The following is a 57,671-nucleotide window of genomic DNA, read 5'->3' on the forward strand; positions in this document are numbered from 1 at the left end:
ATTGCCGGGGTGCTGATCGTAACGCCGTACTTGCTGACCGTAATGCCGGCCCTAACGGACACCAGCGACGTTATTTCGGCAAAATCTAAAGCTTTCAGAATGTAACGGACACCACAGACCTTATTTGGCATTTCAGCACGCCTTTTCGGCCTTTTTTGTGTAAATAAGAGCACTCCTGTCCGTTAGAATTCGAAACGCCGGCTTTTCGGGCAAATAAGGACGCTCCTGTCCGTTAGCCGCGTGCGGTCTAACCAGCAGGAATGGAAAGCTAGCGTTATTAAGGAGCGAGCTACTAGGTTTGTTCCGGACGTAAACGGAATGATTCAAAGGAGGAAATCCTATGCTGCGAATCGCGATCGTGGACGACGAAGCTTCGATTCGGGAAGGGCTGGGTAAGATGATCGGCAAGGAGAGCGGCCGCTTCGTCGTCGACAGTTTGTTCTCCAATGGGCAGGACGTCCTCGATTATCTCGGAAAAGCCGACCTTGACGTCATCGTTACCGATATCCGCATGCCCGTGGTGGACGGACTGGAGTTGATCAAACAGGTAAAGACCATCAAGCCGGAAATCCGCTGCATCATCATGAGCGGGTTTAAAGATTTCGAATATGCCCGGCAGGCCCTCCGGTATTCCGCGGTGGATTATCTGCTCAAGCCGATCGACAAAAAGCAGCTGTTCGCCCTGCTTTACGCGCTTGATGAGGAGAAAACGGCGGCCCGCGGCAAGGAGCAGCAACTCCGCTCGGGATTGCTTCTCTCTCACTTTAAAAGCTTCGCTGGAGGCTCTGGGCCTGGGCCTGACGTAAAGCTGCCGGAGCTTTCCCTGCCGGAGCCTTATTTTGTCGTATATGCGTTCAAGGGCTGTCATCCGGAAGCGCTGCGCGGCGGGCTTGAGCAAACCGGGAGTCTCCCCGCCCGCTGCTGGGATCTGGTCGACACCGGCGAACAGGTTCTTGCTCTGGCCTGTTATTTTTCGCAACAGCCAGGACAGGAAGAACTCCGCCAAATGGCGGCGGTCTTGAAAGCCATATGCGGCCCCCGCCGCACGCTTGCCGGTTCCAGCTTCGTATATGGCGATCCGGCGATGCTGGGCAGGGCTTATGCGGAAGCGAAAAGCGCCTGCGAGTCCGGCATTTACGGAAGTTCGGCGTGGAATTACCGCGCGGCCGGCGGAGGAGGCGAATCCGGCAGCGGCGGTGCGGATATCGGCGAACGGTTTGCCGCCTGCCGAGATGAATGGATCGAACAGCTGCAAATTTTAAACGTTCCCCGGGCGATTGCCTGTTTGGAGCGGCTGTTTGAGCAGGTGCGGAAAGACCGGTCTCCGTTCGAATCCATTATTTTACTATGCCGTCTTGTAGTGGGCACCGTCTCCGCCGAACTGCACGAATGGAGCAAAATATGGCCGCACGCCAAAGCCAAACAGCTGGAAGCCGAGTTGTTGTCCTGCCTTAGCTTTGATGAAATCCGGCAAAAATTTCTGGCCGAATTGGCCGGCGCTTTGCAACAGGTCCGGACCGGACGCCTGGCGCTGGCGGGGAAATCGGTCGAAACCGTCAAGCGCTGGATCGCTGAACATTACAACCAGCCGGCCGAATTGAGCCAGCTCGCTCGGATGGTCTATCTGACGCCCAGCTACCTGAGCAAGCTGTTCAAACACGAGACCGGCATGACGATCACCGATTACCTGATCGAGGTAAGAATCAAAAAGGCGAAGCTGCTGTTGCGCAAATCAAACGAGCTGAAAATCCACGAAATCGGCTGCGAGGTCGGTTATCCCGACCCAGCCTACTTCAACAAGCTGTTCAAGCGCATAGTCGGGGTGACGCCAAATGAGTACAAAAAGATATCGCAATAAGGTAAGGTCGTATCAGAGCCTGCGGTTTCATCCGCTTCAGTGCAATAACGGACCTAAGCGCAGGCTGTCTACTATTTTACAAGTAATACGTTTATTGCGATTCCTCGTAGTTGACATCTTTTTGATAGGAGTAGACAAGTCCCCCTCCTGCGGCCAATAAAACCACAGGTATAATGATCCACCATGAATTCAGGTCAAAAAGGCTGTAGCTGAAATTTCCGCTTCCGGGTTTAATGCCCTCCAAAGCCGAGACGATAAACCCCGTGCAAATGACGATAACTCCCGCCAACAACGATGTACACCCCAAAAACAATTTGGTCATAGACGACGTTTCCCCCTCCGAACTCAAACGCTTTTCCGGCAGGAAAAGATCTCCCTACCCAGTGAGTATTGTTATGTACTTCCATTATTGCAGATCCCGCCCATCTTATAAAGCTCGGCAAAACCGATGGAACGATCAGAAAATAACATGGTTCCGCTTGCATCTCATCCCCGGGTTTGAAACGAGCGAAATTGGTGATGAACAAAGCCGGCCATCACGGCTAACCAGGCGATGACCGCGATAACCCCCATGCTCCGTGGGATCATGACCAAAAAGGGCAGTTTTAAGGCCTGCGACAACTGGTAAGTGCTGGTCGTATACATGGCGAGCGGGAACACCATCCCCCAAAATTGCGGATCGTAAGTCAGCGGGTAACGGTGGCAAACATGACGCCACACCATCAAAATAAACAGCAGCGGAATCCACCATGTTCCCGTAATCCAGAAAAACAAAGTAAACCCTCTTAAATAAGGAACCAGTTCGGTCAGAAACGGCCAATCAGCCGCATGCAGCATCAGGGTGGAGCCGGCCAGCGTCGTGATCGCAACCGCCCCCATGTTGATCCAATATGGAGGGGTCAACGCGGAGTATTTCAGGTCGACAAAAGTAAACCGGTAAAATATTAACGTGATGATATTCAGATACAGCATACAGCCGAGCAAATACATGCACAGTGTAAAAAACAGGACGATCTCCCGACCTTCCGCCATGTAGGAGGAAATTAACGTGCCGAGAACGGAAACGGATTGGGTGGCGACAGCGGCGATCAGCCAGGCTCCGTTAATGCCTTCGGCCAGTGTCGGCTTCTCTTTTCTCACGGTCACGGCCGTAAAAAAGGTATACATAATGATGACCCAAAGCAAGATGCCGAAGACCCAGAGCCCTGTGGAAATTTTGCCGTTATGCGCCACAACCACCCATTGGCTGCCGTACACGCAGGTCGCCGCCGTGCAGGTAAAAAAGCCCGGCCCCTGGCTGTGACTGGTCAGATCTTTGCTAAACCGCGGAAAATATTTGATAAGACGAATCAGCGTCAGTACCCACAACGTAACATAGATGCAGGTGTTCAAATACAGCAGCAGCCTGGGAACAAACGGAATCCCCAGCAAATGCAGCGCAATGGACAACGTCCCGGTGGCCATCGCCATTGAAAAATAACCCGGAAACAGGTGTTTGATCTTTTCGGCCATCACCCTTAACATACTCAACCATCCCCGCCTTTTAAGACTTGACTCCCATCTATTCTTCCCCCACGCTCAGAGACTTAAATTTAGCTTACCACGATTTAAAATAACAATATTGTGACTGAACTAACCCGGTATCTTATCAGCATCGCAAAAACATAATGATATTTTCAGGCGAAACATAGTATGATGTTGTCGAAGTTCATCTCTTTTTTTGAAGCTATCTTTTGAAAGGGGTTTCATATGAAAAAGATTTGGATCGTCTATTTGCTGCTGATCGCCTGTTTTGCGCTCTACGTGCTGGATTTCCGGGCGCAGCAGAGCCGCCTGAACGAGCAGTGGGGAACGGGCGGACTGCGCGGGGAAATCGATGAAAAATACGTCATGCTGACGTTCCAATTGGGCATCGATTACTGGAAAAGCGGGCTGAAAGGCTTTGAGGACGCGGCCCAGGCCTTAAACGTGTCGGTGGAATACCGCGGCTCCACCCAGCGCGACGTCCATGAGCAAATCACCGTATTGGAGCAGGTCATCGCCAAAAAACCGGCCGGTATCGCCATCTCCGCCATCCATCCCTCCCTGCTGACGGCCACGATCAACAAAGCGGTAGACGCCGGTATCCCGGTCGTCTTGTTCGACTCCAACGCGCCGGGGAGCAAAGCGTATTCCTTCCTCGGCACCGACAATCACGCGGCAGGCGTCGAGGCCGCCCGCAAAATGGCCGAGCTGACGGGCGGCCGCGGGGAAGTCGCCGTCGTCACCACGCCGAATCAGCAAAACCATCAGGAGCGCACGGACGGGTTCGCCGATACGATTGCCGCGGAATTTCCCGGGATGCGAATTGTCGATGTCAAAAACGGCAAAGGAGATCAGCTCGCTTCCCGGCAGGCTGCGGAGGAAATTTTGCGGGCGTACCCAAGCGTCGCCGGTATTTTCGCCACGGAGGCGAACGGTGGCATCGGCGTGGCCGAAGCGGTGCGGGCGATCGGGGCAGGCGCGGGCGGCGGCGGGCCCCGGATCATCAGCTTCGACACCGACAAAGGCACGCTCGACCTTGTCAAAAGCGGGGACATCGCCGCGACCATGGCCCAAGGCACCTGGAACATGGGGTATTGGTCCCTGCAGTTTTTGTTTTCGCTGAAGCATGGGCAAGGCGGCTCGCCAAATGCCGGAACCGCGCGGATACCCAGACAGGCGGACACCGGCATCACCGTCGTAACGCGGCAGAATGTGGATGATTACTATGCCAAATAAACGTTACGGGAAAAGCTGGGAGCTGCGCCGTTTCTCCCTGAACAATTTGCCGATCCGCTACAAATTGATCGTGCATTTTTTGCTGATCAGCATCCTTCCTTCCCTCGGCCTTGGCTTGCTAACCAACTGGACGGTCGACCGCATCATCGAGCGCCAAATTACCGACAATACGCTGCAACTGATCGGCAAGGTGAACAAATCGCTGGAAACCTACGTGGAAAATTTGCAAAACATGAGCTACTTTATCTCTTTCAACCCGGAGGTACTGCGGTTTCTTGAGGGGCATTCCGAAGCGGACCACTTCGAGATTCGCAAATTTCTGCAGGGCTTTACAACATTATATTCCGAAGTGGCCGGCATTTTGGTTGTAAACAGCCAGGGCGACTACATCAGCAACGAAATGTACGCCAGAACTCCGGAAAAGTTGACCGCGGAAGACTGGTACAAAGAGGCTGTACGGAGCAAAGGCATCTTCAAGGTGATCGGCCACCCGCATCAGCGCAATGTGACGACGCACGTAAGCTACAAGGATAGCGAGGTCGTGTCGGCCGTCAGAGCGATTCTCGATCCCGACACCCAGCAGGTCAAAGGCGTCGTGCTGATCGATTTGAAGCTCCGCGTGATCGCCGAGACCGCGCAGGACGTCAGGTTGGGCAAAACTGGATATTTGACGGTGCTCGATCAGGAAGGACAACCGATATACGCTCCGCCGGAGCCCTACACCGACAGCATTCCGCTGGACCGGATGAACACGGAGGGCTCGGGCACGTATTCGGCGCGGGCCGGCGGACGCGACCTGCAGTTCATTTACCGCGTCTCCCCGTTCACCGGCTGGACGACGGTCGGCGTTTTTACCATGAAGGAGTCGGCCGCGGAAATGCAGGAAATCCGCTTTTATGTCGTCAGCTTTGTGTTTGTCGTCTGCTTGCTGGGGATGACCGCTTCCTTCTATTTGGCCCACTCGATCTCCAGGCCAATCGCCCAGCTCACGTCCTTTATGCAAAAAGCCCAGTCCGGCGACCTGACGATCCGCCACTGGAGCGACCGCACCGACGAGATCGGCCATTTGGGCCGCAAGTTCAACGCGATGCTGCAGCAGATCGGCCGGCTGCTCTCGCTGACCGAGCTGCAGGAGCGGCAAAAACGCGAAGCCGAGCTGCGCAGCCTGCAGGCGCATATCAAGCCGCATTTCCTGTACAACACGCTCGATACGATCCATTGGATGGCCCGCCGTAAAGGCGCGGACGATATCGCCGAGATGGCGGAATCGCTGTCCAAGCTGTTTCGGATCGGGCTGAGCAAAGGCAACGACATCATTCCGCTGAGCGACGAACTCGAGCATGTCCGCAGCTATTTGCAAATCCAGCACGTCCGGTACCAAAACAAGCTGGACTATACCCTGCATATCGCCCCGGAGCTTCAAGGCGTTTACGTCTTGAAGCTGATGCTGCAGCCGATCGTGGAGAATGCGATTTATCACGGGATCAAGGAGCGCCGGGGGCCCGGACATATCGTGATCGAGGCGGCCGAAGACGGCGGCTTGCTCGTGGTCACCATCCGCGACGACGGTAAAGGCATTCCCCCCGAACGGCTGGCTCAGCTACAAAGGCAGCTGCAGTCGGCAGGGGCAGCTGCCGCGGCCGAGTCTCCCGGGCCGAAGCCTGAATCGGCACCCGATTCCGCGGACGGCAAAGGCTACGGCATGCTGAACGTGCAGGCACGGATCGCTTTGACGTTCGGCGCCAAATACGGAATCGCCATTCAAAGCGAATTAGGACGGGGAACGGTCGTGACGGTGACGCACCCGCTGATCCGGGAGAACAACGTACGTTGGGAGAGGATAAACCATGAGTGACCGTATGGAAAAAAACATGAACGAAAACAGCCTGTCCCCCACCTTCCGCTGGAAAGTGCTGATTGCCGACGATGAGATGATTATTCGGGAGGGCATCCGGGACAGCGTCAATTGGGAGCAGCTCCGTCTTGCGGTTGCGGCGGAAGCCGAGGACGGTGAAGAAGCGCTGGAGCTGGCCGTCCGGCACGGCGTTCACATTCTGCTTGTGGACCTCAACATGCCGATCATGGACGGCATCGAGCTGATGAAGCGCGTCCGCGAACAGCTGCCGGGCTGCAAAATCGTCATTATTACCGGTCATGACGAATTCGCCTACGCGCAAAAAGCGATCCGCCTTCAGGTCAAAGATTATATCCTCAAGCCGGCCAACCCGGCGCAGCTCGAAAAGGTACTGCTTCAGGTCCGGACGGAGCTTGAGGAGGAAGCGGCCCGGCAGCTCCATTGGCAGGCGGCCTCCCGGCAAATCTCCCGCAGCTATCCGCTGCTGCGGGAACGATTCTGCCAGGAATGGATGGACGGCAGTTTGACGGAAGCCGAGATTTTGGAGCAGCTGCAGTTTCTGAAGCTGCCGGCCGCCTGCCCCGATTGGCTTGGCGTGATCCGACTGCGCGAGCCGGCCGGGGCGCCGGCGGCCATGAAGGAATCCGAACGCCAGCTGTACTTGTTTGCGATCGAAAATATCGCTTCCGAATTGCTCTCCACTTACCCCAAGGCGATGTTCCGCGACCCGTTCGGACTCATCGTCGTCCTGCTGTGGAGCCTGGCGGCGGAAGCGGATTTCCACCGCATCGAAACCGCGGTGCGCACCAACCTGAAAATCGCCGTCGACGTTCATCTTCATCTGGCCGAAGGCGGCAGCTGCGGCGGAGTGACGGACCTGCCCGCCGTTTACCGCAGCGGCAAAGCCGCGGTGATGAAAGAAACCGCCGTCTCACCTTTGGTGCGCCGGGCCAAACAGTACATGCTGGAGCACTTCTCCGATCGCCGGTTGACGCTGGAACAGATGGCCGGAGCGCTGCAAACCTCCCCCGTCTATTTAAGCCGGGTGATCAAGCAGGAGCTGGGCGCCTCGTTCAACAGCTATTTGACGCAAATCCGCATCCGCCGGGCGGCTCAGCTGCTGAACGCCACGGAGCTGACGATCGCGGAAATCGCCGAACAGGCCGGCTATGAAACGCAGCATTACTTCAGTACGGCGTTCAAGCGAGCCACCGGCATTTCCCCGCTCCAGTACCGCAAAGGCGCGTTCAACCTCAAAGAAGAAGGAACTGAGTGAACTGCGGTTCCTTCTTCTTTTTGCTCGGAAACATAACTCATTCTCCGCCACCAACCTGTGCAAGCTCGCTAACGGACTCAAGCGACCTTATTTGCTGATTTCCCGGACATTTCCCGCTCTAACGGACACCACAGCCTTTATTGGGGTTCATCCGCGGCGAATTGCCCGGTTTTTGTGGAAATAAGGTCTTCTCGGTCCGTTACGTTTTGTGATCTCCTGTTTTTCATGCAATAGAGCCTCTGGTGTCCGTTACATTACATCACCTTCGGCAGCGCCCTTCCCCCAGCACGCCAACTCCCTCTGTTCCTGTCTTCTTGCAATGTCCTATCACACCAAAACTTAGTTGGATTTTTATAAAAAGAGTAGATTCATTGTAAATACACGCCCCCATGTCCCTTGTTATACTCACTTTTGCAAACGCATTCAAATTAATGAATTTACAAATTGGGAGGTTGGGTCATGAAGAAATTTACGACAATCCTGCTGGCGCTGGTCGTCGTTCTGACGTTGGCGGCATGCGGAAACGGCGGGGCCGGCGGCAATGGAGCAACTGGCGGTAACGGAGCAGGCGGCGGCAACGAGGCCGGAAGCGGCTCCGGCAACAGCGGCGGCGGAAACTCCGGCGCCAGCAAAGGCACGGTTGGCCTCGCCATGCCGACGAAATCGTCGGAGCGTTGGGTGGGTGACGGCCAGAACATGGCGAAGGAATTCGAAGCGCTCGGTTACGCTGCGGATCTGCAATACGGGGAAGACGTCATCGAAAATCAGGTATCGCAAATCGAAAACATGATCACAAAAGGCGTGAAAATTTTGGTGATCGCGGCGATCGACGGCGGCTCGCTGACCGATGTGCTGCAAAAAGCCCATGATCAAGGGATCCAGGTCATCGCCTACGACCGCTTGATCATGAACAGCGAATACGTCGATTACTACGCCACCTTCGACAACTTCAAGGTTGGCGTGCAGCAGGCCGCCTACATTGAGGAGAAGCTGGGCCTCAAGGATGGCAAAGGCCCGTTCAACATCGAGCTGTTCGGCGGATCGCCGGACGACAACAACGCTTATTTCTTCTATGACGGCGCCATGTCGGTGCTGCAGCCATACATCGACTCGGGCAAACTGGTCGTGCGCAGCGGACAGACGAAAATGGAGCAAATCGCCACGTTGCGCTGGGACGGGGCCACCGCCCAGGCGCGGATGGACAATTTGCTGAGCGCCCACTATTCGACGGAAAACGTCGACGCCGTGCTGTCCCCGTACGACGGCATCAGCATCGGCATCCTCTCTTCGCTCAAAGGCGTGGGATACGGCACCGGCGACAAGCCGCTGCCGATCGTGACCGGCCAGGACGCCGAACTCGCTTCGATCAAATCGATTCTGGCGGGCGAACAAACGCAAACCGTATTTAAAGACACGCGCGAACTCGCCAAAAAGGCGGTGGCCATGGCGCAAAGCATTCTCGAAGGTACGGAAGCCGAAGTGAACAATACGGAAACATACGATAACGGTGTGAAGGTTGTCCCTTCCTATTTGCTGGAGCCGGTCTCCGTGGATAAGGACAATGTGGAAAAAACGCTGGTCGAGTCCGGTTACTACACCAAAGAGGAGCTTGGCTTGTAGCCCTGCGGCCGGAGCGGAATACCTGGACTACGAAAATGGCATCACAGCAGGCCGGTACAGCGGCAAACCGGCACCCGCGGCGGACGGCTTTCCCGGCCGCCGCTGTTTTACATCAATGCAGCAGAAAGGCAGGTGGCGGCACTTGCGAAAACTTATTTTGGAAATGCGGGGCATCACCAAAACGTTTCCCGGCGTCAAGGCGCTCAGCGACGTCAATTTGCAGGTGGCGGAAGGTGAAATCCACGCGCTTTGCGGGGAAAACGGGGCCGGAAAATCGACCCTGATGAAAGTGTTAAGCGGCGTTTATCCGCACGGCACCTATGAAGGGGATATTTTGTTTAACGGCCAGGTTTGCGAGTTTAAGGATATCAAGCAAAGCGAACAGCTCGGCATCGTCATTATCCATCAGGAGCTGGCGCTGATCCCGTATCTGTCGATCGCGGAAAATATTTTTCTCGGCAACGAACAAAAAAAGCGCGGACTCATCGACTGGAACGAAACAACGATCAAGACGCGGAAGCTGCTCGAAACTGTCGGGCTGGACGAATCGCCGGCCACCCGAGTGCTCGATCTCGGCGTCGGCAAGCAGCAGCTGGTGGAGATCGCCAAAGCGCTGGCCAAGCAGGTCAAACTGCTCATCCTGGACGAACCGACGGCGGCGCTCAACGAAAGCGATAGTGAAAACCTGTTGGCGCTCATTCTCGAACTGAAAAAACAAGGCATTACCTCGATCATCATCTCGCACAAATTGAACGAAATCAGCAAGGTGGCCGATTCGATCACGATTTTGCGGGACGGCAAAACGGTCCAGACGCTGGATATGAAGGCCGATCACGTGACTGAGGACATGATCATCAAAGGCATGGTCGGACGCGATTTAACCCACCGATACCCTGAACGGGAGCCACGCATCGGCGAGGTAATCTTCGAGGTTCGGGGCTGGGAGGCCCACCATCCCCAGCAGGAGGAGCGGAAAGTGCTGGACGATATCAACCTGACGATCCGCCGCGGCGAAATCGTCGGGATCGCCGGCTTGATGGGCGCAGGCCGAACAGAGCTGGCGATGAGCATTTTCGGGCGTTCTTACGGCAGGCATATTAAAGGCCAACTGTTCCTGCACGGAAAAGAAGTCCGGTTCGACTCCATCAGCCAGGCGATTGAGCACGGGATCGCTTATGTCACCGAGGATCGCAAGCAATATGGACTGATTCTGATCGACGATATCAAGCGGAATATTTCGCTCACCAGCCTTGGCCGGCTGTCCCGCCGCGGCGTCATTCACGAACAGGAGGAAGTGCTTGTCGCGGAGGAGTACCGGAAAAAGCTGAATATCAAGACACCGAGTATTTTGCAAAAAACGGTCAACTTAAGCGGCGGCAACCAGCAAAAGGTTGTGCTCAGCAAATGGATCTACGCGCAGCCGGAAATCCTCATCCTCGATGAGCCGACGCGCGGCATCGATGTTGGGGCCAAATACGAAATTTACTCCATCGTCAATCAGCTCGCGGACGAGGGCAAAGGGATATTGTTCATTTCTTCGGAGCTGCCGGAAATTCTCGGCATGTGCGACCGCATCTATTGCATGAGCGAGGGACGGATCACCGGGGAGGTCGCCCGCAAGGATGCGACGCAGGAAGTGTTGATGAAATCGATGACTCGAGGCAGGGGGTAGGCAGATGCAAGCAGTTACCGAACTTTTCCGCAAAAATATCCGCCAGTACGGGATGATCATCGCGCTGGTGTTTATTACGGTGTTGTTTCAAATTTTGACCGACGGGATTCTGTTGAAGCCGCTGAATATCACGAACCTGATTTTGCAAAACAGCTACATTCTCGTGCTGGCGATCGGCATGGTGCTCGTCATCATCACCGGACACATTGATTTGTCCGTCGGCTCGGTCGCGGCCTTTATCGGCGCGCTGGCGGCCATCATGATGGTCAACTGGCAGGTGCCCACGTTTCTGGCGGTGATCCTTGCGCTGATCATGGGGGCGCTGATCGGAGCCTGGCAGGGCTTCTGGGTCGCCTACGTCAAAATCCCGGCGTTTATCGTGACGCTGGCCGGTATGTTGCTATTTCGCGGCCTGACGATGATCGTGCTGGGCGGGCAGTCGATCGCGCCGTTTCCAAAATCGTTCCAACGCATCAGCTCCGGGTTTATCCCCGACTGGTTTGGCGGCGGCGGGCTGCATGTATTAACGATCGTGCTCGGCATCCTTCTCTCCATCTTGTACATCTGGCAGGAATGGAAGGAACGCCGGACCCAGTTGAAATATCAGTTTGAAGTCCCGCCGATGTGGACGTTTATGCTGCAAATCGTCGTGCTGGTGGCGGTGATCAATCTTTTCACGCTGGTGCTGGCCACCTATAACGGCATTCCGAACATTTTGATCATTCTGTTCTTCCTGATCGTCATTTACTCCTTCGTAATGAACCGGATGGTCCCCGGCCGGCATATCTACGCGCTCGGCGGCAATGAGAAGGCCGCCACGCTGTCGGGGGTCAAGACGAAAAAGGTGACGTTCTGGGTGTTCGTCAACATGGGTACGCTGGCCGCACTCTCCGGCCTGATCTTCGCTGCCCGGCTCAATTCGGCCACGCCGAAGGCCGGCACGAACTTTGAGCTGGACGCCATCGCGGCCTGCTTTATCGGCGGCGCCTCCGCTTCCGGCGGCATCGGCACCGTGGTCGGCGCGATCATCGGCGGCCTTGTGATGGGCGTGATGAACAACGGCATGTCGCTCATCGGCCTCGGGGTCGACTGGCAGCAGGGCATCAAAGGGCTCGTCCTGCTTCTCGCCGTCGCGTTCGACATCTATAATAAGTCGAAGACGAATTGATTCTCGTACTGCAAAAGCGAGCAGGCATTCGCCGGAAATCCGGGCGGAGGCTGCTCGCTTTTTGTGAAAATTACCTTTTCCCCTTCCTTGCTGGGAAGTGGCTGTTACAGTCGTGTCTACTTTTTAGTCTACATCCAAATAGCGGTAATTTAAGTCGTTATCTTGATCACTTTGCCCCGCTCTCGTCAAATAGCGGAACTTATTGTTCCTATTTGGGGGCCAAGATGGAAAAAGGGGCCCTTGGGTCCCCTTTCACCAACAATAGCGGAAAAGAATTCCCCTATTTCATCTGAACTCCCTACTTTGCCGAAGATAACGCCCTTTTTTACCGCTATTGCCCTGGCCTGCGGCGAGGTCTTTGTCCTACTCCCGTCTGGCATGGGGGGTACGATAGAATGGGGAGTACAATGGATCGGGGCTTGCGAAAGGCGGCGAAATGCAAAAGTGCAGGCGATTTTCGTCGAAATGACTCGAAACGGGTGACTCAACTGCAAAAGTGCAGTTCATTTCCGATTATAAGCTACTTTTTTATCCAATAGCCGGAAATGAGATGTATTTTTGCATTTCGCTCGCACTTTAAGGGCTTTTTTCGGAAAATCAACTGCATTTTTGCAGTTGATTTGGTCACGCCACCCATCTGAATCCTCAACCTGGCTATATGGCCACACTTCTGCAGCACGCCCGGCGAATACAATTATTATTCCGGAGATTCTGCCGGATTCATCTTTGACTCAGCCTCTTCGCGAGTGATGGCCGTAAACTGCTGATCCCCCAACTTGATCAGGCTGCCTGCCGGCACATCCAGCTTCATGCCCAGGGAAACCGCAACACGATACGGATACGCGGACCCCTTCATGCCTTCGTCCCCAGCCCCGGTAGACTCGTCGAACTTGGAATTGGAAACATCGTCAAGCTGATCGGTGCCGGAAGCGCCGGAGGGGTCAGTCACGGCTTTATTGGTTTTGCCGGCCGGATCGGTCTCGGTGTTATTAGTTTTATTGTTTGCGTCGGCTGCACCAGTTTTATTGGTTTTATTGCTTGTATCGCTTGTATTGCTTGTATTGCTTGTATTGCTTGCATTTCCTTTATCGTTCTTTTTACTTTTATCGCTTGTATTGGCTTTATTGTTCGTATTGGTTGCATCCGTTGTACCAGTTGTGTTGGTCTTGTCCGCTGCATTGGTGCCGCTAGTTCCACCGGTTGAATCGGCCTTCTTATCTCCGGATTGTCCGGCGTCCTGGTCCCCTGCCATTCCCTTCACATTTTCCTTTGTTTTTCCGCTTGTATTTTCCTTTGCACTTTTCTTTGCATTGTCCTTCGTATCTTTCGCAGCGTCTCCTTCATTTCCCCCTGCGGCATCCCCTGCATCGTCGCTCTTCGCTCCATCTGTTCCTGCGGCTCCGCCGGACACGTCGCTCGGGTCAACGGTACCCGAATCTCCGGCACCGGGACTTACAGCGGTACAACTGCTTGCGTATTTCAAATTCGTAAATTGTTGAGCGGCCTGACCTGGAGACTCGATTGTCAAGGCTGACGGAACAAGGGCAGTACACTGCTCCACCCCAGGGAACAGAAATACGAGTGAAGTTGTCTCCGTACCGTCGTCGCCCATCACATTGTCGGCATATACAAGCGCCTCTGGTTCCTCTACCTGAGCCGGTGGCTGTGTTGCCTCAACAGACGCTTTGGGCCCCAGCATCCCTTGCTGCTGCATCACGATTAAAATACCGGCAATCACAACGAGGCCGCAGGCCAGGACAATCATGGTTGCGCTGACTTTTTTCCCGTTTTGGGCAAAAAATCGCTTCAGCGGAGGGGAGAGCGCAAGACGGGCCTCAGCAAATACCTTCGCCAGCGGCGCTCCCGCTTTCTCGAAGTAAAGGGTACGGTATTCCTTACTCTTAAATGCGCTTCTGTCATGCTTGTCAAAATACGCTATCAGCGCCGCGGTGTAGGCTGGAACAAGCCCCCCGGACTCGGTAAAAAACGGATGGCCTTGCGACCAAAGCATAAACTCGTAAACCGTTTCCCTATCCTTGGCATGCTGCTGAAGATACTCCAGCACTTGATCGTATTCGGCAAGCCCGGATTTAGAATCTTGATAAAAAGCAAGCACGATTTTTCCAAATTGCGTCAATTCGATACTGGATCGCAGCCACTCGCGTCCCAGCTCCTGTACCCGCTTCATGTCGCCCGGGGACAATTTATGAAAAATATCCTCCATCGGCTCGCGCAATGTAAACCATTCGTACAGCGCCTGCAGTATGGCGGCATGAGCGCGCTGCCGGCCCTCAAGCTGCAGCCCGGCAAAAGCGTCCGCTCCGCCTAAAAATACGGCGGACACCACCTGATCCTGGGTCAGCTTGTCCGGCTCCAGTTCATTCAGCAGCAGGTTTTTGGCGGCAAGTGAGAGACGCTCCGCCAATTCCGAATCCGCCAAGGCCATTCCGCTGTCAGGCAACGGCGTTCTTTCCCATTTACGGATATTTTCCAAGGCCATGTGTACGGCAGACAGCAAGCGCTGCTGCTTGCGAAGCTTATCCGTAAGACTTTCAATCGCATATTCCTGAAAAGAAGCGTTCCGCAGCAAATCCGGATGGACGATCGCCCAGCTATGCACGATGTTCAGAACTTCCTTGGGCCCGTGCGCTTCCGCAAACTTGTTGCGGATGTAGGGTTGAAACAATCTGTCGGATAGCTCGTCAAGCTTCAGGACCGTGCCAAAAAAGGCTTTGCTCAGCTCGGGCTGGCTCTCAGCCAAAGCGTACAAGGCATAGGCAAGCTCCGTCTGCCCTTCCGTCAGCGCGTTGTTAATCGCAAGGATCAAATAATTGACCAGCTTGGGGCCATAATTCCGGCTATCCAGCCGGTAATAATCCCTGAAGCATTCCACGACCGCCAGCTCGGCTATATTCTGCTGTTTTATCCAGTCAAATTCCCGGTCAAAGGCGGCAAGGAATATATCGTTCAGCCGCAGGCTCGAATCCGGGGCGCCCGCCGGCTCCAAATAACCAAGCAAACCCCGCAGCACGGTTAATTTATGATTTTCATATAAATCCCAATGTCCCGTTTCAATCTGATAAAACACACACAGCTCATGGTAACCGGACAACAAAGCCCGGCTCTGCGGCTCCCTGGCCGCAAGCATCTTATCCGCAAAGCGATGAAAGTCCTGCAAGCTTTCCAGCTCGTCTATCTTGCTCCAAACAAAATCGAGGTAAGGCTGTCTGCCGTCATCCATCTCATCCTGCAGCAGCCGCCCGGAAGCGAGATCAAATACATATTCCTTTTCGATTTCCCGGTCACCCGGCCGCAAACTCCCGCGCTCCACGAATTGCAGATGAATGTGTTTGCGGCTCTGCGGCTCCTTGGCGTAAGTGAGGAATCCGAAGCGCCGGCGCAGTTCGAACGGCAGACTGGCGAACAGCACTTTAAGCAGCGCCGCAGCGTATTGCGTAATCTGCTCCGCCGGAACATCCAGCGCAACATATACCTTTTTTCTGCCTTCCCCAACCGCGGTCATGACGGCAAACAACAGCTGTTTAAAGCTTTTCTTGTCCATTTTCAGCTCATCTAGCAAATCGCCCGCCGGCATACTGGATGGACCGTTCTGCTGAAGCAGCGGGTTCCGCTTACGCTGTGGGAGATGCTCCAACTCCGGCACCACCTGGCCGATTTCTTGAAAATATTTTTCGGCATAATCCGCTTCAAAATAACGGCCGAAATCGGTGACGATCTCTTCCCGCCGCGCGGACGGAATCACGTAATTATGGGTAAGAAACGCGCTGCGCAGGCCGGTAAAATCCACCGGCTGATAAATGCTCCGTCCCAGCACCGTATCTCCGCCATCGGTATGGAACAAATGGATCGCCGGCGGATAGCTGCCGGCCTCCTTCTCGCCCCGGGAAGCCAGTTCCGCAGGAGCGTCGTATACGCAAAATGGATGGAGCTGTTTCTTGATAAACACGGAGTCCAGCCCATCCGATGCCGCAACCGTATCAAAACCTTCCGTTCCGCGAAATAACCCGCTCCGCTCTCGGGTATAGATCTGCTGCTGAATCATTGCGGGAGAAGCTTGCTTCACGATCATTCTCTCCCCTCGATGTAATTCAATTTATACAGCAGCCAAATGAATGGCTCATCCACGCGAATCGGCTGCACGACATTTTGCAGCTTCTGGTCAATCGGATTGCTGCCAAGCGCGGATACCGCGAAATATCCCGTGTTTTTGAAATATACGTCCATCGTACCTTTAAAAGGCCGATCCACTTTCTCAATAAAACGGCGAATTTCGCCATCGATATTTTCAAATTCGGTCACATTAAAATATTTACGGTGCACCACATGGTTAAAAATATTGCTGTTCGACTTGATATACTCTCCCTCTTCATCCTTCAAGGCGTGCAGCATATCGCTTTTCGTCAGCACAACCGCGGTCGGGATGTCCGTTTTCCCCTTATCTTCATAAGCGATAAAATCTCCGAACATTGTCAGCACCACATCGCGCGGTTCATCATATTGCGATACCCATTCGCCCGGTTTGTCTCCGGCATTGATGCGGATTTTCTCGCGAATGGAGCGGATTTGCAGCGGATCGACCATAAACAGCAGGCCTGAAGAGTTTTTGATATGCTGTCCCTGTAAGCCAAGATAGTCCTGATCCACCATACCTTCTCCCGCCACGTCAAAGAAAACCAGTGTTAGCGGAGGCTTCGACTCATCCTTGAACACAAATTGAAAAATAAACGGCTCCTGCATCTTCTCTTTCTGGGTCGATGGCAAGAGTTCACCGCGCTCAAACAGCGGCTCTTCATAGATGGTCCGGAATTTACGGCTGATTTCGGCGTTAAGCGGCATACAAGCCGCATCAAAATGATCCGCCGTCGTATTTTGCAGCGTGTGAATCAGCGAAGTCATATAAACGGATTTCCCCACCTGGGAAGCTCCAATGATGGAAATAATATTGCTGGGCACTTTGCCCGCGGTTACCGGCAGCTCGTTATGACAGTGCGGACATAATCTGCGCCGGGTCACTTCCCCATAGCGGTCGTTTAATCCGGTCAGGACATGATCCGAATAGATCAAATGCTCTTCCGGAACGTCCTGGGGGCGCAAAATCGCCTCAATCTCATAGACGGTATCGAGACCAAATCGCTCCCTGTATTTATTCAGCGCTTCGTCCTCGCCAAGCGCGTAATCCTCATCGTCTTCACGATAATGCGTCGCCCTGAAGACGACTTCATCGGGTGTGAATTTACTGAAGCAATAAGGGCATACAATATCATAAAATAACGGCCGCGCTTCGGCTTGGGGTTTCTTTTTAAACAAATCGAACAGACCCATCGTGTTCTTTCCTCCTCCTCGCTCGCAGTACAGTTACTCCGGAATCAGCTCATACAGTCTTCCGTATTTAGGGCCGTCGGTAAAAAACAGCCTTACGTAATCGTTTTTCCCTACCTCGATCGGAGGCAAGGTGCTTCTGCCCGGCGGGAAATCCCTTAGAAAAGGATATACGGTCCCGTCGGCTGTACTTACCGGATAATTGCCCTGCTTTTTTACATAACAAAGCGCTTCTTTCGGAATCTCCACTTCCGCGAGCACCGAGATTTGCACCGTTTTATATTTGCGCAGCAGACCGCTTTTATGAGAGATGGAATAGCGGATTTTGGCCCGCCCTGTGCTAAACTCCACGGTGTTCCGCGCGTCGGGCTGATCGATCAAACGTTTGTCTCCGTCTTCCATCATGCAGGCATAAACGGTATAGGCGACGAGTCCAATCGTGTCGATCCGGTCCACATATCCTCCCGCCGCTTTGTATTCTTCACGGGTATACAGCTTCAATCCGGCGGCAGAAGGGGGATTGCGATACTCCCCCTGCGGCTCCCGGTCGGCAGACCACTTGTCGATATAAACCGCCTGTATTCCTTCAGGCCAGTGCCACTGCAGCTTGCAGCGATCCTCATCGATTTTGTAACTAAGCTGTGTGATGAGCGGCAAGCCTTCTTCCGCCTCGACGAATCGCATCGCGTTGCCCCCTTTGCCTTTTAAAATCCGCTATTGCGCCGATTTCGGGCAGGCTCCTGATATCCGGCCGCGCCGTTTTGAACAGCAGCCCCTCTGCGGCGCATAGCAGACCGGAAACCGTCCGCCGGGACCGGTACGGCAAGCGTGAACATCGTCATCACGGCGGCCAGCACGAGACAGGCCAACAGCCGGATCATCGTGTCTCCCGGTTGCCATCCGCCGAGGCCCCACTCCAGCAGGATGCCCGCAAGCAGTCCCGATACGGCCCCGCCGATCGTAAAGCTTTTCGCCAAATGCCGGTTATCGAACATCATCCCCAGCGCCAGGCCAAGCAGCGCACCGAGTCCGAGCACAAACACGATTCTCAGGATCATGTAATACGGGCTATTTTCCATTGTTCCGGTACGTTCCGTCACTAAAGTGCGTTCATCCCGATTGTTGTCGTATATTTTCTGGAACACAAAAGTCAGATTGGACGCATCCGCCACATCATAATATTGTCCGCCGGTCTGCGCAGCGATGTCTTGGAGCAGTGCCGCCCCCTCTATATTACCTCCCGGCGCGCTCAGGCCAAGACCGATCGTATTTACGGCCACGCCGCGATCCTGGTAGTCGGCGAGCACTTGCGGCAGGTTAACGGAGCTGACCCCGTCCGACAGCAAAATCGCCATCGCTCCTCTGGACCCGGGCTGCCCTTTGATCTGTTCCATCGACGCCTGCAGCGCCTCGCCGATATCCGTTCCCGCATTCGTCGGTTCAAGCGCATCGATCGCGGCGTTTACTTCGTTTTTTACACTCTGATCACGGACACGAACAAAAGGCTGAATGAGCACGGGCTGATCATCGAAACTGATGACCGCCACCTGCTTGCCGCTATCCATTTGTCCGACCAGGGATTTTGCCGCTTCATAACGGCGGTCATCCGGATCGGTCTCCTGCATGCTCCCGGAATTATCAATAATCAGGACAATATCTTTCACCGTTCTCGCCCGTCCTACATTGAGCTCATATAAAAACTCAAAGAGCGCTCCCGCGAGCAGAAGCATGACCAAGGTCACCGGAACGAGCAGTTTCCATGAAGTACCGACATACCGCTGCCTCCATGACGCCCCGCTCAGACGGGGGGAGATCATTTCCGCAATCAGGCAGAATAACCCGACGGACAGGGCCAAAATGCCAAAATAAAGCCCCACCACGACAAATCCGGGCAGCCTGCCCAATAGTTCGCCAAGCAGCAGTTCACCGATCACAGCCCCAACCGCTCCGCCGATGAGACTGAACAGCACCAGGAGCCAGTTTATTTTACGCTGCATTTAAAGCACTTCCTCTCTACAACTTTTTTCGTGTGTTACGAGGTCAACAGAGCTCTGGCAGCCTGGATTGGTCGATTCCGTGAAACTCGTACCCGTTCTTAAGATAAGTCTCATAGTATACTTTACCATTCACGTAATACATCAGGTCTTCGGGGTGGAAGCCACCCATCAGGTTCAGCTTCTCTACGCCGCTGCTGCGCTTCTCGTGCACACAGCCAAGCTTATAAATCCTTGACGATTCATCCGCCTGAAAAATATGCTGCACAAACTCGCTCGTAAAATCGCCAAACACGTATTTTTCCTCGTAGCGGTGCTCCTGGGTGTAATCGTACAGGCGAAGCTGGATCGCGGCATTATCCTCCAAGATGCGGTACAGCTTTTTGAACAGCTCCTCCTTGGTAAGCACGGACCTGTTGCCGTATTCTACCGTCACATTGGCGCGCTGGAGCAGTTCCTCCTCAAATGTGCGCGAGAACATTGGCGACGCTAAAATCGCCTTGCGGCAAACTTCGATGAGCCGATCCGCCAATCCCTCGATCCCATGGTCCAGCAGACGGCGGGAATCCCCCATCGTACTGTCCGCAAAAAACGCCTGCTTCCCGCGTTTGCTCTCCCACTGCTCCATAATGTCGGCGGTGACTCGCTCATAATACTCCATAATATTCTGGCCGATATAATCATCCGCGGTCTGGATACTGCCGAGCGTCGTGTCGCGAAGCAGTTGTTCCATCGTTTCAAGCTGCGTGATCACGGCGCGATACCGGTCATGCAGTTGCCGAATCGCTTCTTCAAACTTGGCGATCAGCATCAGCTTCGTTTCCAGCAGCAGGATATCCCTTCTTCGGGAATAAACCTGGTCAAACAAATAGCGGATCAAGCCCCGTAAATTATGCCGGTCCATCATCGGCAGGCGCGGAAAGCCCTGCTCCTCCACCCGGCCCTGGCGGAATTGCTCCAGCTCGGCTTTGGCCGATGCCAGCAGCATCTCCGTTTCCCTGCGACCGTTCCTCAGCTGATCCATAATTCCCGAAGAGCCGCCGTCCGCCTCATCCGCGGTCCAGGCCGCCAGGGAATAGACCTCAACATCGGGATGCTGGGAAAGCGACTGCTTGATCGCCGCGTCGAGCCATTCGCCGGCCCGGAATTCCTGCAAGCGGCGCGCTGCTTCCTCCTGGAAGTTGCTGCGGAAGAAGGCTTCCCCGCCGCCGCCGAACAAGGCTTCCTCGGCTTCCTTCAGTGACAGTTTGCGGATTGCCGCATAGCTAATATCGTTCGTCATCAAACCATGCATTTCGTTCAAGCGTTCCTCCGAGGGCGTCAACTGCAGAGAAGCGCGATCCAGGGCCGCTGCATCCACTCCAAAAAAGGCCAGCCTCTCCGCCGCCGGTAACGCCGGCTCCTGCTTCATTCTCGTGAGCAATCCCCTGTAGAAATGATACAGCACGGCCAGCGCGATCGACTGGTTTGGACGCTTCACCTTGGACAATCCGGCCGAGACAAAACCCTGCCGCCCGGATTCGGTCATGATGTTGTTTTTGAAGGAAGTATTGTTGTAAGCCGCATTGTTCGCCTGGAACATCTGCTCCTTATACTGTCTGTTCTTAAGCAAACTAATATGGGATATCGCCTCATAGCAGCCCAGCATCCCCTGGCTTGAGGCAATTCCCCGTTCGTCGCGGTCCGATAAAATATAGACAAGATCAAACAAAGGCGAAGCCGGATGCGAAACCGGAATCGCCAGCCCATCCTCAGTAACGTGAAGCGGGGCGGTCAATGCGAAATCCGGCTGCTGCATCAAGTTCAGCTCACGCAAAAAAGCGACGCCAAGCGAACTGCTGAATCCAAAAGCTTCGGCTCCTTCCCGTTCATTGATCAAGGCATACAAATCCAGTTGCACCGCCTTGAACGACTGGCGGAATATCGCTTCCGCGAGCAGCGATATTTCCGGAACCAGCACATTAAACGGATCGTCGACCCGCGTAATGATCGAGAGACGAACGCGATCAAAGGACGGATACAGCCTTCCGTACTCCGCCAAAGCTCCGCTGGCCTGCCGTAAAATTCGGTTTAGCTCCAGCAAGCCCTGCGCATCCGCATAGAACTGCCGGTACAGGTCAGGGCGCAGCGTATGCGAGTTCGCCTCCGTTTTCACCTTCACCGGAAAATGATACTCCAACAGACGAGCATTAGCAGGCTCCTGCGCGGAGCCTGCGTACAAATAAATCAATCCCTCGCTGTTTTCCCATCTCTTCTCGTTCATCCGCATGATCGGCTCGATGGCCTCACGGCTTTTGTCTCCGATAAACAGAAACACGGCGGGATAATGAATGCTGCTCTGGTCATCGCCGCCGGTAAGCCGTTCTTCGGAACGGTCATACTCGGCGGCGAACTGCTCTAGCTTCCGTCTAACCATTATTTCAGCCTTCTGCGGATGTCGTTCAGCTTCGCGGCAATCTGCTTGTAGAACTGATACATATCGTCGCCGTTCGCCAGCGCCGCTCTTTCATATTCCAGCGAGTCCCGCCCCTCAAGGAATCGTGCGGCCAGCTCATCCAGTGTTTGCAGCAATGGCTCGATATTCTCGGACGCCGTCAGCTCCGCGGCACGGCGCGACGCTTTGCGCATCAGCGCGCTGCGGCTCTTTTCATCCAGGCCTCTGAAATGAGCAAACACATCGTACTCCACATAATTCTGGCTTTTCATCAGGTTGGCAAAAGGCTCCCAAGCCTCTTCCTCCGGATCGCGGTCGTATACATACAGCGCGCCTTTTTTCGTCACCGTGCCGGTATACAGCGCCTCAATGAACTGCTCAAGCCACTTCTCCTCATCCTGATGCTGCTCCAGCACCGCATCCAGCTTCGCCGCCATCGCGGCGATTTCGTCATACTTGGCGATCTCCTGGCGCACACCGGCAATCAGCTGCGGCGAACGGATCAAATTCTCCTTGGCCATCTCTTCATGGATGCTTCCGAAGATATCCTTAACGCTCTCCTGCGGAAGTCCCTCCGCAAGCAGCCGTTTCAGTTCGGCGGCCGCCCGTTTCACTTCGCCCAAATTCGGCTTTGCGGCATCAAGGCGCATATCGTACGCCGCCAGCTTATCCTGCAGGGAGAACGGCTTTGTAAAGACGGCCGAATAGCGGCTGCTCGTATTTTGATCCGCGTCTTTTTCCACGATAACCCTTAACGCCAGCGCTTTGGCAAATTCTTCACGCACGCGGGAATTATAGGTTTTCACGCGCGGGTTGACGTAAGTTTCGCCCCAGGACTTCTCGGGAATCGGCGACGGCAGGTAGGTCCAGTTGTTCTTTTCGGTCTGCACCAGATGGCGCCCGATGCCTTCCTTGTCGAGAATCGTCCGTTCATAGCTTTCCTCATAAACCTTAAGCGGCGTGTAGACAAACAGCGGCACCCCGTTGCGTGTGTTCAGCCAGAAAATGCGGTTTTTCACTTCACTTTCCTTCACCGTGAAATGAGACTTGCCGATCGCATTGTTCTGGTAATTGCGAATCCCCTTCAGGATGCTCGGCGCCTGCACCGGAACGGATACAAACCCCCAGGAAGGAAAATGCAAATTGCCTGTGCTGTTCGACAAATGGAATACCGGAACGGCCTCTTCATCCAGCTTGCTGGCGATATGGCGCTCGACAAACTTCTCGATCGGCTCATCCTGTCCGTACTTGATGATCAGGAAATCTTCCATCGATTTCGTAATGAGATCGCCGAATTTCTCCGAAAGGAAATCGGAAATGGAGCTGACGATATCGATTTCCTGCTCTTTGACCCACTGGTTCGAGTTGTCCAGCAATTCCGCCGCAAAATCGCGAATGAGATCGTCGACATCCTTTTGCTCCATAATGCCGCTGACCACTTTGGAAATATCGGGCACGCTGACGATGTTCCAATAGTAGGTTTTGTTGCCCTTATGATCCACCTGCTCTTCGCCGCTCGTCAAAATGTCCCCGTTCTTGGAGAAAATCGAGCTGAGCGCGTTCAAGATTTCCGTGAATACGCTATAAATGCGGTTGTTTTCCCGGTTCAGCAGGTCGTACAGGTCCTCGTAAAATTCGATCATTTGCTCGGTGCGCTCGATATCGGCATGGAGCCAGTATTCATTGATTTTGGCTTCAATATAGGCGTTTTTCTTCTTCTCCTTGGATACGAACGCGCTTTTGGCGTCGCCCAGCTTCTCCCCGGCATGATCTTGCGCCGCTTCAATCTCGCGGGGAATCCTGAGCAGATTCTCGCGCAGCGTCTCAATGTAGGAGAGCAGCATCTTCAGCAGGCAGAAGCCTTTTTCCGTATGAATCAGCCTGGATACATAAAACGGCCCCTGCTCCGGATGCAGAAACTGCCGGCGGATCTGGTCGCTGAATTGCTCCAACAGCTCGCCCGGAAGCTGCTTTTTCACCTTGATGTACTCTTCTCTGGCCCGGGCCAGGAAGGATTGCTCCAGCTCCGTATCCAGGTTCACGACCTGGGACTTCACGACATTGGCATAGCTCAGCCGCTCGCTGTTCTCGTAACCCGGAAGCGGTTCGGGCACGCGGGCTTCGAAGGTTTTGACGATGCTGTCCAGATCGACGCCCAGCTTGCGGGCAAACTTCTCCACTTCCTCCTGGGTCGGAGCCTGATGGAACATTTTCTCCATCTTGTCGAACAGACGATAGGCCAAATAGGTCGTCATCTCTTCGATCGGCAGCACCGCCGAGGAGGCCCCGATAATGTTGTATTCATAATTGGCCGGATAGGCCTTGTTCATTTGCGCGATATTCGTGCGGATATTGCTGATATAGTCATGGATGGCGAATTCCTCGCCGGACTGCTTTTCCTCACTGGCCATAAAGTTCGTAATGTTCTCGGCGGTTACGTTCATACAGTAGTCATAGGCGTTTTCCAGCAGCTTGCCCTCCGTATTGGTCGCCGAGATCAAGTGGCATAGGTTAAACGGAGGCAGCGGAGAGTTGACGTTCAAAATATTGCCGTACTGCTGCTTGAATCTTTCGCCGCGGTGATCCACATTCATCCAGTAATCAAGCTCTTTCAGCGCGGCGTAGCCGTTTTTCTTAATGTACTCGCGCGTGTGCTCGCTAAGGCTTTTGTTGGACAAATTGATATCCGGTGTGAACAAATAGCCCAGGGTGTTCACCCGGTCAATCCCGGCGGAGCCGTGATCGCGCTCGATAATGCCCCGTACGATATAAGCGATATCGAGGAAGCAGCCGCTGCCCGTGCCGCCGGACAAGCCGGTAAGCAGAAACACCATCAGCTTCTTGTTGGTGCCCACGGATAAGGTTTTAATTTTCTTGTCGATCGCCTGCACGACCTGGTTGATCTTCGTGAACAGCAGCAACCGTCCGGCCTGCCGGACCCCCGCCGCGCCGTTCATGCCGTCGGTGATGCTAAGCTCGGGCGACAGCCAATCCGTAATGTACGGCTCCAAAATACTGCGGTTTTGCAGCAGGCCGCCGATCTCCGGGTTGGACAGCAGCACGAATTCATTGATCGGATCGAGGCCGATGCCTTTGTACCGTTTGCTGCGATCCTGCTCATTGGTCTCAAACGCGAGGAATTCCACATTGTCCGGCTTATCGCGTTTTTTCTTGGACAACGGATCTTCCGGCAGCCTGAATCTGCGGTTAATTTGATATTTCAAGCGCAGCAGGGCATCGATCCCGGTTCCGCCAAGACCGATAATGAGGATCGGATTGTCAATCGTATCTACTCGAATTTTATCGCTGACGATCCCTCCGCCAAGTGAAACGTCCAATTGCTGAATATGCTCTCTAACGATTGGCTTCATTTATTTGTCCTCCTAAATTAAATACTCGATAAAAATCGTTTTGTCGATCTGCTGCAGTGACAAGGATACGCGATCGCCGCTCTTCAGCTCAAGCCCGGCTGCGGCATCCACGGCCCGGCCGGATTTCTCGAGGCGCGCGTCCGAGGCGTTGCGCAGAGTGATGCGGTCTCCCTTGGCCGGCGTGAACACAATTTTCTCCGTTTCCTTCAGTTCGGGCGCCAGCTGCAGCAGCTGATGGAGATTAAACTTGCCCTTGAACGCGGTAAGCTTCTTATATTGCGGGAAGGATTTCTCGCTCGTATTCTCGTCGCGAATTTCGATGACGATCTGGCCGACGAAGCCGCGATTTGCTTGCTTGACCGCGCCGGCAATAAAGTAGGCGGCTGCGGCGATCACGGCCAGAGCCACTGCCGACCCGACAATGATCAGCCAAGGGAACGGCTTCTCATCGCTTCCTGCTGCCGGATTAGGATTAGTAGGCGCGGTCGCTCCTCCGGCTTTATCTTTGGCGCTCAGCGACACCGGATCGGTTTCGCGGTAGAAGCTTTTTTCCTCGGCGCGAACCTTCAATTCATAATCGTGGGCTTCGGCAAAACTGAACGTTCCTTCGAATCTGTCCCCGGTATTGTTCAGTTTGATTTCTTCCGTATTGCCGCTATCCAGATCCTTTACGATGAGCGCGGCGTTCATGTTCTTGTACAGTTCGTCATTTTGCAGCTTCTGTCCATTGCTCGTCAGATACGCTCCGATGTTCACCTTATCGCCCGGCTTGTAGCTTTTTGCGGCGATCTTATCCATCTCCAGCTTGAGGTCGTAGTTAAAGACGAGGTTGATGTCGATTTTGTCTTTGGCCGCTCCCTTCACTCTGAGCTTCCAGTCCCCCTCGGTCGGAGTCAGCAGCTTAATCAGGGAATAACTCTTCGATTTGGACAAAATCACGTCGTCCGAAGGTATCGCCACCTTATCGCCGGAAGGGTTGACCAGTTCCGCCTCGACCGGCTTGGACGACATAATGGAAATATTGGCCTCGAGCACGTTGGCGTTAGGCACGTTCACCGTAACGTCCTGGAAGCTTCCGGTGCCTGTCATGCTCTGGATGGGTACGATTTTGAGCTTCAAATGACTGGCGAAGATTTCACTAAGGATTTGCGGAAGGTCATCCGCCGAACTGGTCGAGAACGATTTGGCCCCTGTCTGATTGGCCAAATCCGCAAGCGGCGCCTTGTTCAGCTTGCCGTCCGCGTTAAGCCCGATCGTATAAATCGGAATGCCCGCCGCCTTCGCTTGATCAACGGCCTCGCCAAGCTCCCGGTCGGACTCGCTTTGCGTCCGTCCCGAGCTTTTGTTGAAATCGTTGTTGCCGTCGGCCAGCAGCACGATCATCGGCTCGTGCCCCGGTTCGGCTCCGTTTTGCAGCACCTTCACCGCCTCGCGAACGCCCACGGCAATATCGGTGTAGGGTCCTCGGTCCAGCCCATCGATAAAGTCTTTTAAATCCTGCTTATCCTCCGGAGACCCGATCTTCAGCAGCGCCTTTTCCCGCTGAACCTTATCCGTAAAGGCCACAATCCCTACCTTGTCGCCTTTCGTGGACAGCATGTCGATAAACATCTTCATCGCTTCATTTCCGACTTTATTCGTGTCGCTCGTATTCATCGAGTTGCTTATATCGACAACGAGCACAGCATCGATAGAAGAAGCCTGCTGGGCCTGAGCTGCTTGCGCGGCCGCCGCGGTGCCGGCCATGGCGATGCCGGCATAGGACGCCAGTAACCAAAAGACCATCAAAACCGTTAATATACGTGTGGATTGTCTATAACAATGCTGCATAATATTGCCCCTTTATTTTAGATATAAAAGCGTAGAAGTGAGACAGTTCCAGATATATACTATACTAATGATAATGGATAATCCTTAAGAAAAGGTTACGAAAAAACAAGATCGCACCGCCATAATGCACCAAAATCCGCCGGACAATCGTCATCCTCAACATTAATTACGAAAGGAACCGAAATATGGTTACATACGGATGCCTTGCCTTGTTGTTTTTGTTTGTCATCATTAAGTCCCATATCTACTACTCTCGCAGACAGCAAATCGTTGCGCCGCAGGAGCTCGACAGAAGACTGCTCAAATTAATTAACGATGAAGAGAGAGAGCTATGAACAAGAAAAAAACGGTTATTCTGCACCCTCCATTAAAGACGAAATATGCCTACGAAAAGTTAAGATGCTGCAAATATTGCCAGAGCTATACCGCGCTAAATGAGGAAAAGTGCATCGTTTGCGGGAAATCCGGCCTTATTCCGGTTGCGGAGAAGGCGCGTCAGGCAGCGCGGCGCACCCAGCACAATGATCTGCTGCTAGGCTTATTTCTCACGCTGCTTGCTGTTCTGTTCAGCCAGACCTTTCAGCTTATGGCTATTTCGGCCGCGGCGGGGATTTTACTGTCCGGGCTGCTCTATTGGGTTCACCGTAAAACTCTCCACAGCCGCATTTCGATCGAGCTGAGCGAGCTGTTCCGGCGCGATCGCGATAAAATCGCTGCGGGTCTGGTCCGTAATCTCGAAACGGCCGCCACGCATGAAGAAGAGAGCCGATCCTACGAAATGATGCGGGAAGTTGCCGTTATCGTCCGCAACGATCACATCCGCAAGCTGCAGCTGATTCTGTTGCAGTCATTTGTCTTGAGGAAAGATATGGAGCTGGAACTTGCGCCTCTCCTGCTGCAAGATTTCGACCCCGATCTGGCCTCCTATATTGGCGAGCTTGCCAAAATTAAACGCGAACTCATTAAAGACAAAACTTTTCAATATGTTATCAAATATGAGCAGCAAATTCTGGCAATGGAACGCGGAGAAGACATCCTGGCCGGGGTGGCTGGAGCCGCTGTTAGGTTAAAACGCTACGTTCTAACCTATTCGGACTTCATCGCCCGTTATGCTCGCAAGCTTCCCAAGGACCGTTTCCTCCGATTATTCCGGATGATTGCCGATTCGCCCGATCAGGATTGGGGAGAGCTTATGGCCGAGACCGCCCGAATTCATCAGGAGAAATACCAGTGGGATGCCGACTTTCAACAAATAAAGCCGAGGTCTGCCGCCTATGACGGTTAAAAGATGGATAACCCTGCATCATCTGCTCATTCTGTTGTGTTTAATGATGATTCCTTTGCTGATCCACAAGGGCATCGGGATCTCTCAGAAGCTTGCCGCCATTCAAACGGCGGAACGCTTGTTCCAGGAGAGGCAACTTGTAGAAGCCGAGGACTGGTACCAAAAGGCCCAGGTTAACAGGAGCATACGCTATAAGGAGGAGCTTATTTCCTCCCGGCTGAAGGAGCTTGCTCCCATTACTGCCATGAAAAACGATTTGGGGAACATTGCCGATCAGGCTTCCCGTGCGGATCACGAGCGTGATTTCGAACTTCTTATGAAGGCATACACCAAACTTCAACAGGTGCGGAGTCGTTATATGACGCCGGAAGGGCCTAACAGCGGCTATTACCGCCAAGTGTCCGAGCATTACGGCATTCCGCAGAACTTCACCGGTTATTTTCAAAAATTTAAAACGCTGTTTCTGCAGCAAATGGAACAAAATCTGGCCGGTGCGAGCTATGATGATGAATCTTTTAAGCGGAATCTGCTGCGAATTCCCGGCGGCCTGTTCGGTACGGAGCAGGAATGGCTTGATGAGTTACTGACAGCTTTCCAAAAATATGACGAAACCAAGCTGACACGCATGGCTGCTAAAGGGCTCGTCAAATCCATGCTGAGCGATGCTTCCTCCATGCTGGCGGAATATCAGTCAAATAACCTGGAAGCCCCATGGATCATTTCCAATGCAGATCACTTGATGGAAACACTATTGCAAAGTGACTGGGCCAACGATGACTACGCCGCTTTCGCCATGCACGCTAGGCAATACGCTACATTCGCTAACTCTGCCGATCCGGAATCCAAGGTACTGTCCTTGACTAAAAGCCGAATTGACGAGTTGATGCAACGTGCCGGGAAAAATGCGGCAAACGGCGATTATCAGGAGGCGATCGATCTTTACACGGCCATCGGCCACTATCAGGATACGCAGGCGGAAATCAAGGCGGTCGAGTTGGCCTGGACTTTGGCTGAACCGGTCCGGATGCTTCCTTCCCCGGCGGCCGGAAGCGGCTATGTGCATATCGTGAGCGGACGCGACCGTTTCGGATCGAAGGTTTACGTAGCGGCGACCGACCAGAACAATAAGCTTTATTTTGGCCGGATGAACGCGGAGGAAAGTGTCCAGATTCTGTCCAACCAAGTCCTGTCTGCACAGGAGCAGATCCGTACTATTGCGTTCGATCCAAATTTAAGTACGGATAGTAATCCCGTTATCGCCATTGAAGCGGCATCCGAGGCGAGAAACGCCCGCTATTCCGCATTTGAAGTACGGGAGAGCAGCATTACGCTCCTTTACTCGATAGAGGGAGACAGCTTGACCATACAGCCGGACGGAACGCTTCATGTGGTGAATCCGGTTGGCGAAGGGGAAGGACAAACGGCGATATTCGTCCGTTCCGGCGATATTTATCAGTTCGCGGGCATTATGCAGGATATCCTGGACATTTCCGCCGACAGCGTCATCCAGTATCCCAACTCGCTGGTCCGCTTCACCTGCACCATCATCCGCTCCGAAGCGGGAGAAGCGCTCTGCATGGGCAGCAATAGCCTAATCCTGCTAAGAGGGGATTTCTCACTTTCCGCTGACGAAGCGAAAGTAACCGTAACGGGACGCTTCAAGCAGTACGCCGAACAAACTGTGGATGAGCAATTAATAGGACAAATCGAAACGGCGCTGAAGGGACAAACCGGCGGGGAAACAAGCGGACCAAATGAAGGACAGGTAGAGGATCGGGTTGACGTACAGATTGGGAGCCAAGTTGAAGATCAGGTTGATGGACGGGTCGCAGGAACGGGAGACGGACAGATTGGCGGGCAGGCTGCTGGACAGGTTGATGGAACGGGTAATGGGCAGGCTGCAGGTCCGGGTGAAGGAGCGGGTGAAGGAGCGGGCGACGGGCGGGCTACAGGACCGGGTGAAGGAGCGTCGAATGGACTGCTGCAAAGCATTACGGAAGGAAAACAAATATGGGTTCCCGTTGTCGAGGCAGAAACGATCCGGTAATCGGTACATTGTCGCGCTAACGGTTGTGGGCTTATTTGGGCGAAAAAAGCGAGATTCTTTTTCTAACGGTTGTGAGCGAGCTTATTTAGGCGAAACAGCCCTTTTCCCTAAGAAAACACGGGGAATAAGCTCGACCGCAACCGTTACATCTTGCAGATCCCCGTTTTTGCCCAATTAGCGGCGCTCACAACCGTTAGAATTTTCGCGTCCACCTGTTAATGAAAACATAAGGACAAAAAATGTCGTTATTCCGGCGATATCCATCCATATGAGAGAAATAGAGGAAATTTATGTCGCTATTTTCCCCGGTCGCAAGGAAATGCATGCGTTCTGGTGCATTCATAGGAAAATAAGGACAAAAAGTACCGCTAAGTTGGATCAACTTGCCTGCTCCGGATAATAAGAACATAAATTTCCGCTATTTTTAACGGCACAGCCGGCGACGGGCCACCATCGTCGTTCCAGAGGCTGACGGCGGGCAGCTTTGTCATTTCTGCAGCCAACGGCGGGATCGTCTTCATCGTTGCAGCAGCCGGCTGCAAACCGGCGATTTCCAGTGGGCCGAGCCCCCTTTCAACAGACAAAAAACACCACAGCAAAGAGGTCTTCTCTCTACTGTGGTGTGCCCATATAACTGATATTAGTTCTCCCCAAGCTCCCCGCCGCCGGGGTAAATCATCACCTTGACGCTGGTTTCTTTGTTCGTCCTTGCCAGTTCAACCGCGTTTTTGATGTCGCTCAGCGGGAATTTGTGCGTAATAATCTTGCGGATATCCTGGTTGGAGCGGCCTAAAATCTCGATGGCGGCCGGGTACGTATTGGCGTAGCGGAAAACGCCGCACACATCAAGCTCGGCGTCGATCAACGCCCCGATATCGACCGGCACGGCATCCTTGACCGGCAAACCAACCAAAACGATCCGTCCCCCGCGCTTCGCGAACCGGATCGTGTCGGCGATAGCGCCGGGATTTCCGGAGGTCTCGATGATCAGATCGAAGCCCTCTCCCCCGGTCAAGAGCGCCAGCCGCTCCTCCAAGCCCCCCGGGGCAGACGGATCAAACACCTCCTGAGCTCCCATATCCAAAGCCAGCTTACGGCGAAACTCCACCACGTCGCTGCCGAAAACCTGAGAGGCGCCGAACATTTTAGCCGCCTCCAGCGCCAGCAGCCCGATGGGGCCTAGCCCGAGGACCAACACCCGGTCGTATGGCTGAATCCGACCCCGCTTTACGGCATGGAACCCGACCGACAAAGGCTCGAGCAGCGCCCCTTCCTCGAAGGACATCTCCGCCGGCAGCGGAAACAAAAAATCGCTGCGGACGGTCGCGTATTCGGCCCAGGCCCCGTCCACCGGCGGGGTGGCCATAAACGCGACCTCAGGGCAAAGATTGTAGCGCCCGCTTTTGCAATACGCGCATTTTCCGCAAGTGACGCCCGGCTCGACGGCGACCCGGTCGCCCGCGCGAACATTGGTCACCCGCTCGCCCGTCTCCACCACCACGCCGGCCAACTCGTGACCCAAGACCAGCGGCTGCTTCACTTCATAGCGGCCGATCCGCCCATGCTCGTAATAATGCACGTCCGAGCCGCAAATCCCGATACAGTGCACCTTGATCAAAGCTTCATCCGGTCCCGGCTTGGGAACGGGAATGTCCCGTACCTCCAGCTTAAACGGCGCATCCAGCACGGCAGCATTCATCATCTTCTCCATCACTCGCAATCCCTCCTAAATGGGAGCTAGTTTAACTATCGCTCCAGTTGAAACACAACCGCTTCATAAGGACGCATCGTGAAGCTGCTCTGCTTCCGGTCCGTACGGTCCGGGTAATTGGAGAGCACAGCATCCCGTTTAAAACCTGCAAACTCCGGTGGAACGGTATATTCCGGAGCATTGCCGTAGAAGTTCAGCACGATCAGGAATGTCTGTCCTTCAAACGTGCGCGAATAGACGAAGATTTCCGGGTGCTCCTCCAGCCAACAGTCGTATCTTCCGTAGATCAGCGCCTCGTTGTCCTTACGCAGGCGAATCAGCGCTTTGTAATAATTCAGGACCGAGTCCGCTTCCTGAAGCTGCCGTTTTACGTTGATTTCGTGGTAATTGGGGTTAATGTTGATCCAAGGCACGCCGGTTGTAAACCCGCCAAACAGTGAATCATCCCATTGCATCGGCGTGCGGGCGTTGTCGCGGGCCCGGAAAGCGATCCTGCGCATCGTTTCCTCGACGTCTTTACCGTCCATCAAGCGTTCGCGGTAGAAGTTGTAGATTTCCACATCGCGGTAATCGGTCAGTTCCTTAAACACGACGTTGGTCATGCCGATTTCCTGTCCTTGATAAATAAACGGCGTGCCTTGCATCAGCATAAAAAAGGTAGCCAGCATCTTGGCGGATTCCTTCGGGTAGTTCTCGGGATCGCCAAAACGGGAGACGGAACGCGGCTGATCGTGATTTTCCAGGTAGAGCGCGTTCCATCCGATGCCCTCCAGCCCTGTCTGCCACTTCTTCATGATCGCCTTCAGCTTTGCCATCTCCCAAGGCCCGAAATCCCAGCGGCCTTCCGGACCGAAATCGAGATTGACGTGTTCAAACTGGAAGATCATGTTGAATGCCCCGTTCTCTTCGCCGATCCAGCGGTCGGCTTCGGAAATCGGCGCGCCGCTAGCTTCCCCCACCGTCATAATATCGTAGTCGGCAAAAGCTTCGCGCTTGAACAACTGCAGGAAATCATGGATTCCTTCCACATTGCGGTGCCCGTCCATGGCATCCACATACCGCAGCTTGTGCGGGTTGGGCATATCCGGCAGCCCCGGCAGCTTCTTAATGTGCGTGATCGCGTCGACCCTAAACCCATCGATGCCCTTGTCCAGCCACCAGCGGATCATGTTGACCAACTCCTGGCGGACTTGGGGATTTTCCATGTTCAGATCCGGCTGTCGCCGCGAATACAGATGCAGGAAATATTGTCCGGTCGTCTCATCGTATTCCCAAGCCGAACCGTTAAACATCGATTCCCAGTTGTTCGGCTCGGCCCCGTCCTTGCCGTCCCGCCAAATATAATAATCGCGCTTCGGGTTGTCCCGGGAAGAACGGGATTCGATAAACCACGGATGCTCGTCCGAGGTATGGTTCAGCACCAGGTCCATAATAACTTTCATACCGCGCTCATGGATGCCGGACAACAGCCGGTCAAAATCTTCCATCGTGCCGAATTCGTCCATTATGTCCTGATAATTGCTGATATCATAACCGTTATCGTCATTGGGCGATTTATAGATCGGACAAATCCAGATGACGTCAATCCCCAGCTCTTGCAAGTAATCCAGCTTGGAGATGATGCCGGGAATGTCCCCGACGCCATCTCCATTCGAATCCATAAAGCTTCGCGGGTAAATTTGATAAGCGACCGCTTCTTTCCACCATATTTTTCGCATTTCGGTTTCCCCCATAACATCTTCATCCAATATTCAGAACGCGCTTGCGAGGAACAGGTCGACCTCCGAAGCTTCGGGCATCCCGTTTTGGGCTCCGAATTTGGTGACCGCCAGCGCCGATGCGGCGACCGCATATTCAGCCGCCTCCTTGATGCCTAAGCCTTTGGCGATGGACACCGCAAGCGCCGCGTTAAAGCAATCCCCGGCTCCCGTCGTGTCCGAGACCTCCATCTTCCTGCCGGGGATATGGAACGTATGGCCGGACGCATTCATGTGCACCACGCCATCCGCCCCAAGCGTAACCATAATGGAGGGAAGACCTTTATCGATCATCCTCCGCATGGCGGCATAAAGCGCATAGAAATCGTTTTCTTTCAAAATCTCCGGCATTCCCGCCAAAATGGACAACTCCTGGCGATTTGGCGTTAACGAGTGCAGCATCGGGTAAATTTCTTCCGGCAATGGCTGGGCCGGAGCCGGATTCAGGATGATTTTTTTGCCCATCCCATGCGCGTATTTAATGCACGCCACCACCGTGTCCAGCGGAATCTCCAGTTGCAGCAGGACAACATCCGCCCGGTCGATATGCGACTTGCGCTGCGCAATATCGGACCAGGTGATTTTTCCGTTCGCCCCGGGTACGACCACAATCCGATTGTCCCGGTCGTGGACCCAGATCGAGGCGATTCCCGTCTTCTCCTCCGGCATCACGTTCAGCGCCTGAACAATGGAATGCCGTTTTAGTTCCTGGAGCATCTGCTCGCCAAAGCGATCTTTTCCCACCGCACCGATAAAAGAAGTTTCCATGCCAAGCCGGGAAGCCGCCACGGCCTGGTTCGCCCCTTTTCCTCCGGGCAAAAGCTTGACCCCGGCCCCCATGATCGTCTCTCCTTTTTCGGGAAGAACCGGGGTCTCTATGACAATATCCATATTCATACTGCCGATCACGACAATATTAGGATTTTGCATGCCTGCCATTGCTACTCACTATCCCTTCGCGTTGAATCCCTGATGATTAATGACACGTTGATCTCGATGACCTCGGAGTCGAATTTCGCATCCCGGGCTTCGATCTGTTGTACCAGCGTGCGCGCCGCCTTTTCTCCCATTTCGTAAATGGGCTGGGCGACGGTCGTCAGTTCGGGTTCGATGATTTCGGCCAGCTTAATGCCGTCGAACCCGCATACGGCGATGTCCTCCGGCACCTTCACGCCCTTCCGGTGAAGCGCCTTAAGCGCGCCGATCGCCATAAAATCGTTGCCGGCAAAAATGCCGTCAATGTCGGGATGCCGCAGCAGCAGCGTTTCGACCGCCTGCATCCCGCCTTCCAGTTGAAAGTGGCCGGGCGCCATTAATGAAGGGGTGTACCAAGAAAAAGATTTAACATAGTCTTCGTAACCGTTTAGCCGTTCCTGGGCGGTGACGATTTCCTGTGGACCATAGATGTGTGCGATCTTTTTGCAGCCTATGTCAAGCAGATGCTTTACGGCAAGCTGGGCTCCCTCGTAGTTGTTGCAGCGGATTAACGTGCATTTTCCCGTATCGGACGAACGGTCCAGCACCACCACGGGAATATTGTCCCGGCGAAGCTTGTTCAGTTCCTCCTGCGTCAGATAGTTGGAGGCATAGATGATCCCGTCGATGCGCCGCTTGCGCAGCGCCTCCAGATAGCTTTTTTCCTTAAAGTCACGGTTGTCGGAATTGCAGAAGAACACGGTATAACCCCGCTGCTGGCAAATATCCTCCACGGCCCGGGCCAGTTCGGAAAAAAACGGGTTTGTAATATCAGGCAAAATTAGAGCGATCGTAGGCATGCTGTGATCCGCCAACCGGCGGAATATCAGCGGCTCGTACCCCAACTGCTCCATGGCATCCATTATCCGCTGTTCCGCCTGCTTGCTGACATATCCATTTTGATTGATCATGCGGGATACCGTCGCAATTGATACTCCCGCCAGTTCCGCCACATCTTTGATCGTCGCCAAGTTTCAACACCACCACATAGTTTCTATATATATTTACAGCAAATTTACAGTAAAGGCTTTACTTGATAGGATGAATAGGCCGTACGGCTGCCGCCGTCATTACCGAAGCCGATGGCGCCGCGCAAATAAGGCGTGTCTTCATCGCGATACTGAATCGCCGGGCTTCCGTCGACTGAAACCTCGATCAGGGAGCCCTGTACGCTGACTTCCAGTTCATATTCCAATCCATGCTTCCAAGGGAACGCTTGGGATTGCAGCGTGCGGTAGCCTTCGAAATTTTTGTACAAAGCAATCGTTTGCCCTGGAGCCAGTCCGACAACGTACCCCCGCATCGCTCCCTGCACGCGGAACAGGATGGAATGCTGCTCGCCTTTGAGCGGTTTCAGCTTGACCCGGAACCGGTAATCGTCCCACAAATGCGAACCTGTATAGCATTCGGCCGGTTCGAATCCGTGGCCGCCGGCCAGCCGGCCTTCCTCCAATCTCCATATCCCCCGCAGGTAGGTCATCTGCGACACCGTCTGGTGCAGGGCGTTCCATTTCTCCATGCGCTGGGAGGCAAAATCGACGGCATAATCCGCAGCGCCGTGCACTTTGAACTCGTCCAGGAACCATTTCAGGGAAAAAGACTTCTCCCGCAGGCTGGAATCCCCGCTCACCGTGTACTCCATACCGACCTTGCCAATCGCCGCGTTCTCGGCATACGGAATTTGGTAGCCGACCCGCTGCCATTCTCCATTCAAAACGAGCGGGGCGCTGTACAGACGGTGTCCGGTGAAGACATCCTCCGCAAACAAGCGCACATGGAGTCCGGTGCCTACCGTCTCGTCGAGCTTGAGCCACGCTTCCACGGTCTGTCCGGGATATACGGTCGGTGAGATGTCCGGATCGTAGCGGCTGTCGTCGAAATCGCCCGGTGAGCCGTACGTCAGGAAAAACACGTCGAAAGTCGTTCCGGTAAACACGGAAGGCGCCGTAAGCTGCAAGGATCGCCGTCCTTTGTAAGCCTCGCAGTCCGTATTGGTGAGCAGAATCCGCTCATTCCCGCGGTATTTCCATTCCAGCGCATGCGTGGAGCCGGGCAATTCGAAATGCAGATAATGGGCGCTGTCGTCCCGCAAAATCTCCTCCCATTCCGGGATCGGCTCCCCATTTAACTTGCTGGCCAACTTGGCCGTATCGGCGGTGATTTGCGGGATCGTCTGCAAATTCAAGCTGCCCAAAATGCCGGAGCAGCAGACGAAATCGTTGATCGGGTCTTTCCACTTTGCCTCGATTCCGCCGGGACCGTTCAGAACGCCAAGAATCGTTCCCACATTCCCTACATTGCAGTCCGTATCCCACCCGCACATATTGCAGATATTGATCGTCCGGCTGAAGTCGCCCTGCCCGTACAATAAGGATAACACGATTACGGCCGCGTTAGGAATAATATGGCAGACCCCTTCATAATGCTGGTACCCGTATTTTTCCTGAACATAAGCAAACGCTTCACGCCAGTCCTCTGGATGCTCAAGGTGAAAGGCCATGACATCCCGCGCCATCCGCGCGTAATCGCTGGTTTCCTCAATGACGGACAACCCGTCCGCAAGGATATCCTCCACCTTACCCTTCACAAACGCGGAAGCGATGCAGGCGGCAATAAAACGTCCGCCGCGGATGCCGTCCCCGCCGTGCGTCACGCTCGACATCATCCCCGCAAGCTCCGCCGCTTTGAACGGATCGCCCGGGCATACCAGCCCCCAGCAGTCCGAGAAAATCTGCCCGCCGATCTGCTCGGCCGCCGTTTTGCCGTTCTGCTCAATGGAACCGGACAGCGGAGCAGAAACGCCGTTTTTCAAATTCAGGTAAGCCGTATGCTCGGTCGAAACGCCGTAGCCTCCCCACCAGAAGAAGCCGTGCCCTTCCCCCGCGTAGTTCCGCAGCGTATGGGCCATTTCCCGCTCCGTTAGCCGGTTCGGATCAAAGTCGGCCAACGCCCGCATAAAAAATACCGGGCCATTGATATCATCATCCGCTGCAAAATGCTTGAACAAATAAGGATAGTCCGTAATTTCCCCAAAGGTTTGCGCGATCCGTTCGTAGGACCAGCCCTCGATATTGGCGCCATGCACCACACCGATCACCTTGCCTAACCAGCCTCCATACAATTTTTCCATGTAGTCTTTAGGAAATGTCATCCGTATCACCCCGTTATTAGCTTTTAACAGCCCCGCCCGTTAAACCGGCGATAATTTGCTTTTGGAAAAAGACGTACACCAGCATGATCGGGATCACCGTCATGACGAACGATGCAAAGGCCAGATTGTAATTAAACGAATATTGCGATTTGAAGTTATATTGGAATAACGGAAGCGTCCAAAACGTTTCCGATTTGTTCAAAATCAGCAGCGGCAGCAGGAAGTCGTTCCAGATCCAGAAGGAATTGACGATAATCACCGTGGCGGTCAAAGGAGCCAGCAGCGGAAAAATGACCGAGCGGTACGTTCTGAATTTGGAGCAGCCGTCCACCTCCGCCGCCTCTTCCAATTCTTTCGGAATCGTCGTGCGAATGTAGCCTACATATAAGAATACGCCTTGCGTTAGCGCATAAGTCACATAAAGCAAAATCAGCCCGAAACGGTTCAGCAGGTCAAGCTCCGTCATCAGTCTGGTCACGGGCAGCATGATCACCTGGAAAGGAATGATAATTCCCATAATAAACAGGATGTACAACGTTTTGAAATACCATTTGTTCATATTGCGGCTGATGGCGTAGGCCGTAAGCGGCACAACCAGCAGGATCAACAAGATCGAAACCACCGTAATCAAAACGGAGTTGGAGAAAAATTGAAAGAAATCGTTGTTGAACAGCACTTCCTGGAAATTGCCCAAATACAGCTCCGATGGGAAAGCAAAAAAGTTTCTGGCGCTTTCCTTGCTTGTTTTGAATGCCGTGATCACCGTCAAATAGAGGGGCAGAAAAATGACAACCAGGCCGGCGGACAACAAAACATAGCTGACCGTGGACAATCGCTTTTCACTGCTGCCGTTCATCATGCATTCACCTCCAGCCTGCTCATAGAGCGGATCTGTACGATCGATACGATGGCAATGATAGCAAACAAGACGATCGCCAGCGAGCTCGCATAACTGAATTTAAATTCCTGAAAGGCAAAATTGTAGACGAGCAATCCTACGCTCTCCGTCGTTCTGCCCGGTCCTCCTCCTGTCATCGCCATAATGTAATCAAACGCGGTGAGCCCGCTTTTGGCCGAGAGGATCACGACGATATTTAAGGTCGGGATCAGAAACGGAATGACAACGGAGCGGAACCGCTGCCAAGGGGTGGCGCCGTCCAGGCTGGCCGCTTCGAGCAAATCCTTGGGCACGCTCTGCAGAGCCGCCAGAAACAGCAGCGTCGGAATGGCCAAGCCTTGCCACAGGCTGACGAACAACAGGCCGAAGAAGGCCAAATCCGGATTGGACAGCAAATTCCGCGACAGCATATCCGAGCCGACGGCTTTGCCAAAAGCCGGAAGGGCCTGGGAGAACAGCTGGTTGAAAATCAAACCGACGGTAATCATGCTGAGTACGGCCGGAAAGAAATACGTCGTCCGGTAAAATGATTGGAAGCGGCGAACGCGATTGAGCAGCAAAGCGATCACTACGGCAAGCACCACGGTCAGGACGATCAAGCCAAGTGCATATTTAAAGGTAAAACCCAGGCTGTTACGGATCCGGTCGTCCTGAACCAGCCGTACATAGTTGTCCACCCCAATGAAATGACTCGTCTTGCTCAGCCCGTCCCAATCGCTCAGACTGTACAAAAATCCGTTCACCATCGGGTAAAGGAAGAAAACGGCGTACAACAGAAGCGCCGGAAGCGTAAACAAGTAATGGGCATATCTGTTGAATGTTTTCATCACAATCCCCCTCTTTTTAAAAATAAATGTGGAAACCGGAGAGGATGATGCATCCTCTCCAGTCCGACTTTATCTTACTTGCCAAACTCCTGGTTGATCCATTTCAGCAAGGCGTCCTTGTCTTTCATGATCAGATACGCGGAGGTTTCCGTGCCCCAGCTGGAATCGAGGCCCGCCTTCCAATTAAAGTGAAGCCATGGATAATAACGCCCTTCTTCCGTAATCAGCTTCGTGACATCCTCCGTTTGCGGAGCGTCCGCTTTGACGCCCGTGATGGTGGAAGGAGACTTCTCATTGTCCGCCAAATATTGCGCCGTCTGCTGATCGGCCATAAACTTCACGAACTTTTTGGCTTCTTCCGGGTGTTCCGTGGAAGCGGAGATCGCCAGCGCGTAATCGATGCCGCCTACGACAGCCCCGTTACCGCTTTCATTCGGAATAGGGAACATCTTGTATGCATCTTCCATGCCGGCCTGTTCGATCACCGGAACAGCCCAAATGCCTTGCGGAAGCATAAGCGCTTGTCCCGTGGCAAACAGATTTACAGCATCTGGATAATCCGCCCCTGCAGCGTCAGGCTGGCTGTTGTCGCGAATAAAATCCATTTGCGCTATCAGCTTTTGAATGCCGGGATCATCTGCCGCCTTGACCGAAGCGTCCTGGAAAAATCCGTTGGCCGCTTCATAGCCCACGGCATTGGTCAGCAGTGCTTCGGTGAGATGGCCCGCGGACCAGGCCGCCTTAAAGCTGGTGGCAAACGGGATAACGCCCTTCTCCTTAATCGCCGCCGCAGTTTGCTCCAGTTCCGCCCAGGTTGCCGGCACCTTCAAGCCGAGTTCGGCAAATTTATCGGCATTGTAAAAAATCCCGTAAGCGTTCACCGTCAGCGGCGCGCTGTAGTCTTTGCCGTTTACTTTGACGCCGTCCAAAAATTGCGGATTGATGTTCGCAAGCACATCGGTGCCGGTCAAATCCATAAAGTAATCGGACTCGGCTTGCGTTTTGAAATCGGATTCATTTGGAAATATGGACATGATATCGGGCGCATCGCTGCTGGCCAGCCGGTTGTACAACACTTTTCGCGAATCCGGAACCTGCACCTGATTGACTTTGATGTTCGGGTTCTCCGCCTCGAAATTGGCGATGATCTGGTTCAGATAGTCCTTGACTTCGGACTTCTGGTTGAAGATTTCCAGCGTCACCTGCTCCCCCGAACCTTGTTTTGCGTTTGCGCCTTCACTTGCGTTGCCGCCGGACGACTTGCCTCCGCATCCCGCCACGACAAGCATCAGAGCCAGCATCGAAATCCCTAATATTTTCTTTGTTTTCATATAGAGCCCCCCTCATTTAAGCAATCTTTGCAAAAACAGTTGAATGAAAGCTTCGCTTTTTACCTCTACGGCAGCCAGCACATTGGTCTCCATTGGACGATCGAAGAATACGTCTCTGTGTTCGACCGTCATTCCCCTTGTAAACTCCCCCTTGCACTCTACGGAAATCTTCTTTGGCGCAAGGTCCAACAAATCCGGATGACTAAGATAAGCAACCGTCAATGGATCATGCAGGATAGGGAGATGTTTCGACGAATCCATCCACATCGTTATCAGGCGCGACAAAAAATCGGTTTCCATTCTCCCCGCGCGCTTGATCCGATCCACATCGGCCTGGGTTAACCGACACTGCAGGGTGACGTCGAGGCCGATCATCGTCAGCTTCAGCCCCGCATCAAAGACGATTCTCGCCGCTTCGGGATCACACACGATGTTCCACTCCGGGTAAAAAGCCGAGTGCATCCCGCCCATCATCACAATGTTGGCGCCCCGCATCACCTCGGGAGCCTTCATCACCGCACAGGCGATATTGGTCAACGGGCCGATGGCGACAATCGTCAAATCCGGGTCGCGCCGCACCTGATCGATCAGAAAATCCGCCGCATGCTGCTCGCAGTTGAGATCGATGTCCCGGTATTCCTCCGCCCACTGGCACGGAATGCTGGCGGTATCCGTTTTGTTAATCAGCGGACTGCCGATGCCGGTCGCCACAGGAATGTCCAATCTTCCGTAAGCTTTAAGTAATTGCAAGGCTAGCTTCGTACGCAAACCGGTGTTTCTGTACACCGTTGTTAATCCGGCCAAGTCCAGTTCCGGGGAATTCAGAGCCAACACAATCGCCAGCGCGTCGTCGATATCGTCGCCGATATCCGTGTCTATGACGATCCGTCTTATCCTTACCACCTCTTTCATAGGATTCAAAAAGCGAGCAAGACGGAAAATCTACCATACAAAATGATAATAATATGTAAATTTTACATCATTCCCGGCTTTTTATAGCGCTATCATAGCAAATGAAAGCGTTTCTATCAAGCTATTTTTATTTATTTTTTTTCAATTTATTCTTCGAAAATCTCATAAACCCTTATATTATAAGGGTTTATTGCACTGTGATTTACCATTGCAAACTTCTCATTACACTATGTAAAATTTACATATTCCACAAAATTAAGAAAACCGCCTGACGGCGTCCTTTAGTGGCTCTGACTTCTACTTTGGAACGATTGGTGGCTCTTCCTAAACTTTGGACGCTGCTCTAACGGACACCAGCGTCCTTATCCGCCCATTTCCCCGGTATTTCCCAGGCTAACGGACACAGGCGGCCCTATTTCGCTCTAAACCTGTTCATCCAGGCCGATTTGGGGTAAATATGGGCTTCTGTGTCCGTTACATTTTACAATGCTCCGTTTTTCCTCAAATAACGGCTCTGGTGTCCCTTAGCCCCCACGCCCGCCTCCTCCTCCCCTCTCTACCTGCGCATCGCCCTGTACCATGCCCAAAATTTTATAAATTCTACAAGGTCAAAAAGCCCGGATCCAAGATCCGGGCGCAACGTTGTAAATATTCAATTTTGTGACGGGGTTGCCTCCGGCTCAAAAATCAGCCTTAACTGCCCGCATTCGTCACGGAGCTCGTCAAGCTGCTCAAGGTAATACAGCAGCGCTTTGATGACAACGTTTTGGTTTAAAGACTCCTTTGACTCTGTTTTGATTTGGGCAATAGCCTGAAGGTAATCTTGCTTTTCGGAATCGCTCAGGAATGCGTGATCTTGGATGATCGATTCCATTTTACGATAAACCCGCTGAAGCTGACGCGATCTCATAACCGGCGTAACGTCCTCCGGCCAGCAGTTCATGATCCAGGAAGGCGTCTCAAACAACAGCGGCATATCCGGTTTTTTGAACTTCAACCCTTCGACCACTACACCGATCAAATATTCAATATAAACCGCTAACTTACGGTTTTGGCCATGAGACAGATTTGGACTGCACACCCGGGTGTACACAAACATGATGCTGATCGCAATAAACGACACGTCCACGGCAAATCCGTCCATTTGCTCGCCGTACAGATCGGCAATACTGTCCTGCAACCATGTAAATACTTTACGTTCAACCGTCATCACCGCATTTTGTATGCGTTCATTTTCAAAAAAATGTTGCGATGGATCAAGAAAAAAGTCGAGATAAGTGTGATATTTAAAAATATCTTCCAGATAAATCATACTTAACTCGATGATCCGGTCGCTTTTCGATATATCTACTTTGCGATAGAGCCGCTGGACCTGTTCCTCCAGCTCTTCGGAAAAAATCTCAAGCACTTCCAGCAGCAAATCCTCTTTACTGGGAAAATATTTGTAAAACGACGGTTTTGTCATTCCACTTGCCTTGGCAATTTCATCGATCGTTGTAAAAGCAAACCCTTTCTGTTCAAAGAGTTGAAACGCCGCGTCAATGATCGCTGTTTTCTTACTCACACCATATGATCCTTTCTTCATAGATTTATCGGATTATTCGGACCTTCCGGAAGATGGCCCGAAGGTTCCGCCGGTCCAGCATCCCGGTTTGCTTTCCGCTCCTGGCGTTTTTCTTTATACAAGGCTACCACCATGTACAAAGACGGAACGACGATCAAAGTGAGTAACGTCGAGAACATCAGCCCGAAAATGATCGTATACGCCATCGGCCGGAACAGGATGCTTCCCGTAATCGCCAGCGGCAGCATGCCGATGATGGCGGTCAGCGAGGTCAGCAAGATCGGCCGAAAACGGGCCGAGGTCGCTCCGATGATTGCTTCTTTAAGCTCTACGCCTTCCCGGCGCGCATCCTCGATAAACTCGATGAGTACGATCCCGTTTCGCACGACGATCCCCGCCAAGGAGATAATCCCCATGATGCTCATAAAGCCGATCGACGAGCCGGAAATAAAGATGCCGATGACTCCGCCCGCCGCAGCCAGATACACCGTCGTCATAATAATGACCGGCGCCGACAGCGAGTAGAATTGCACCGTAATCAGCAGCAAAATCAAGAAGATGACGATAATGAACAAGCTGCCCAAATCCGCGAAAATCTCGGCCTGATCCGACGTTTCGCCACCAAGCGTCCAAGTATAGCCCTCCGGAAAATGCATGTCGCCGAGCAGAGCGCTAATTTCCGTATTAAGCTCTGTCGCGGTTTTGCCGCCTGTCGCATCAGCCTCTACCGTAACGGTACGCACCAGGTTGTAGTGCTGAATTTTCTGGATGGAGAACGACGGCTTCAATTCCGCGAGCTGCGATAACGGCACCTGCACGCCCTGCTCGTTGGTCACGTTAATTTGCTGGAATAGATCGCTGGGATTGCCGTCTTTGTTTTTCATATACAAATTGACATCGATGATTTGTTTCCCCGTGTCAAAATCGCCGATATCGAGGCCGTCGCCCATCAGTCGTAGCGTTTGGGTCAATGTCTGGTAATCCACCTGACGCTGTTTCATAGCCTCTTCGTTAACGGCAAACTCCAGCGTATAGCTTTGGCTTCCAAAATTGTCTTTGATTCCCGAGGTGCCGTCCACCTGGGCGATTTTCTCTTTCACCTGCTGGGACAAGGTCTGGAGTTCAGTCAAATCCTCGCCCGAAATCCGCACGGATACGGCCGCTCCCACCGGAGTCCCAAGCCGCGGAATGCTCGTCGTGATGGTGGCCCCAGGGTGCTGTTTCTTCAATTTCTCCTGCCAGGATTGCACCGTTTTTTCCCAGTTATATTTCCCCTCTTTGCCGACAACCGCGATTTGGCCTACCGTCGGCGAAGAGCTTACCATGTTCGTGATGTCCGAAAATAATTGCGGTGCCTTTCCGCCAACGCCGAAGCTGACCGTCTCCGCTTCCGGCTGCTTCATCACCCACTCGGCGACGCTTGACAGCACGCGATCCGTTTCCTGAAACGATGTTCCAACCGGCATCTCCACATTGATGTTCACGTTCGGATCTTCCGCCTGCGGAAACAGATCGATCGGCGTCAGCAGCGCAAAACCAAACGAGGCTGTGCCGATCAAAAGTCCGGTCAGCGCGGTAAGCAGAGGCCGCTTCAGCACCTTTGGAATAATTTTACCAGAATACCACTGCGTTGCGGTATGAATTTGTTTACCAAGCAAACCGGGCGGCTTTCCCTCACCTTTTTTCGCTTGACGCTGGACCCTTCGCTTCTCATGCCATTCGCGGAAAATCGGTATGATCGTCAGCGACATCGCCATGGACGCCAACATGGAGCAGGAAATCACGATCGGAATCGGCTTGATGAAGGAGCCGACGTCGCCCGTAAGGAAAAGCAGCGGCATAAAGGCAAAGATGGTCGACAACGTCGCCGTCAGAATCGAAATGGATACCTCCTTCGCTCCTTTTACGGAAGCGTCGGACGGGCTTTCCCCGAGTTCGCTGAGCCGCCGCTCGATATTATCGTTGACGACCACGGCATCATCCACCAGGATCCCCAGGACGATAATCAAACCGACGATCGTAATTTCATTCAGGGTCACCCCGGTCAGCGGCAAGGCGATTAGCCCCAGCGCGATCGAGACCGGAATGGCCAAGGCCACAAAAGCCGCCGTCAGCAGATTCAGGCCGAGCATACAAACGATGATGACGGCCACGATCGCAATCAGCATTTCCCGGGTCAAATCGTTAAACATTTTGTTCACGACTTCCAGCTGGGCAAATGCGGTCTTGAACGTTATGTTTTTCGGTAGGCCTTCGGCCAAATCGCTAAGCTTCGCCGTAATAAGCTTATCCATCGAAGGCACGTCCGAGCCCGTCTGCGCGTTGACGTTGACCAGAATGGCGGGCTTCCCGTTATAATACGGCAAATATTCCGGATCGCTATACCCCAGTTTGGCTTCGCCGACGTCTTTTAAATAAACAGGGAACCCGTCTTGCGTCCTCATAATCAAAACATCATTCAGTTTCTTAACGTCATCCAAACTTTTGACCATCAGCTGATAATTGCGGCTATCGTAACTTAGGTCGCCCAACGGTACGCGCTCGTTCATCTTTTGTACGGCTTGAATGACCATTCCCCACGGAATTCCGTATTGCTGCAATTTCTGCGTATCGATCTGAACGGCGACTTCCTGGTCGGGAATCCCTTGGATTTCCACGCCGGCCACGCCTTTTACCGTCTGGATCTGATCGCGCCATTCGATCATCGTATCGTTCAGCGTATACAGGTCTTCCCGGTTATCTGCGTAAATCACATAAGAGCCGACAAAAGCAGAGGCCAGATTATCATTGACGACCGGCTGATTCACGTCGTCCGGTAAATCCGCGGCGGCGTCCTGGACATTCTTGCGCAACTCGTCCCAGGCCGCTTCGGCGTCCGCATCCGCATAAGCCTCTACCGTAATGCTGGAATACCCGCTTCCCGAAGTAGAGATGATGTTCTCTACGCTATCCACTTTTTTGATCGCCTGTTCCAGCACCTTGGTGACGGATTGCTCCACCTTCTCCGGCGTCGCACCCGGATAAACCGTCGTCACCAGCGCGGTCTTCACCACCGCATCCGGCATATCTTGGCGGGCCAGCCCCGTAAAGCTGTACACGCCGACCAAAATAAGCATAATGAAAAACAACAGGGTGATTTTGCGTTTTTTGACCAAAAAATTAATCATCAGCTGCGTCCTCCGCCGTTACAATGGAATCCCCGTCAAACAACCCTTCGGCTCCGGCGGTCACGACGACATCGCTCTCCTGCAAACCGGACAAAACCCGGAAGCGGTTTTCAATGATTTCATCCCCCAGTTCGACGGTTGTTTTCACCGCTTTTCCGTTTACGTCACGGAACACGTACGGCTCCTGGCCCTTGCTGATCACGGCTTCGGCCGGGACGAGTATCCCTTTTTGATCGGAAACCTGAAGACCTGCCTTCACGACCTGTCCCGGGAACCAATCCTTGTTCGGGTTAGGAACGCTCACTTCTACGGAAATCGTGCCTGTCCCCGTATTGGTCTGCGGATAAACGCGGGTTACGGTTCCGGTTCGGGTTTCATTTCCCAGCGCCACATCAACTTTCTGTCCCGCTTTCCAAGCGGAAATTTTGCTATCCGGAACCGGGAGCAGCACCTGTAGTTCGGCGGTCGACCCGATGACAAAAGCCGGGTTTCCCGCGCCGGCAGCCTGGCCGGCCACCGCCATTTTTTCCAGTATTGTACCGGATACGGTAGCCGTTAATTTCGTTTTGGACAAGGCCAGCTCGGCCTGCTCCTGACTGGCCAGCGCGTTTTGATACCCCGCCTCGGCCTGCATTTTGGCAGCTATGGCTGATTTCTTGCCGGACTGGGCTTGTTCAAGCGTGGCCTTGGCGGTTTTTAGTTGTTCAGCCGTCGCGCCATCGGCCAATTCTTTCAGTTGCTCCTTTGCGCTGTCCAGTGTGTTCGCCGCATTTTTAAGCTGAAGTTGCGTTTGCTCGTATTCATTAAGCGAAATCAGCCCTTGCGCATATAAATTTTGGTAACGATCGGCATCGGTCTTTGCTTTACTATAAGCATCTTCCGCTTGCTTCGCTTGATTTTGGACTTGGGCCAACTGCTCCTCAGATGCCCCCTTCTTCACTGCGGACAAATTAGCCTCGGCGTTTTTGATTTGCGCTTCGGCCTGAGCGAGCCCCGCCTCGGCGGCGCTGACTTGGCCCTTGGCCTGGGCTACGCCGCTTTTGGCCTGTTCCACCCCAATCCGGGCTTGCGCGTCATCCAACACCGCCAGGACAGCTCCTTCCTTGACTTTGTCGCCAACTTCCACCAATGTCTGTTTGATTTCTCCGGATGCTTGAAACGTAACTGTCGCCGAATCGGCGGATTGCAGCGTGCCCGACAGGTCATACACCGTGTTTAAAGGTTCTTGTTTCACCTGCACAACCTCAACGACTGCCGAGTCGGCGTTCGCTGCGGCGGTTTCTCCATCGTTTCCCGAAGAACATGCGGTTAAAGACAGCGTGAATACCGCCGCTATCGTTAGCCATAAGTAACGTCCTTTCATCAGGTTATTCTCCTCCCGCTATACTCACAAGTAATTTTTTTAACTCTAAAGTAACCCGACGGCAATGCGGTTGTCAAGCGATGCCTAGGTGATTGATTTTGTGGGCCTTATTCGGTCTCGAACGAACTCATCATGGGGGTCGTCAATGAAGTATCCTGCGGCATGCGCGTTGAGGAAGCGGATAAGCGGTTTCTGGCCAACTTCTACACGCTGGCGTTCGGCGGGCTGGTGATAGAATCGCCGATCGTGCCGATCAACCAATATAAATACGATGTACGCACCCTGCTGCAAGGGTTGGTGACTTCATTCCGATAGAAAATTGCCAAAATCCCCATCCGGGTTTACAATTGTTCATAAAGGAATACAAAACGAGTGAAGCACACTCGCGATACGCTTATTAGGCGTTCGCAGTGTGCTTTTTTGTGTTTTCCGTTGTCTAAGTAAAGAAAGGAAGAGTGGTTTCATGAATGTCTATGCGCAAGCAATACGGGAAAAGCCGTTCGGACCGGATTATGGCAAAAATTATATCCCGCACGATGAAGCCTTTAAAAAGCTGCTGCAAACTTTTTTCGCCGAATTTATTGCACTGTTCTTCCCCGAGCTCGACAAACTGCTGGATCACCGCCAGACCCGTTTTCTTATGCAGGAGCCAACTCGTTGACATCGTTGGCGAAGAGTCCCGCACGCTTGATCTGCTGCTGGAAACAAAGTATATCGCCACGGACGCCTACATACTTATTCATCTTGAGCCGCAATCGTATAAGCAGCCGGATTTCCACGAAAGGATGTTTATCTACTTCAGCCGATTGTTTGAACGCCACCGGAAAGAACATAAGCTGATCATCCCGATTGCCGTGTTTACTGGTGAAAGTATGCATGATGAACGAAACTCTTTTAGCATGGATATCCCCGGTCAGGAAATCCTTCATTTTCAATTTCTAAAAGTGGAATTGCGGAATCACCATTGGCGAAAATTTGTCGATTCCAACAACCCCGTTGCTGCTGCATTGCTGGCCAAAATGGGATACAATAAAGGCGAAGAAAAGGAAATGCGCTTTGCGTATTTACGGATGCTTTTACAACTAACAAAAAAGTTAGATAATGCGCGAATGAAGCTCATTATGTCCATTGCCGACTTATATTTCGTGCCTGATCCGAAACAGGACGAAGCGATGCTCAATGAATTGACCAATCAATATCCGAAAGAGGGGGAAACTATCATGGAATTAATGCCGGCCTGGATGCGCCAAGGGTATGAAAAAGGGTTGGAAGAAGGATTAGAGAAAGGAATAGAAGAAGTAGTGAAGGCAGTTCAAACCGAACGGCAAAACATTGCCCGCAGACTCTTTGCCAAAGGATTTTCTTTGGAAGAAGTGGCCGAAACTATCAAATTACCGATTGAGGAAGTGCGGAAGTTAAAAAATTCCTGAATAAGCTGATTTAGGTCTCATTCCGCCAAATTTAGAGATATCTCGGGTGAAGTACACTCGCGATGCACTTGAAGTGCGTTCGCGGTGTGCTTTTTTGTTTTTTGAGTTAGTAAAGAAAGGAGCGTGATTCCATGAGCATTCATTTGCAAGAAGTCCGGGAAAAGCCGTTCGAACCGGATTATGGCAAAAATTATATCCCGCACGATGAAGCCTTTAAAAAGCTGCTGCAAACTTTTTTCGCCGAATTTATTGCCTTGTTCTTCCCCGAGCTCGACAAACTGCTGGATCACCGCCAGACCCGTTTTCTTATGCAGGAGCAACTCGTTGACATCGTTGGCGAAGAGTCCCGCACGCTTGATCTGCTGCTGGAAACAAAGTATATCGCCACGGACACCTACATACTTATTCACCTGGAACCCCAGTCCTATAAACAGCCGGATTTCCATGAGAGAATGTTTGTCTACTTCAGCCGGTTGTTCGAACGCCACCGGAAAGAACATAAGCTGATCATCCCGATTGCCGTGTTTACTGGCGAAAGTATGCATGATGAACGAAACTCTTTTAGCATGGATATCCCCGGTCAGGAAATCCTTCATTTTCAATTTCTAAAAGTGGAATTGCGGAATCACCATTGGCGAAAATTTGTCGATTCCAATAACCCCGTTGCTGCTGCATTGCTGGCCAAAATGGGATACAATAAAGGCGAAGAAAAGGAAATGCGCTTTGCGTATTTACGGATGATTTTACAACTTACTAAAAAGTTAGATAACGCTCGAATAAAGCTTATTATGTCTATTGCTGACTTATATTTCGTGTCTGATCCGAAACAGGACGAAGCGATGCTCAATGAATTAACCAATCAATATCCGAAAGAGGGGGAAACTATCATGGAATTAATGCCGGCCTGGATGCGTCTGGGGTATGAAAAAGGGTTGGAAGAAGGTGTTCAAACCGAACGGCAAAACATTGCCCGTAGGCTCTTTGCCAAAGGATTTTCGTTAGAGGAAGTGGCCGAAACTATCGAATTGCCGATTGAGGAAGTGCGGAAGTTACAGAACAACTGAACAACCAAATCAAGCCCCTACCATATCTATAAGCGATTTGAGATTACTATGCACATGCAAAGTCAATTTATACTTTGTCGCAAGGAGAGTGAAACCCTTATGGAATCAATGCCGGACTGGGTGCGCCTAGAATACGAAATAGGATACAAGGAAGGATACGAAAAAGGATTCAAAGAGGGCCTAGAAATAGGTATTTTGTTTGAACGACAAAGGATCATACATAGACTGAATTCGAAAGGATATTCATTGGATCTAGTTTTGGAAATAATGGCAACACCCATCGAAGAAGAAGAAAAACAAAAAAATTGACCAAAGAACAAAGCAGCCGATTAAGCAATCGGCTGCTTTCTGCGTACATCTGTAAACTTGTCATAATTATTGAGCAGCCCGTCCAATAGGACCGACTGATGAATGACCCTTTTGTGCCTCAGCCCGTACCGCTGCGCTAAACGATTTAATTCTTTTCTCTCCATCTCTATACGGAGTTTAATTCTCTCCGAATTGCTCATAGCTCTCACCCCATGAACATATTAGGAGATGTTGCCAAATATTACATACTGACGCCTACTGCATAGTATAAAAAATACCAAAATTTTATATTTATAGTTGTCTCTATTATTCTCTGTTTTTTATATTAACTCCAACCATGCAAAAATGTCGTAAACTTACTACCAATTACAACAAAAGCAAAGCTAAACGTAAAGATACCCGAGACCACCCAAGATATTTTCCTTTTCATTTTCCCACACCTTTCTGCAAAGTTTATTATACTCTTGAGTTTGCTCTTCTGAAGCAAATTGCCGATGGAGTTCAAAAATGGCCATAGTAGTATTAACGAGTATATCCTTGCTGCTTATTTTGATGGACATTTTCATGCTATCGAGGAGATTGTCTAGCCCCTCTTCATACGAACCTTTTCTGAAATGGTAAATCGCGTTGCTTTGAAAAAACACGGCATATCGGAAAAAGTAAGGAGGTTCTTTAGAATAGTCAACATCTACGACTTTTTTTGTCAACCAATTTTCTCTACCAAATTTCCTGTACTGTTCGATCTCACTAGAAAATTTATCAAATACTTCATCGATATAAAAATCATGCCTATTCGCGGACTCTATTAAAGTGATTAAACCTTCGACAATCTCATCCGGATGGGCCTCCAGAAAAGAGACATATTCCGGTATTCTCAAACGGTTACCGGCTTTAACATCCACACACATGTAATTGGCTTCAGCGAAGATTTTTAACATTTCTACTTCTGCTTTTGCCGTGTCATCCAGTCCCTCAAACCAGCTTAAATCGGCATATTGGGCAATCCATTTCCTTGATTCCTCATACATACCGCGATATTCGTAGGTGCCTGATTTAAACAAAAAAGCTTTCCCATAATAAAATACTAGAGGTCGGATAGGCCTAAAGTCAGGTTGCTTCCAAACCTTCTTTTCATATAATGTCCAAGCCAGCTTGCTTAGTTCATCCGCATAATTTTCAACTTCCGCCCAATTAAATCTAACCGAATAAATCCGAATAAGCATTAACAAACCTTCAAGTGTCAGCGCCTCCGGTAATCGGTAACGGTAAGGCAGAAATTGTAATGCCGCTTTAAAACCTCTTCGCCCATCGCTTTGATATATCTGAAAGATTCGATAATAACTTATAGCCAACCGCTCTGAATGGCTGAAACGTTCACTTTCAATAACGGCTTCATATAGAATAACTGCCGCTTCATTTAAGCCCTGTTCAAACAACCGTTCCGCTGTCTCAAAAATCCCCGCAATTTGCTTCAAATCTTCGAGTAATTGGTTCAGCACCTCTTGAATGCAGTCATGACGCCCTAGTTCGGCGCAGCGCATAAAAAAAGGGCGAAGTCTTCTCCAGTGGGGGGCGGATGGAACAAAACATTCGTCTACGTATAAGTCATAGAAGTAACCTTCGGAGCGCCCCATCGCTTTCGTGATCCGATCCAGCTGTCCGACGGCAATCGGCCGGTTTCCGTTAATAATGCCGCTTAACGTACCAACGTTGACTCCTGAAATTTCCGCAAAGCGATGAAGGGTTGTCCCTTCCTTCTTGATGTAGTCTTCCAGTTCTGCGCGAATCGTGGTTGTGGATATCAAATATCCATCACCCCCCAAACGATTTCCGTTTACAGAAATAGTGAACATTCTTCCTGTAAAGCGTCCTTACGACACTTCATTACATTAAACTACATCCATAATAATACAAACTACTAGTATATTCCTGATATTAATCCTGATTTTTACAATTGTCAATACAAAAAAGGACCAGTAAGAGGCAATCTTGTCTACTTACTGGTTAGTTTGCGAATCAACCTCAATTGTTGTCAAATCATAGCTGTTTTCACCTTCATTTTAAACCTTGACCTGAGGCGGCGACCCATCGGAAAAAGCTGCTCCCGCCCTCTTCTTCATGTACTGCGACCAATAGGCGGTCAGAATAGGCACCAGAATGGAGGTCACGACAACGCAGGCGGCAACTAAAGCGGTGGCCGATTGGGCCGCCGGCATAAATTCCGGTTTCATATTGGCGACGATCATCGGATTGGCCACAGCGGCGCCCGCTGTGCTGGATGCGGCGAGTCCGGCCGTGCCGTTGCCCCCGCCCACATATTTGTCGGCCAGCATCAACGGAATCCCCGTGATGATGATGACGGAAAGTGCAAGCAGCACGCCCAGAAGCCCCGTGTGCACAATAACCCCCAGATCGATCGAGCATCCTAACGCAAAGCCGAAGAAAGGGATCATCGTATGGGTGGCTTTTCCGAAAAACTCACGAAGATCATGATCCAAATTGCCCAGCAGGAAACCGATCAAAAACGGAAGCACCGCGCCGACGAACGCCTGCGGTTCGAAAGCGGCCAAGCCCGTGGCGCCCAAAACCAGCATGGTGACCAGAGGCCCGGATTCCAGGGACATCAGCACAAAAGCGCCGGCCTCTTCCCTGGTTCCGTACTGCTGCATAATTGAAGCGTACAAACCGCCGTTGGTCATATCCATCGCCGCGATTAACGCGAGCACGGACAAGCCCGCAAAAAATCCGCTCTTGATCCCGTCGGCCGGCAAAAGCTGCGATGCGACGAGAGCCACAATCCAGGCGACCGCGATTTTGGTCAACACCAGTGTGCCCGATTTTCTCAGAACCGTCCCCGTCGCCCTTACGTCGATGGCCGCCCCCATACAGAAAAACCATACGGCCAAAATGGGAATGGTTCCCGTCATAAGCCCGTTGGTAAATGAACCGAAATATTCCCCGCCCCCGGGAAAAAATGTGTGTACAACCGCTCCCAACAGCAATGGGATCAACATCATCCCGCCAGGAATTCGATCCAAGGTCTTTTTGATTTTCATGTCTAACCCACCTTCCACAATCAATAGAATGCGCTTTCATATCACTTGCGGCCCAGCCCCAGCTCCGGAATTAGCGCCGCATACAATTCATGGTTTTTCTTCAAATGCCGGCTAAATTCTTTCCCGTCCCGGACCAGCAGTCCAAGCCCCATAGCGTTCATCTCACCGATGAATTCAGGCTCCCTGGTGCCCTGAACGAAGGCTTCCGTCAACAAGTCTCTAACCTGCTCAGAAGTTCCTTTCGGTACGGCCAGGCCGCGCCATGTTCCCGCGAATTCCACATGCAGTCCGGTTTCTTCCGCCAGTGTCGGAACTCCCGGGAGGGCTGCCGCCTCTTCATCTCCGATGATGGCCAAAGTGCGCAGCTTCCCCTGTTCAACATAGCTTTTGACTTCGGCCGGGCTCACGGGCACCGCGTCGACGAAACCGCTGAGCAGCGCCGATATGGCGGGCCCCGCTCCTTCATAAGGAATATGCATGAACTTTACGTCCGCCTCTTTCTCCAGCATGGCGGCAGCCAAATGCCAAACGCTTCCCGTGCCGGCGTTCCCCATTTTGATCTCACCGGGATGGGAATGCGCATAATCGAGAAATTCCCGGACATTTTGCCAAGGAGCGTCCGCTCTGACGGTAATCGCGGCGGGATCACGGTTCGTTTGCGCGATGGGAATAAAGTCTTCATACGTCACCGGAAGCAGTCCCAGATGCGGAAGGGTCGTTAATTCGGCCACGAGAAAAGTTACCGTATAGCCGTCCGGTTTGGCGTGCGCGCCCTCGGTCAAACCGATAGCTCCGCCACCGCCCGTGCGATTCACCACAACGATCGGTTGATCAAGATGTTTTTCGGCCGCTTGCGCCAATGCCCTTGCGGTAAGATCCGTACCGCCTCCGGCGGCGTACGGTACGATCAAAGTAATGGGTTTCTGCGGGAAATCCGCCGGCGGATTTGCCGATTTCGGGCGATCAGGCAGAACGTACGCCAGCATAATGCTCAATAATATCGCTATTCCGATAACATACGCCCCCATCGCCAGCCGTTTTGAGCCCGCTTCCTCTTTTCCGTTTTTGCCGCTCATGCTATTCCTCTTTTCCGCTGGTTCAGCTTGTTTAATTCCCCTTGCGGCGGTCACCCCCCCCCCCAATGCAAATCAGTCAAATCATCATACCCATAAGTACGTGATTTATTTCTCAAGGGAAGTGTAAACGAACCGGCCGCCGTGAAACAATCGGATAATCTCCTTACGAATCTTCAAATATTCCGAATTTGCGCGTATTTGCCGGATCTGCATATTCGCCGGAAAATTTGCTGGTTTCCCGGTATTTGCCCGGTGTCATGGACTTGTTTTTCCGAAAGGCACGGATAAAGCTATTCTCGTTCTGATATCCAACCCGGAACGCGATATCAGCCACTTTAAGCGATGTATCCTGCAATAATGCGCAGGCTTTGTCCATTCTCAGGCTGGTCAAATAATCGTAAATCGTGCTGCCCGTTTCCGTTTTAAAAATCGAGCTTACCGAGGAAATCCCCATGTTTACATGATCCGCGATTTCTTGCAGTCCGACATTCGCCTGATAATTTTGCTCCATAAACCCGATCATCCGCCGCGCCAAAATAAATTCCTTCGTCTGCTTCCGGCACGCAAGCTCCCGGCCCAATGTACCGGCCAGAAGACACAGCAATGCTTCCGCCTCGGCCAACTCCATCGTGGTCAGCTTCTGCCACGTATAATCGTCCAGCTCGCTAGGGACGGGCAATTCGCGCGCCTCCGCCATGCTCAGCATCTCTGCCATAAGCTGGTCAACGAATTTATAGACGTTTTCGGGATGGATTCGCCGGCCGCTTATGTCCCCCATCCAACGCTGCATCAACAGTATGCATTGTTCTTCTCCGGACGATTGCAGCGTTTCGAACAGTTCCGTCTTCCAGCCTTCATGGAGGGGTGACGGGATGCCGTCTTTGCGGATGCTGCATTCCCGATAATCCCTGGCCTGGCCGTAACCATCGTACAGACGATAAGACAGCGCCTCCTTCGCTTCAGCATAGGAGCGGTTGATCTCCGCGAGATGGGACACCTCGCCGCCGATTCCGGCCGATACCGATAAGTGCAAGTATTCGCCAATGGCTTGAATCAGTTGACCGGCCGCATCCTTGTACGAGCTAGCCTCTGGTACCTCTCCCTTAGGCTGGAGCAACACCGCCACGTCCTCGTGATCCGCCGGCAGCGTTACGCAGCGCCAAAACGGCTCCAGCTTCTCACGGACAATGTTGTCCATTGCGTATTTCAGCAGCATCCGGTCTTCTTCGCGATACTCGGCGGCAAACTGCTGGTAACGGTCGATGGATATGATCAGCATGGCAAGCGGAGCAGCCGTCCAATCCTGAAAATAGCTCCCCCACTTGGCCTGCATTTCCCTTGAGCCGATCGCCCGGCTTAATACTTCCCCGATCAGCTTGGAGCGCAGCTCCGGCAGGCTTTGCTCGGCGACCAGCGATTTGATGCGGAAATCGCCCACCCATCGAACAAGAACATGCTCCAGCTCATACAGGCTGCCGCGGCCCGGGGATTCCTGCCCAGCCTGAAGCAAGGCGTTGATCCGCTTCAACGGCCGGAACGCGGCGTAATTGTAGTAATATATAGCCGCGCAGCCGATCCCGGCAGAAACCAGGGAGAGCAGCAGCAGCATGTTGCGTGTCAGCGTGACGCTCTTCAGCAGCTCCTCCAGGGGGACCAAGGACACCAGCCGCCAGCCGGTCACGTCGGAGAAGGCCTGGTTTGCCATGTAGTCCTGCCCGCGCACTTTGACGTAATCAAATGGCCGGACGTCCAGATCCGCAATCACCCCACTCATTTCCTCAGGGGAAAAGGGAAGATTCAGCTTGGGGTAAATCAGTTCGCCATCCAGATTAAACACGAATTGATAATCTGACAAATGGGTGTAGGTTTTGGAAAACAGGCTGTCATAATCCAGATTGACGATCACCGCTCCGCCGACCTCGCCATTTTGCGCAATCGGACGCACTAGAGACAACACCTCGGCCTGCCCGGTGAGACGCTTAGGATTCGTTTCCCCCGTCTCCCCGCCGTTGCCATAGACCCTGCGTTTGATCAGCAGCGGTTTGTTGCGGATTTCCTGAATCCAACCGGACCAGTGCGAATCGGACGCGTCCGCCCAATCCGGCTTTCCTTCAAACCGGGTGGAGATCACCGTCTGATCCCGGAATTTGACGAGGTGAATCGAATGAATATCCGGCTCTTTGAGCCGGCTATGCAAATAGGAGCGCAGTTCCTGCACGGAAGGTTCGCGGCCGTCAGCTTGCCCGAAGATATACGACAACACGCCTGGATCGTAAGAAATATCCACCGCTTCGTTATCCGCTTCCCGAAACGCCCGGTTGGTCACGTCCAGGTTGATTTGCAGCAGTTCCACATTCGGGGCGTTCAACTCCGTGTCCAGCCCGCTCCTATACTGGGAATAGGAATACAACCCGATCGAGGTAATGCAGATCGGCACGAAAACCGTGAGCAGCAGGATCAGCTTCGTTTGCTTGCTCTTAAGTAAAAATTTCAATTTCATGCGAAACATCTTGATGCTTCACCCTTCCAATTCTGCAGCTGAATTTTTTCCGATAAATACACTTTACACC

The 57,671-nt window shown here is 52.7% G+C and carries 40 protein-coding genes and 1 pseudogene; 14 read left to right on the forward strand and 27 right to left on the reverse strand.

The genetic code is table 11. The annotated features are described in order from the left end of the window. Window positions 1-340 precede the first annotated feature (340 nt). On the forward strand, window positions 341-1,858 hold the full coding sequence (locus ACLD72_RS20725; RefSeq protein WP_410999432.1) for a response regulator: 1,518 nt from the start codon (window positions 341-343) through the stop codon (window positions 1,856-1,858). 91 nt (window positions 1,859-1,949) lie between these two features. On the opposite strand, the gene ACLD72_RS20730 is transcribed toward ACLD72_RS20725, so the two are convergent. Continuing rightward, complete coding sequence (locus ACLD72_RS20730) at window positions 1,950-2,180, reverse strand: hypothetical protein (protein WP_410999430.1); 231 nt, start codon at window positions 2,178-2,180, stop codon at window positions 1,950-1,952. 164 nt (window positions 2,181-2,344) lie between these two features. Next, window positions 2,345-3,382, reverse strand: coding sequence for a tellurite resistance/C4-dicarboxylate transporter family protein (locus ACLD72_RS20735; RefSeq protein WP_410999513.1), 1,038 nt, complete (start codon window positions 3,380-3,382; stop codon window positions 2,345-2,347). Between the two features lie 225 nt (window positions 3,383-3,607). Between ACLD72_RS20735 and ACLD72_RS20740 the strand changes: the two genes are divergently transcribed. From ACLD72_RS20740 to mmsB, 6 genes are all read left to right on the forward strand, one after another. Then, window positions 3,608-4,618 carry a substrate-binding domain-containing protein gene (locus ACLD72_RS20740; RefSeq protein ID WP_410999428.1) on the forward strand — a complete coding sequence of 337 codons (1,011 nt, stop codon included), beginning with the start codon at window positions 3,608-3,610 and terminating at the stop codon, window positions 4,616-4,618. Further along, the gene (locus tag ACLD72_RS20745) at window positions 4,599-6,473 is read left to right on the forward strand and encodes a sensor histidine kinase (RefSeq protein WP_410999426.1); all 1,875 of its coding nucleotides are present in this window, start codon (window positions 4,599-4,601) and stop codon (window positions 6,471-6,473) included. Before ACLD72_RS20740 ends, ACLD72_RS20745 begins: the two co-directional genes overlap by 20 nt. Continuing rightward, on the forward strand, window positions 6,466-7,749 hold the full coding sequence (locus tag ACLD72_RS20750; RefSeq protein ID WP_410999424.1) for a response regulator: 1,284 nt from the start codon (window positions 6,466-6,468) through the stop codon (window positions 7,747-7,749). The genes ACLD72_RS20745 and ACLD72_RS20750 overlap by 8 nt, the downstream gene beginning before the upstream one ends. Before the next feature lie 459 nt (window positions 7,750-8,208). Next, window positions 8,209-9,369 (forward strand): multiple monosaccharide ABC transporter substrate-binding protein, encoded by a 1,161-nt coding sequence (gene chvE, locus ACLD72_RS20755; RefSeq protein ID WP_410999423.1) that lies wholly within the window; start codon window positions 8,209-8,211, stop codon window positions 9,367-9,369. Window positions 9,370-9,511: 142 nt separating this feature from the next. Further along, the gene (mmsA, locus tag ACLD72_RS20760) at window positions 9,512-11,041 is read left to right on the forward strand and encodes a multiple monosaccharide ABC transporter ATP-binding protein (RefSeq protein WP_410999421.1); all 1,530 of its coding nucleotides are present in this window, start codon (window positions 9,512-9,514) and stop codon (window positions 11,039-11,041) included. Window positions 11,042-11,045: 4 nt separating this feature from the next. Next, window positions 11,046-12,209 (forward strand): multiple monosaccharide ABC transporter permease, encoded by a 1,164-nt coding sequence (gene mmsB, locus ACLD72_RS20765; RefSeq protein WP_410999420.1) that lies wholly within the window; start codon window positions 11,046-11,048, stop codon window positions 12,207-12,209. Between the two features lie 697 nt (window positions 12,210-12,906). Here the strand turns inward: mmsB and ACLD72_RS20770 are convergent. Genes ACLD72_RS20770 through ACLD72_RS20800 form a run of 7 tightly spaced genes read right to left on the reverse strand, consistent with a single transcriptional unit; the run spans window position 12,907 to window position 27,133 of the window. Further along, complete coding sequence (locus ACLD72_RS20770) at window positions 12,907-16,293, reverse strand: GAP1-N2 domain-containing protein (protein WP_410999418.1); 3,387 nt, start codon at window positions 16,291-16,293, stop codon at window positions 12,907-12,909. 2 nt (window positions 16,294-16,295) lie between these two features. Then, window positions 16,296-17,552: a TRAFAC clade GTPase domain-containing protein gene (locus ACLD72_RS20775; protein WP_410999416.1), complete on the reverse strand. Its 1,257-nt coding sequence runs from the start codon at window positions 17,550-17,552 to the stop codon at window positions 16,296-16,298. A gap of 33 nt (window positions 17,553-17,585) precedes the next feature. Then, window positions 17,586-18,233 (reverse strand): beta-mannanase, encoded by a 648-nt coding sequence (locus ACLD72_RS20780; RefSeq protein WP_410999414.1) that lies wholly within the window; start codon window positions 18,231-18,233, stop codon window positions 17,586-17,588. 20 nt (window positions 18,234-18,253) lie between these two features. Next, entirely contained in the window at window positions 18,254-19,546 is a 1,293-nt protein-coding gene (locus tag ACLD72_RS20785; protein ID WP_410999412.1) for a vWA domain-containing protein, read from the reverse strand. 43 nt (window positions 19,547-19,589) lie between these two features. Further along, window positions 19,590-21,959 carry a transcription initiation factor TFIID gene (locus ACLD72_RS20790; RefSeq protein ID WP_410999410.1) on the reverse strand — a complete coding sequence of 790 codons (2,370 nt, stop codon included), beginning with the start codon at window positions 21,957-21,959 and terminating at the stop codon, window positions 19,590-19,592. After that, the gene (locus ACLD72_RS20795) at window positions 21,959-25,348 is read right to left on the reverse strand and encodes a tubulin-like doman-containing protein (protein WP_410999408.1); all 3,390 of its coding nucleotides are present in this window, start codon (window positions 25,346-25,348) and stop codon (window positions 21,959-21,961) included. Before ACLD72_RS20795 ends, ACLD72_RS20790 begins: the two co-directional genes overlap by 1 nt. A gap of 12 nt (window positions 25,349-25,360) precedes the next feature. After that, window positions 25,361-27,133 (reverse strand): vWA domain-containing protein, encoded by a 1,773-nt coding sequence (locus ACLD72_RS20800; protein WP_458476127.1) that lies wholly within the window; start codon window positions 27,131-27,133, stop codon window positions 25,361-25,363. Window positions 27,134-27,509: 376 nt separating this feature from the next. On the opposite strand from ACLD72_RS20800, the gene ACLD72_RS20805 reads away from it, so the two are divergent. Together ACLD72_RS20805 and ACLD72_RS20810 are read left to right on the forward strand one after the other, a co-directional pair. Further along, window positions 27,510-28,463, forward strand: coding sequence for a hypothetical protein (locus ACLD72_RS20805; RefSeq protein WP_410999404.1), 954 nt, complete (start codon window positions 27,510-27,512; stop codon window positions 28,461-28,463). Beyond that, window positions 28,453-30,510, forward strand: a complete 2,058-nt coding sequence (locus tag ACLD72_RS20810; protein WP_410999403.1) for a hypothetical protein — start codon at window positions 28,453-28,455, stop codon at window positions 30,508-30,510. The genes ACLD72_RS20805 and ACLD72_RS20810 overlap by 11 nt, the downstream gene beginning before the upstream one ends. Window positions 30,511-30,878: 368 nt before the next feature. Here ACLD72_RS20810 and ACLD72_RS20815 read toward each other — a convergent pair whose 3' ends face one another. The 13 genes from ACLD72_RS20815 to ACLD72_RS20875 all read right to left on the reverse strand — a co-directional run bounded on the left by ACLD72_RS20815 (window position 30,879) and on the right by ACLD72_RS20875 (window position 48,166). Beyond that, a complete protein-coding gene (locus ACLD72_RS20815; RefSeq protein ID WP_458476128.1) occupies window positions 30,879-31,094 on the reverse strand; it encodes a hypothetical protein in 216 nt (71 codons plus the stop codon). A 56-nt stretch (window positions 31,095-31,150) separates the two neighbouring features. Beyond that, a complete protein-coding gene (locus tag ACLD72_RS20820) occupies window positions 31,151-32,221 on the reverse strand; it encodes an NAD(P)-dependent alcohol dehydrogenase (RefSeq protein ID WP_410999400.1) in 1,071 nt (356 codons plus the stop codon). 35 nt (window positions 32,222-32,256) lie between these two features. Beyond that, the gene (locus tag ACLD72_RS20825; RefSeq protein WP_410999398.1) at window positions 32,257-33,939 is read right to left on the reverse strand and encodes a glycoside hydrolase family 13 protein; all 1,683 of its coding nucleotides are present in this window, start codon (window positions 33,937-33,939) and stop codon (window positions 32,257-32,259) included. A 33-nt stretch (window positions 33,940-33,972) separates the two neighbouring features. Next, on the reverse strand, window positions 33,973-34,908 hold the full coding sequence (rbsK, locus tag ACLD72_RS20830) for a ribokinase (protein WP_458476129.1): 936 nt from the start codon (window positions 34,906-34,908) through the stop codon (window positions 33,973-33,975). Window positions 34,909-34,919: 11 nt separating this feature from the next. Then, window positions 34,920-35,924, reverse strand: coding sequence for a LacI family DNA-binding transcriptional regulator (locus ACLD72_RS20835; protein WP_410999394.1), 1,005 nt, complete (start codon window positions 35,922-35,924; stop codon window positions 34,920-34,922). A 44-nt stretch (window positions 35,925-35,968) separates the two neighbouring features. Next, entirely contained in the window at window positions 35,969-38,083 is a 2,115-nt protein-coding gene (locus tag ACLD72_RS20840; RefSeq protein WP_458476130.1) for an ADP-ribosylglycohydrolase family protein, read from the reverse strand. A gap of 37 nt (window positions 38,084-38,120) precedes the next feature. Continuing rightward, window positions 38,121-38,963 (reverse strand): carbohydrate ABC transporter permease, encoded by an 843-nt coding sequence (locus ACLD72_RS20845; RefSeq protein WP_410999390.1) that lies wholly within the window; start codon window positions 38,961-38,963, stop codon window positions 38,121-38,123. Beyond that, the gene (locus ACLD72_RS20850) at window positions 38,960-39,829 is read right to left on the reverse strand and encodes a carbohydrate ABC transporter permease (protein ID WP_410999388.1); all 870 of its coding nucleotides are present in this window, start codon (window positions 39,827-39,829) and stop codon (window positions 38,960-38,962) included. The genes ACLD72_RS20845 and ACLD72_RS20850 overlap by 4 nt, the downstream gene beginning before the upstream one ends. A 74-nt stretch (window positions 39,830-39,903) precedes the next feature. Beyond that, on the reverse strand, window positions 39,904-41,160 hold the full coding sequence (locus ACLD72_RS20855; protein ID WP_410999386.1) for an ABC transporter substrate-binding protein: 1,257 nt from the start codon (window positions 41,158-41,160) through the stop codon (window positions 39,904-39,906). Window positions 41,161-41,172: 12 nt separating this feature from the next. Continuing rightward, window positions 41,173-42,072, reverse strand: coding sequence for a nucleoside hydrolase (locus tag ACLD72_RS20860; protein WP_410999384.1), 900 nt, complete (start codon window positions 42,070-42,072; stop codon window positions 41,173-41,175). A gap of 652 nt (window positions 42,073-42,724) precedes the next feature. Continuing rightward, on the reverse strand, window positions 42,725-43,636 hold the full coding sequence (locus tag ACLD72_RS20865) for a TetR/AcrR family transcriptional regulator (protein WP_410999382.1): 912 nt from the start codon (window positions 43,634-43,636) through the stop codon (window positions 42,725-42,727). Between the two features lie 17 nt (window positions 43,637-43,653). After that, a complete protein-coding gene (locus ACLD72_RS20870) occupies window positions 43,654-46,803 on the reverse strand; it encodes an efflux RND transporter permease subunit (protein WP_410999380.1) in 3,150 nt (1,049 codons plus the stop codon). Then, window positions 46,796-48,166: an efflux RND transporter periplasmic adaptor subunit gene (locus ACLD72_RS20875; protein ID WP_410999378.1), complete on the reverse strand. Its 1,371-nt coding sequence runs from the start codon at window positions 48,164-48,166 to the stop codon at window positions 46,796-46,798. Before ACLD72_RS20875 ends, ACLD72_RS20870 begins: the two co-directional genes overlap by 8 nt. A 120-nt stretch (window positions 48,167-48,286) precedes the next feature. On the opposite strand from ACLD72_RS20875, the pseudogene ACLD72_RS20880 reads away from it, so the two are divergent. The 5 genes and pseudogenes from ACLD72_RS20880 to ACLD72_RS20900 all read left to right on the forward strand — a co-directional run. Continuing rightward, window positions 48,287-48,481 (forward strand): annotated as a pseudogene (locus ACLD72_RS20880) (TetR/AcrR family transcriptional regulator C-terminal domain-containing protein); the annotation flags it as partial. A gap of 148 nt (window positions 48,482-48,629) precedes the next feature. After that, a complete protein-coding gene (locus ACLD72_RS20885; protein WP_458476144.1) occupies window positions 48,630-48,827 on the forward strand; it encodes a hypothetical protein in 198 nt (65 codons plus the stop codon). After that, the gene (locus tag ACLD72_RS20890; RefSeq protein ID WP_458476142.1) at window positions 48,748-49,596 is read left to right on the forward strand and encodes an Rpn family recombination-promoting nuclease/putative transposase; all 849 of its coding nucleotides are present in this window, start codon (window positions 48,748-48,750) and stop codon (window positions 49,594-49,596) included. The genes ACLD72_RS20885 and ACLD72_RS20890 overlap by 80 nt, the downstream gene beginning before the upstream one ends. 131 nt (window positions 49,597-49,727) lie before the next feature. Continuing rightward, complete coding sequence (locus ACLD72_RS20895) at window positions 49,728-50,660, forward strand: Rpn family recombination-promoting nuclease/putative transposase (RefSeq protein ID WP_410999374.1); 933 nt, start codon at window positions 49,728-49,730, stop codon at window positions 50,658-50,660. A gap of 99 nt (window positions 50,661-50,759) precedes the next feature. Continuing rightward, window positions 50,760-50,969: a hypothetical protein gene (locus ACLD72_RS20900; protein WP_410999372.1), complete on the forward strand. Its 210-nt coding sequence runs from the start codon at window positions 50,760-50,762 to the stop codon at window positions 50,967-50,969. A 20-nt stretch (window positions 50,970-50,989) separates the two neighbouring features. Here ACLD72_RS20900 and ACLD72_RS20905 read toward each other — a convergent pair whose 3' ends face one another. The 5 genes from ACLD72_RS20905 to ACLD72_RS20925 all read right to left on the reverse strand — a co-directional run bounded on the left by ACLD72_RS20905 (window position 50,990) and on the right by ACLD72_RS20925 (window position 57,601). After that, window positions 50,990-51,169 carry a Spo0E family sporulation regulatory protein-aspartic acid phosphatase gene (locus ACLD72_RS20905; RefSeq protein WP_410999370.1) on the reverse strand — a complete coding sequence of 60 codons (180 nt, stop codon included), beginning with the start codon at window positions 51,167-51,169 and terminating at the stop codon, window positions 50,990-50,992. Between the two features lie 183 nt (window positions 51,170-51,352). Beyond that, a complete protein-coding gene (locus ACLD72_RS20910; protein ID WP_410999368.1) occupies window positions 51,353-52,774 on the reverse strand; it encodes a helix-turn-helix domain-containing protein in 1,422 nt (473 codons plus the stop codon). A 255-nt stretch (window positions 52,775-53,029) separates the two neighbouring features. Further along, window positions 53,030-54,025 (reverse strand): 2-keto-3-deoxygluconate transporter, encoded by a 996-nt coding sequence (gene kdgT / locus ACLD72_RS20915; protein ID WP_410999366.1) that lies wholly within the window; start codon window positions 54,023-54,025, stop codon window positions 53,030-53,032. Between the two features lie 41 nt (window positions 54,026-54,066). Continuing rightward, complete coding sequence (locus ACLD72_RS20920) at window positions 54,067-55,053, reverse strand: tripartite tricarboxylate transporter substrate binding protein (protein ID WP_410999511.1); 987 nt, start codon at window positions 55,051-55,053, stop codon at window positions 54,067-54,069. Window positions 55,054-55,264: 211 nt separating this feature from the next. Then, a complete protein-coding gene (locus ACLD72_RS20925) occupies window positions 55,265-57,601 on the reverse strand; it encodes a helix-turn-helix domain-containing protein (RefSeq protein WP_410999364.1) in 2,337 nt (778 codons plus the stop codon). Window positions 57,602-57,671 lie beyond the last annotated feature (70 nt).

Source organism: Paenibacillus lacisediminis (assembly GCF_046567315.2).

Excerpts from the sequence above, each read along its gene's own strand:
- ACLD72_RS20725 (WP_410999432.1), top strand. The coding sequence starts at position 341 with ATGCTGCGAATCGCGATCGTGGACGACGAAGCTTCGATTCGGGAAGGG.
- ACLD72_RS20730 (WP_410999430.1), bottom strand. The coding sequence starts at position 2,180 with ATGACCAAATTGTTTTTGGGGTGTACATCGTTGTTGGCGGGAGTTATC.
- ACLD72_RS20735 (WP_410999513.1), bottom strand. The coding sequence starts at position 3,382 with ATGTTAAGGGTGATGGCCGAAAAGATCAAACACCTGTTTCCGGGTTAT.
- ACLD72_RS20740 (WP_410999428.1), top strand. The coding sequence starts at position 3,608 with ATGAAAAAGATTTGGATCGTCTATTTGCTGCTGATCGCCTGTTTTGCG.
- ACLD72_RS20745 (WP_410999426.1), top strand. The coding sequence starts at position 4,599 with ATGATTACTATGCCAAATAAACGTTACGGGAAAAGCTGGGAGCTGCGC.
- ACLD72_RS20750 (WP_410999424.1), top strand. The coding sequence starts at position 6,466 with ATGAGTGACCGTATGGAAAAAAACATGAACGAAAACAGCCTGTCCCCC.
- chvE (WP_410999423.1), top strand. The coding sequence starts at position 8,209 with ATGAAGAAATTTACGACAATCCTGCTGGCGCTGGTCGTCGTTCTGACG.
- mmsB (WP_410999420.1), top strand. The coding sequence starts at position 11,046 with ATGCAAGCAGTTACCGAACTTTTCCGCAAAAATATCCGCCAGTACGGG.
- ACLD72_RS20775 (WP_410999416.1), bottom strand. The coding sequence starts at position 17,552 with ATGGGTCTGTTCGATTTGTTTAAAAAGAAACCCCAAGCCGAAGCGCGG.
- ACLD72_RS20780 (WP_410999414.1), bottom strand. The coding sequence starts at position 18,233 with ATGCGATTCGTCGAGGCGGAAGAAGGCTTGCCGCTCATCACACAGCTT.
- ACLD72_RS20785 (WP_410999412.1), bottom strand. The coding sequence starts at position 19,546 with ATGCAGCGTAAAATAAACTGGCTCCTGGTGCTGTTCAGTCTCATCGGC.
- ACLD72_RS20790 (WP_410999410.1), bottom strand. The coding sequence starts at position 21,959 with ATGGTTAGACGGAAGCTAGAGCAGTTCGCCGCCGAGTATGACCGTTCC.
- ACLD72_RS20795 (WP_410999408.1), bottom strand. The coding sequence starts at position 25,348 with ATGAAGCCAATCGTTAGAGAGCATATTCAGCAATTGGACGTTTCACTT.
- ACLD72_RS20800 (WP_458476127.1), bottom strand. The coding sequence starts at position 27,133 with ATGGTCTTTTGGTTACTGGCGTCCTATGCCGGCATCGCCATGGCCGGC.
- ACLD72_RS20805 (WP_410999404.1), top strand. The coding sequence starts at position 27,510 with ATGAACAAGAAAAAAACGGTTATTCTGCACCCTCCATTAAAGACGAAA.
- ACLD72_RS20810 (WP_410999403.1), top strand. The coding sequence starts at position 28,453 with ATGACGGTTAAAAGATGGATAACCCTGCATCATCTGCTCATTCTGTTG.
- ACLD72_RS20820 (WP_410999400.1), bottom strand. The coding sequence starts at position 32,221 with ATGGAGAAGATGATGAATGCTGCCGTGCTGGATGCGCCGTTTAAGCTG.
- ACLD72_RS20825 (WP_410999398.1), bottom strand. The coding sequence starts at position 33,939 with ATGCGAAAAATATGGTGGAAAGAAGCGGTCGCTTATCAAATTTACCCG.
- rbsK (WP_458476129.1), bottom strand. The coding sequence starts at position 34,908 with ATGCAAAATCCTAATATTGTCGTGATCGGCAGTATGAATATGGATATT.
- ACLD72_RS20840 (WP_458476130.1), bottom strand. The coding sequence starts at position 38,083 with ATGGAAAAATTGTATGGAGGCTGGTTAGGCAAGGTGATCGGTGTGGTG.
- ACLD72_RS20845 (WP_410999390.1), bottom strand. The coding sequence starts at position 38,963 with ATGATGAACGGCAGCAGTGAAAAGCGATTGTCCACGGTCAGCTATGTT.
- ACLD72_RS20850 (WP_410999388.1), bottom strand. The coding sequence starts at position 39,829 with ATGAAAACATTCAACAGATATGCCCATTACTTGTTTACGCTTCCGGCG.
- ACLD72_RS20855 (WP_410999386.1), bottom strand. The coding sequence starts at position 41,160 with ATGAAAACAAAGAAAATATTAGGGATTTCGATGCTGGCTCTGATGCTT.
- ACLD72_RS20860 (WP_410999384.1), bottom strand. The coding sequence starts at position 42,072 with ATGAAAGAGGTGGTAAGGATAAGACGGATCGTCATAGACACGGATATC.
- ACLD72_RS20870 (WP_410999380.1), bottom strand. The coding sequence starts at position 46,803 with ATGATTAATTTTTTGGTCAAAAAACGCAAAATCACCCTGTTGTTTTTC.
- ACLD72_RS20875 (WP_410999378.1), bottom strand. The coding sequence starts at position 48,166 with ATGAAAGGACGTTACTTATGGCTAACGATAGCGGCGGTATTCACGCTG.
- ACLD72_RS20885 (WP_458476144.1), top strand. The coding sequence starts at position 48,630 with ATGAATGTCTATGCGCAAGCAATACGGGAAAAGCCGTTCGGACCGGAT.
- ACLD72_RS20895 (WP_410999374.1), top strand. The coding sequence starts at position 49,728 with ATGAGCATTCATTTGCAAGAAGTCCGGGAAAAGCCGTTCGAACCGGAT.
- ACLD72_RS20900 (WP_410999372.1), top strand. The coding sequence starts at position 50,760 with ATGGAATCAATGCCGGACTGGGTGCGCCTAGAATACGAAATAGGATAC.
- ACLD72_RS20905 (WP_410999370.1), bottom strand. The coding sequence starts at position 51,169 with ATGAGCAATTCGGAGAGAATTAAACTCCGTATAGAGATGGAGAGAAAA.
- kdgT (WP_410999366.1), bottom strand. The coding sequence starts at position 54,025 with ATGAAAATCAAAAAGACCTTGGATCGAATTCCTGGCGGGATGATGTTG.
- ACLD72_RS20920 (WP_410999511.1), bottom strand. The coding sequence starts at position 55,053 with ATGGGGGCGTATGTTATCGGAATAGCGATATTATTGAGCATTATGCTG.
- ACLD72_RS20925 (WP_410999364.1), bottom strand. The coding sequence starts at position 57,601 with ATGAAATTGAAATTTTTACTTAAGAGCAAGCAAACGAAGCTGATCCTG.